The organism is Pedobacter rhizosphaerae, assembly GCF_900111155.1.
In the GTDB taxonomy this organism is placed as follows: Bacteria; Bacteroidota; Bacteroidia; order Sphingobacteriales; family Sphingobacteriaceae; genus Pedobacter; species Pedobacter rhizosphaerae.
On the sequence record NZ_FOGG01000010.1, the window covers coordinates 1 to 57,671 of the forward strand.

The 57,671-nt window shown below is 40.7% G+C and carries 43 protein-coding genes (1 of these 43 running past the window's edge); 20 read left to right on the forward strand and 23 right to left on the reverse strand.

Features of this window, described 5'->3' with window-relative positions; genetic code table 11:
* A partial coding sequence (locus tag BMX11_RS09875; protein WP_175474522.1) for an ATP-binding protein occupies window positions 1–217 on the forward strand: 217 nt, incomplete at its 5' end.
* Window positions 218–755: 538 nt separating this feature from the next.
* On the opposite strand, the gene BMX11_RS09880 is transcribed toward BMX11_RS09875, so the two are convergent.
* Window positions 756–1,955, reverse strand: coding sequence for a hypothetical protein (locus BMX11_RS09880; protein WP_139180156.1), 1,200 nt, complete (start codon window positions 1,953–1,955; stop codon window positions 756–758).
* A 390-nt stretch (window positions 1,956–2,345) separates the two neighbouring features.
* Between BMX11_RS09880 and BMX11_RS09885 the strand changes: the two genes are divergently transcribed.
* The 8 genes from BMX11_RS09885 to BMX11_RS09925 all read left to right on the forward strand — a co-directional run bounded on the left by BMX11_RS09885 (window position 2,346) and on the right by BMX11_RS09925 (window position 11,063).
* On the forward strand, window positions 2,346–3,332 hold the full coding sequence (locus tag BMX11_RS09885; RefSeq protein ID WP_090883866.1) for a hypothetical protein: 987 nt from the start codon (window positions 2,346–2,348) through the stop codon (window positions 3,330–3,332).
* 8 nt (window positions 3,333–3,340) lie between these two features.
* A complete protein-coding gene (locus BMX11_RS09890; protein WP_090883867.1) occupies window positions 3,341–3,781 on the forward strand; it encodes a hypothetical protein in 441 nt (146 codons plus the stop codon).
* Window positions 3,782–4,469: 688 nt separating this feature from the next.
* Window positions 4,470–5,012, forward strand: a complete 543-nt coding sequence (locus BMX11_RS09895) for a hypothetical protein (RefSeq protein WP_175474523.1) — start codon at window positions 4,470–4,472, stop codon at window positions 5,010–5,012.
* Between the two features lie 632 nt (window positions 5,013–5,644).
* Entirely contained in the window at window positions 5,645–6,385 is a 741-nt protein-coding gene (locus BMX11_RS09905; protein WP_090883870.1) for a LytR/AlgR family response regulator transcription factor, read from the forward strand.
* Window positions 6,386–6,629: 244 nt separating this feature from the next.
* Window positions 6,630–7,709, forward strand: coding sequence for a sensor histidine kinase (locus BMX11_RS09910; RefSeq protein ID WP_139180157.1), 1,080 nt, complete (start codon window positions 6,630–6,632; stop codon window positions 7,707–7,709).
* Between the two features lie 782 nt (window positions 7,710–8,491).
* Complete coding sequence (locus BMX11_RS09915; protein ID WP_090883871.1) at window positions 8,492–9,001, forward strand: hypothetical protein; 510 nt, start codon at window positions 8,492–8,494, stop codon at window positions 8,999–9,001.
* Between the two features lie 572 nt (window positions 9,002–9,573).
* Window positions 9,574–10,212, forward strand: coding sequence for a type IV toxin-antitoxin system AbiEi family antitoxin domain-containing protein (locus tag BMX11_RS09920; RefSeq protein ID WP_090883872.1), 639 nt, complete (start codon window positions 9,574–9,576; stop codon window positions 10,210–10,212).
* Window positions 10,209–11,063, forward strand: a complete 855-nt coding sequence (locus BMX11_RS09925) for a nucleotidyl transferase AbiEii/AbiGii toxin family protein (RefSeq protein WP_090883873.1) — start codon at window positions 10,209–10,211, stop codon at window positions 11,061–11,063. Before BMX11_RS09920 ends, BMX11_RS09925 begins: the two co-directional genes overlap by 4 nt.
* Before the next feature lie 748 nt (window positions 11,064–11,811).
* Here the strand turns inward: BMX11_RS09925 and BMX11_RS09935 are convergent.
* Entirely contained in the window at window positions 11,812–14,259 is a 2,448-nt protein-coding gene (locus BMX11_RS09935; RefSeq protein ID WP_139180158.1) for an MASE3 domain-containing protein, read from the reverse strand.
* Here BMX11_RS09935 and BMX11_RS24290 point away from each other — a divergent pair.
* A complete protein-coding gene (locus BMX11_RS24290; protein WP_175474524.1) occupies window positions 14,248–14,385 on the forward strand; it encodes a hypothetical protein in 138 nt (45 codons plus the stop codon). The genes BMX11_RS09935 and BMX11_RS24290 overlap by 12 nt on opposite strands.
* A 183-nt stretch (window positions 14,386–14,568) precedes the next feature.
* On the opposite strand, the gene BMX11_RS09940 is transcribed toward BMX11_RS24290, so the two are convergent.
* From BMX11_RS09940 to BMX11_RS10010, 15 genes are all read right to left on the reverse strand, one after another.
* Entirely contained in the window at window positions 14,569–15,738 is a 1,170-nt protein-coding gene (locus BMX11_RS09940) for a PepSY-associated TM helix domain-containing protein (protein ID WP_090883876.1), read from the reverse strand.
* Window positions 15,738–18,209, reverse strand: a complete 2,472-nt coding sequence (locus BMX11_RS09945) for a TonB-dependent receptor (RefSeq protein WP_090883877.1) — start codon at window positions 18,207–18,209, stop codon at window positions 15,738–15,740. Before BMX11_RS09945 ends, BMX11_RS09940 begins: the two co-directional genes overlap by 1 nt.
* 438 nt (window positions 18,210–18,647) lie before the next feature.
* The gene (locus tag BMX11_RS09950; protein WP_175474525.1) at window positions 18,648–19,730 is read right to left on the reverse strand and encodes a TlpA disulfide reductase family protein; all 1,083 of its coding nucleotides are present in this window, start codon (window positions 19,728–19,730) and stop codon (window positions 18,648–18,650) included.
* A gap of 10 nt (window positions 19,731–19,740) precedes the next feature.
* On the reverse strand, window positions 19,741–20,826 hold the full coding sequence (locus BMX11_RS09955; protein ID WP_175474526.1) for a TlpA disulfide reductase family protein: 1,086 nt from the start codon (window positions 20,824–20,826) through the stop codon (window positions 19,741–19,743).
* Window positions 20,827–20,848: 22 nt separating this feature from the next.
* Window positions 20,849–22,051, reverse strand: a complete 1,203-nt coding sequence (locus tag BMX11_RS09960) for a TlpA disulfide reductase family protein (RefSeq protein ID WP_090883880.1) — start codon at window positions 22,049–22,051, stop codon at window positions 20,849–20,851.
* A 174-nt stretch (window positions 22,052–22,225) separates the two neighbouring features.
* Window positions 22,226–23,659, reverse strand: coding sequence for a RagB/SusD family nutrient uptake outer membrane protein (locus tag BMX11_RS09965; protein WP_175474527.1), 1,434 nt, complete (start codon window positions 23,657–23,659; stop codon window positions 22,226–22,228).
* 40 nt (window positions 23,660–23,699) lie between these two features.
* Window positions 23,700–27,140: a TonB-dependent receptor gene (locus tag BMX11_RS09970; protein WP_090883882.1), complete on the reverse strand. Its 3,441-nt coding sequence runs from the start codon at window positions 27,138–27,140 to the stop codon at window positions 23,700–23,702.
* 275 nt (window positions 27,141–27,415) lie between these two features.
* Window positions 27,416–28,564 carry a FecR family protein gene (locus BMX11_RS09975; RefSeq protein WP_090883883.1) on the reverse strand — a complete coding sequence of 383 codons (1,149 nt, stop codon included), beginning with the start codon at window positions 28,562–28,564 and terminating at the stop codon, window positions 27,416–27,418.
* 102 nt (window positions 28,565–28,666) lie between these two features.
* Entirely contained in the window at window positions 28,667–29,257 is a 591-nt protein-coding gene (locus BMX11_RS09980; RefSeq protein WP_090883884.1) for an RNA polymerase sigma factor, read from the reverse strand.
* 874 nt (window positions 29,258–30,131) lie between these two features.
* Window positions 30,132–30,587, reverse strand: coding sequence for a DinB family protein (locus BMX11_RS09985; protein ID WP_090883885.1), 456 nt, complete (start codon window positions 30,585–30,587; stop codon window positions 30,132–30,134).
* Window positions 30,588–30,942: 355 nt separating this feature from the next.
* Window positions 30,943–33,996: an efflux RND transporter permease subunit gene (locus tag BMX11_RS09990; RefSeq protein WP_090883886.1), complete on the reverse strand. Its 3,054-nt coding sequence runs from the start codon at window positions 33,994–33,996 to the stop codon at window positions 30,943–30,945.
* A gap of 10 nt (window positions 33,997–34,006) precedes the next feature.
* Window positions 34,007–35,053 (reverse strand): efflux RND transporter periplasmic adaptor subunit, encoded by a 1,047-nt coding sequence (locus BMX11_RS09995; protein WP_090883887.1) that lies wholly within the window; start codon window positions 35,051–35,053, stop codon window positions 34,007–34,009.
* 5 nt (window positions 35,054–35,058) lie between these two features.
* Window positions 35,059–36,432, reverse strand: coding sequence for a TolC family protein (locus BMX11_RS10000; protein ID WP_090883888.1), 1,374 nt, complete (start codon window positions 36,430–36,432; stop codon window positions 35,059–35,061).
* Between the two features lie 44 nt (window positions 36,433–36,476).
* Entirely contained in the window at window positions 36,477–37,085 is a 609-nt protein-coding gene (locus BMX11_RS10005; RefSeq protein WP_090883889.1) for a TetR/AcrR family transcriptional regulator, read from the reverse strand.
* Between the two features lie 32 nt (window positions 37,086–37,117).
* On the reverse strand, window positions 37,118–37,912 hold the full coding sequence (locus tag BMX11_RS10010) for an SDR family NAD(P)-dependent oxidoreductase (RefSeq protein WP_090883890.1): 795 nt from the start codon (window positions 37,910–37,912) through the stop codon (window positions 37,118–37,120).
* Window positions 37,913–38,236: 324 nt separating this feature from the next.
* On the opposite strand from BMX11_RS10010, the gene BMX11_RS10015 reads away from it, so the two are divergent.
* From BMX11_RS10015 to BMX11_RS10055, 9 genes are all read left to right on the forward strand, one after another.
* Window positions 38,237–39,598: a putative sensor domain DACNV-containing protein gene (locus tag BMX11_RS10015; RefSeq protein ID WP_090883891.1), complete on the forward strand. Its 1,362-nt coding sequence runs from the start codon at window positions 38,237–38,239 to the stop codon at window positions 39,596–39,598.
* Between the two features lie 946 nt (window positions 39,599–40,544).
* Window positions 40,545–40,985 carry an Hsp20/alpha crystallin family protein gene (locus tag BMX11_RS10020; RefSeq protein ID WP_090883892.1) on the forward strand — a complete coding sequence of 147 codons (441 nt, stop codon included), beginning with the start codon at window positions 40,545–40,547 and terminating at the stop codon, window positions 40,983–40,985.
* Window positions 40,986–41,078: 93 nt separating this feature from the next.
* Entirely contained in the window at window positions 41,079–41,387 is a 309-nt protein-coding gene (locus BMX11_RS10025) for a hypothetical protein (RefSeq protein ID WP_090883893.1), read from the forward strand.
* Window positions 41,388–41,451: 64 nt separating this feature from the next.
* A complete protein-coding gene (locus BMX11_RS10030) occupies window positions 41,452–41,883 on the forward strand; it encodes a response regulator (RefSeq protein WP_090883894.1) in 432 nt (143 codons plus the stop codon).
* 602 nt (window positions 41,884–42,485) lie between these two features.
* Entirely contained in the window at window positions 42,486–42,890 is a 405-nt protein-coding gene (locus BMX11_RS10035) for a response regulator (protein WP_175474528.1), read from the forward strand.
* Between the two features lie 15 nt (window positions 42,891–42,905).
* Entirely contained in the window at window positions 42,906–43,235 is a 330-nt protein-coding gene (locus BMX11_RS24820; RefSeq protein WP_090883896.1) for a DUF3471 domain-containing protein, read from the forward strand.
* Window positions 43,236–43,456: 221 nt separating this feature from the next.
* Complete coding sequence (locus BMX11_RS10045; RefSeq protein ID WP_090883897.1) at window positions 43,457–44,311, forward strand: COG1470 family protein; 855 nt, start codon at window positions 43,457–43,459, stop codon at window positions 44,309–44,311.
* Between the two features lie 34 nt (window positions 44,312–44,345).
* Window positions 44,346–45,344 (forward strand): ABC transporter ATP-binding protein, encoded by a 999-nt coding sequence (locus BMX11_RS10050; RefSeq protein ID WP_090883898.1) that lies wholly within the window; start codon window positions 44,346–44,348, stop codon window positions 45,342–45,344.
* Window positions 45,345–45,354: 10 nt separating this feature from the next.
* The gene (locus BMX11_RS10055) at window positions 45,355–46,317 is read left to right on the forward strand and encodes an ABC transporter permease (protein ID WP_217643818.1); all 963 of its coding nucleotides are present in this window, start codon (window positions 45,355–45,357) and stop codon (window positions 46,315–46,317) included.
* A 1,669-nt stretch (window positions 46,318–47,986) separates the two neighbouring features.
* Here BMX11_RS10055 and BMX11_RS10075 read toward each other — a convergent pair.
* The 6 genes from BMX11_RS10075 to BMX11_RS10100 all read right to left on the reverse strand — a co-directional run bounded on the left by BMX11_RS10075 (window position 47,987) and on the right by BMX11_RS10100 (window position 56,920).
* Window positions 47,987–49,912 carry a TlpA family protein disulfide reductase gene (locus BMX11_RS10075; RefSeq protein WP_090883901.1) on the reverse strand — a complete coding sequence of 642 codons (1,926 nt, stop codon included), beginning with the start codon at window positions 49,910–49,912 and terminating at the stop codon, window positions 47,987–47,989.
* 11 nt (window positions 49,913–49,923) lie between these two features.
* Window positions 49,924–51,375 carry a RagB/SusD family nutrient uptake outer membrane protein gene (locus BMX11_RS10080; protein WP_090883902.1) on the reverse strand — a complete coding sequence of 484 codons (1,452 nt, stop codon included), beginning with the start codon at window positions 51,373–51,375 and terminating at the stop codon, window positions 49,924–49,926.
* 19 nt (window positions 51,376–51,394) lie between these two features.
* Window positions 51,395–54,631: a TonB-dependent receptor gene (locus BMX11_RS10085; protein ID WP_245738632.1), complete on the reverse strand. Its 3,237-nt coding sequence runs from the start codon at window positions 54,629–54,631 to the stop codon at window positions 51,395–51,397.
* Between the two features lie 227 nt (window positions 54,632–54,858).
* Entirely contained in the window at window positions 54,859–55,857 is a 999-nt protein-coding gene (locus BMX11_RS10090; protein ID WP_090883904.1) for a FecR family protein, read from the reverse strand.
* 86 nt (window positions 55,858–55,943) lie between these two features.
* The gene (locus BMX11_RS10095) at window positions 55,944–56,522 is read right to left on the reverse strand and encodes an RNA polymerase sigma factor (RefSeq protein WP_090883905.1); all 579 of its coding nucleotides are present in this window, start codon (window positions 56,520–56,522) and stop codon (window positions 55,944–55,946) included.
* 125 nt (window positions 56,523–56,647) lie between these two features.
* The gene (locus tag BMX11_RS10100) at window positions 56,648–56,920 is read right to left on the reverse strand and encodes a helix-turn-helix domain-containing protein (protein ID WP_090883906.1); all 273 of its coding nucleotides are present in this window, start codon (window positions 56,918–56,920) and stop codon (window positions 56,648–56,650) included.
* A gap of 682 nt (window positions 56,921–57,602) precedes the next feature.
* On the opposite strand from BMX11_RS10100, the gene BMX11_RS10105 reads away from it, so the two are divergent.
* Window positions 57,603–57,671: the 5' portion of a hypothetical protein gene (locus BMX11_RS10105; protein ID WP_090883907.1), read on the forward strand. 630 nt of this gene lie beyond the right edge of the window; the window shows 69 of its 699 coding nt (coding positions 1–69); the start codon lies at window positions 57,603–57,605; its stop codon lies beyond the right edge, outside the window.

Consider the following 57,671-nt stretch of genomic DNA (forward strand, 5'->3'; position numbering starts at 1 on the left):
CATGGCAGTGGCCTTTTTCAACTTTATAAACCACGTTTATGAGTCAACTTCAATTGTAGTTACTACGAACAAAAAACCAACAGAATGGGCAAAAATGCTGGAGGATGAAGTCATTGCTACGGCACTGCTAGACAGGTTGCTTTTTAAGTGTGAAGTGGTTAACCTTACCGGAGAAAGTTTCAGGTTACAGAACCGGAAAACTTTCTTTGAAACATAAAAATATTAACCTACTTTTGAATCGGACTCTGTATTTGTTAGTGCCATTTTCTCTGCACCATTCTTGCCAAAAATACTGTATTCCTAATTACCAAAAACTCTGCATTCTATATTACCGACTACATAAGTATACTGAATGCATTTAAACATCATTTAAAGGTATCTTGGATAGATTCTTTGGCGGGCCGAAATGTTTCATCTGTTAAACGGAATGAGCATGACTGAAGTGGATTTTACCAGTTGATACCTTTTTGAATATTTTACGCCACCTATTTTCCAGCTTAATGAGCACAGCTATTTCAATGTATAACGCCTCATATAAATTCAATCTAAATTCAGTACTCCCCATTTTAGGGTCATTGTATAGTAATCATTGAAATAACAAATACCTGCTGTAAGACTGGGCATTGGCAATTCAATATAGCCTTCTCGTAGGTCGAGAATATAAAGTCTTCCTCCTTGGGTAAAATTTTTCAATTAGCACTCAGATACATAGTGATGATTTTGAGGTTTTGCTTACTGGCCATAAATATTATAGCTTATCCCTCAGACAAATCATTTGGGATTTCAAGGCTCTCACAAAGCAGTACGATCTGTTCAAATGCAGAATGACAGGCCAGAACTTCATTGTTAACAAATTTCAATATTTCCTCCATTTGTTTATGCAATTTAGTCAACTCCTCCCCATCCATAGCATTATCCAACCAATGGCGGGTCCTGGAAGCACTATATGAACCTTTGATAAAAGTATTGGCTGTTTTATAATGAATAAGTGGGTGTCTGTAACCTGACAACACTTTATGTTCTTTTTTTAGCCGATCCAAGAACCATTTGAAATGTATATTATTTTCAAGACCGATAAATTTTAGTTTAAGCTCTTTAACCGTCTGCTTTTCAAAAAGTTTATTGTAGGATAAACCCCCAGCTTTGAAGCACAATGGCTGTAAAAAAATATAAGCTATATATGCAACTCTTTCATAAAACGTATATATCTCTTCAATTGCAGCTTCCAGATAGAATATGTGCCTAGTATCATAAAAAGTAGGCTGATGGGGAAATACTATGCCACTGTCCATTCGATAAGAGTTATCGGTAAAATGTGATGTATATCTACCCCACATATTAGCACATGAAACGCTATACATAATATTGCGGTGCGCCTCTCCAAGTTCATGAAAATAGTCAAGACTGGTATCTTTTACCATGGTTGAATTTTCATTATCAACATTTTTCCAAATACGTGTAAAAAAGCTAAATGCTTCCTGCCCATCATATTCAGTCTCAAAAATTGTCATTAACCCTAGTCTTTTTAGCTCTAATTCATATTTTTTATGAAATTCTAATAATGCTCTTTGTTCTGTATTTAGAAAATGAACGTTGCCGGGACTAACCCAGCCATCCTCTTCAACATATGCCCTTATAGTCAATTCCAAATCCATGGGTTCGGAAAAAAAGGTCCTACCTGAATTATTGTATTCGTTTATACTGCCTTTCAATTTCAGGTCAATCATTACCTCATCGAATCTAAATCCATCATTATTGACAAACGGAATAATAGTAAAATTATCAGACCATTCAGCAGAATTTGGTGTAAACTCGAAATAAGCATTATTAGGTTTCTTGACCCGAGGTGCAAAAAAATGGTGATTTTTACGCCGCTTCATCAATGACCTAATAATGCCGTATTTATTTAATTCAATTGATGATATTAAGCTTTGTAAACTTTGAGGCTTTTCCATAATCTATGTGATTCAACTGTTCCGTTTTTTACACTATCGGTTTTTCCAATCTATGGCATTTTTTGAAAAGGAATTAAAGTTATATGCTTTATTTATTAACGAATATATATAAACGAAATAAGAATAGAAAAGCTAAAATAGATCACCTTTTCCTCCTCCCCTGTCAGGGACAGACGCGGCATCCTTTTCTCCGGAAAAGATACAGCAGATGGCCCGGCCCGCAGGGGACAGCCAAAAACACCACCAGCAAACTAACTAACCAATTTTAGCCCAGCCCATAAACCCCCAACAAATAATTGGAAATATTAACAAAATTCTGGACTTTTAACCCAAGCCACTTTACCAGCATACCTGTTACCAAACAAACCATTCTCGATTAACGACCATCTCATGAGCTACGATTTATTTTTCTACAAAAGAAATAGCGCTTCTATTACCCAGGCAGATATTGAATCTTACTTAAATAACCTTCCCAACCGTGAAGGCAACAATGACAGCCAATGGCTCTTCCGAAATGAAGGTTCAGGCGCTTACTGGTCATTTGAATACCATCAGCAGCATGAAAATGATCCCGTAGACATAGAGATCGATGAAGGATATGAAGGGTATGAGGATTTTGAAGATACCCGATTTACCTTCAACATCAATTACGTGCGCCCCAACTTTTTTGAGGAAGAAGCCTTTTCTGTTGTAGACAAACTTGCTTCAGACTTAAATCTCTATATCCTAAACCCACAAGGTGAAGCGATCCCCAGGCAATACGGTAAAGGGATCTTGCAAACAGACTGGACAGCGATGAATATGAGCCATGCAAAAACCTATTTTGATGAATGGGGGCATAACTATCTGGAGCCAAACCAATCAGATTATTCAGCTGATTACAACAGGAAAAAGGCTGAAATTCAACAACAATATGGCGAGGAATATTTTGTACCCCAAATTTTCTACTTGAAAAGACATGGCAGCAGATTGATTGAAACACTTTGCATGTGGCCTGAACATGTGCCCTATATCCTACCCAAAATAGATATCATCCTCACTCAAAAAAGGATTTCTGTTTTGTTCTGGAAGAAAGAGGAAGCAGGCCTGATCAGGTGTACAGACCTAATAGAGCAGCTAGGTGATCTTTTCTCCAAACTAGAGGGGCATCTGGTATTGCATCCCCAGGAAGCCCAGGAAATTGCAAAAGCATTTAATAAACTGAAATTATTTGATACTCTGTCCGGATATGGTGAGAGCATTGGTGGTGGAAATTTTAAACTTGAGGTAGGTCAAAACCGATATATTTCCAATCCGGCGGCATCTTCGACTGAAAAACCCACAATAGATTACTTTAGAAATGGCAAAGATATCGGACGATTTAGATTTAAGAATTAAGTATAGTTATGGTCGTATCATTAGAAGAAATGCAGGAAGATATCTTCCGCAGGTTTACTGACAAAACAAACGGGGGAGATTTTGGAATCATTCAAATAGAATTCCCCTTAAATACGGAGATGCTAAAAGTTTCTCTAGTGCACTACAAAGCTCAAAATGTTGTGTATAAGTTTTCATTTAGCAGTGTCCAGTCGTATATGCTAATCCAAGAAAATCTTCCAGATGAAGCTAGAGAGGGGCTAACATATTCTGCTACATTCAAATCAGTTGTATTAAAAGAGTTATTAGGTTCAAAATATATGGAGTATCTCCATATGTGGACTGATCTACCAATCTTCTTTGATGATGCTAGTTTAAAAAATGTCAAACATTATTGTGTATATGCTCAAAATGTAATAGTCAACATTGTTACAGATCAAATCCCTGTTATCGAAATTTTTGAAGATTAATGATAAACCAAATATTGACTAATTCTTAATCTCCACTCAATTTACCGCAAAACAGCTAATAAATTATTTTTCAGGAAATCAAGAAATCAACTAAGATTTCTGTATTAATATTAAGCCAGCTCAGACTTGACTGATGAGCTGGCCTCTTTTTTTAGTCATCAAGATCTTAAATCAGCACTAGCAGATTCTAGCATCTGTCCTCCCACAAAAATACCCCCCTTTACAGGGACATGTGCGGCATCCTTTACTCACTCACGATAAGATATAGCAAAAGGTCCTGATCTATCATCAGCCAAAACACAACATCCTCCTAAAATAAGCTTTAACATAAATTAACAAACATCCCTTTTTACAAATTGACATCATTAACAATTTAATTTTCAAAAGATTAAAAAATCCGTTAACGATTCAAGACATCCTATCAGCTTTCCAGAAACCCAAGGGGAAAGCTAACTGCTTTAATCAAGATTATTTTATCAGTACGTTTGCCAATCCACAAAGCCTTGAGCTTTCTAATGCAAACCTTATCGATGATTATAGTACTGACCTTCATTTCCTTCTTGCAAAATTCGGTGATACAATTAACGTATCCCTATCGGATGAAACCCGAGAAGACCTGACAACAATAACCTTAACAAAACCACTAAAGAAGTTAAAGAAATACCCTGCCCTAAATTAAAACCCTCATATGATAAAAATGAAATTAATTACCTTTCTGCTCATCCTTATTTCAACAGTATATTCTACCCATGCCCAGGAAATTAACGACAACAGCCGAAACATAGCAGTCGGCCCCTTACCATCATCCATTCAAAAGGTAACCTACAGCGAAATAGCGGACCTGAAAAATTACTACGGCCAGATCTACTTTGATGAAATCCCCGCCTACCAGATTTTTCGGGATGGCAAAATCCTGGTGTCTTTAATTGACATGGGAACAAAAATTAAAAAATTACAACAGCCACTGGAAAAAGTTCAAATCCAAAGAGATGCGCGTTTGAAGAAAAGCAAGTATGCAGATTTCGAAAATTCGGAGATCATAACCGTCAATCAGACACGGTATCTAGTTACCAGGTTCCAAAGCCACGGAAATGAACTGATTTCCATCAGCTCAGCGTATAACTCCCTTGACCAACAAGTCTATGGCATAATTGAATTCAAAAGCAGCGACAAGAAAAGAGCAAATGAAATTTTGAATGAAATACTCCACGCCATTCATCTAAAAAAATAGATCCCTGTCATCAAAACAGGCCAGCTCATCCTTGAATAAGGAGCTGGCTTCTCTTTTAGTGATCCATATTTTAAGTCAGCAAGACCAGGCTCTGGCTTTTTTCCTCCAACAAACACATACCCCCTTCCCTGTCAGCAGGGGACAGCCAATAAATAATTAAAAGGAAAACTTCCTTTACCACCACCTCTACACTATGCATTAATTTGAGAATCCCTCACCACCGCCCTCTGTCCCTTTTCTCCAATGCTCCTCATATTCCCTTCTCATTCGATCCTTCCTGCTACCACTTTTCATGATCACCCACACAAAAACCAACCAGCAGCCCTTGGCCAGGAGCACGAAAACGACCGACGTGGGAAACCTGGCACCAATAGCAACTACAATCAGTAAAAAACTGATACACATGGTAAACAAAGGCCGCAGCAACCACTTCATAGACACGCTTTATATGACTACTTAAAATAGTAAAAGCCCAGGACAAGCCCTGCCTTACCGTGGTGAAAGCCATCAAGCACATAGTGAAACGTCATTTTAACTTAATCACCCTGTATCATTTTAGCGACAAACCTCCGCAAACCGTACAACCTAAAGGAGTTAAAACGTATATTAGGGCATACTAACCTCTTACTCTTATGACAAGCGCAATCAACTGCTTCATCATTGATGATGACCAGGGAGCGATCAGCATCCTTGAAGACCAACTTTCCGGCTACCCCAGACTGAAAGTCCATAGCACTTACACCAAACCTGTGGATGCCCTGAACCAGATCACCATGGAAAAACCAGGATCCATTATCTTTATGGATATCGATATGCCCCTGATGTCCGGGATCAGGTTGGCTGAAACCCTCCGTTCGAGGTCACACCATGTTATTTTTACCACCTCCTATCCCCATTACGCCATCCAGGCCTTTAAAGTCAGGGCCAGGCACTACTTGTTAAAACCCTATGGGCCGGATGAGCTGGCAGAAGTAGTGAACGACGTACTGGAAGAATATTATAATCCCCATCAGATGGACAGCATCACCGATGATGCCTTTTTCATCCGCACCAGTAATGACCGGAGCCTATTGAGAAAGATCCTGATCAGCGATATCATTTACCTGCAAGGGGCCAATAACCACGTACACTTTTACCTGCCGGAGGAAGATTTTTCGGTGTTCATGACCTTAAAAGAAATGGAAGACATACTGCAGGAAAACCCTTATTTTTTCAGGGTACACAAATCCTATATCATTAACCGCAGTTTCATGAAACAGGTGATCGGCAATACAGTCGATCTGGGAAAATACAAGGTACTGATGACCCTTCCCTACAAGAAAAATTTTATGGAATACGTTGCGCGCAACACCCTTGTATCCAAAAGGGTTTAGATCTGAGCGGAAGGATCAGATTGGACTGTGACAGTGGTTACTATGGTAGCAACAGAAGTGGTGGGATCGGTAGACCTGGTCTGCGAAACCCTGCCAGAGCGGAATACAAAAATGGTTTTCCGGCTTAGTTTGGGGATATTTTTCATTTTCATGCAGCCAACATACCCCAGCGAAAACCGCTAAACGACTAACATGGGTGAAGCACCCCGCTACCGTGGTGAAACTTGAATTTAACTCAAAAAAAATGTTCGAAAAAATTAAAAAATACCGATATCATATCCTCGCCTGGAGTATCTTCATTGCCTATGAAACGGTGCTGGTCACCCTCATGTTCGGGATTAAAGCCAACCCGCTGAAATATGCCATGCACTACCTGATAAACATCGGTTTGTTTTATCTCCACAGCGAGCTCATCCTCCCCTTTTCACTAAAAAAAGAAAGCAGGAGCTATTGGCGGCTGTTGTTGCTTATCCTTTCTTCATTACTGGTTTATGTACTGCTGGCACATCTGGCCGATGCGGCGGTTGCCTTTTACCATAGCCCTGATAAAGGTTTAAACCTGAACCTGCATATCAGAAATATCTCGAGTACCCTCTACCGCGGGATTTACTTCCTGCTCTTTTCCACCGCTTATTATTTCACCAGGGCTTATATCCTGGAAAAACAGCAAAGCGCAGCGCTGCGTGAAGTAGCAGACCGCATGACCATTGCCGGAAAAGAAGCCGAAATAGAGCTTTCCGCAGCGAGAAATGCCTACCTGAAATCCCAGATCAGCCCACACTTTTTATTCAATACCCTTAACTATATCCACAACAACATCTATAAATCCGATCCCCAGTCAGCAGAAGCCCTCCGCATCCTTTCCCGGCTCACCCGTTATGCCATTGAAAGCGAACATGGTCCTGAAAAGAAAGCCCTCGGTGAGGAAATCGAGCAGGTAGAGTTACTATTGACCCTAAGCCAGATCAAACATACTGAGCTGTATGTTGACTTCAATTACGAACCGGAGATCGCAGCGGTTGAGATTATACCCCTGGTCTTACTGAGCCTGGTGGAAAACATGATCAAACATGGTAACCTGAGCATAGCACAGTTTCCGGGGAAGATCCTAATGGAGATAACAGCTGACCGTTTTCATTTGCGAACCGAAAACCTGATCAATACGGGGATCAACGATACCGGTTTCCATACCGGCCTGAAGAATATTCAGCAAAGGCTAATGCATACCTATGGCGACAAAGCAAGCATTGCTTACGGGACATCAGATATACGCTTTACAGTGGATGTGGTGATTGAGGAAATAAGTCAAACCTCAGAGAGATAAGTTAAGCTATTTGAGCTTATTAACGATCTTCTTGCATTGCCAGTTCATTTTTTTCGTTAGAATCTCCAGTCATGGTCACTTTCAGTGAGCAATTCTACAATGGGTTCTTTACGTGTACAGGCAATTGAGGCTGTCATGATGAGCATATTTCCACCTGTAACCTGACACAGGCCCAGTATTTCATTTCGTCATTCATGCTTCAATATTATGAAGGAAAAACTCTGGATTTTGGCCGCGAACCAATAATGAATACTTTTGAGTAAATGACTCAAATCATTATCTTAATCAACTAACTTCGACTCATCAAGCACTCATCGTAACGATAGACAATTCTTTTCTTAAAATTTTGTAGTTTATGTCCCGAATTTAAAACGGTTCATAAGGGAATCACACCTTTCTATATAACGAGACATGTTTTGTTGTTTAATAACACATTCACCTCCTTACATTTGACTCTATTTGTTAAACTTATAGATACAATGATGTGTTGAAAACCGGAAGATTATAATGCTTGGGCTAGCGAGACATTCTGTACTTTACAAAAAAGATAGACATGGCGCTATTTATTGTTTGTCTATTTTCATCTTTCCTGTTCAATACAGGAATCGATAGTTCGTTGAAGTAGCTGCGCGAACCCTTATTTTATTTGTTCTGCCTCGCCGGAGGAGAGGCAGTATGGATATTAAAGCTTACTTTTCCGCACCGAATAAATCAAGGATCGAATTAAATGTTATAAAGAAAGTACAAAACTCACAAGGTTCAACTACTAAAAAAGATTGCTAATGAAACTATTTATAACCTGCCTGCTAATATCCATTATAGGAATAGGGGCTCACGCGCAAAGAGATAAAAAGGAACTTTATAAGATCCACAAGCTCTTGCAGCAAAGTTTATCTTCAGGGGGAAAATATACAGTCTATGGTACCACTAAAAAAAATGTCATAAGGAACTTTGATTTCAAAAATCCAGATGGCATTGATACATCTGCATCAAATATCTGGAAGAGGGCTGAATGGAAAGTTTTTCTAAACAGTGTTGATACTACAGCTGTTTCCAACTATTCACTCTCTACCGCTGGTAAGCCATGGTTTAGAAATATGGGAAAAGTGAAACATACCCTAATCTTCGCGCCCGTTATTTTAAGTACCGATGGTAATTTAGCCATTTCCATATTAGAATTAGCCAATACAGTTGGACGATCATCAACAAGTAGGGTTTATTTTTTACAAAAGGAGAATGGTATATGGAAGATAAAACAAGATCGAGTGATTTCATTAACCGACTTTTCATAAGTAAAAATAATTAATCATAAATCAATGAGCAGAGGTAATCCGCCTATTGACAGATCGTTGCGAAATTAACAACATCACTCAGATATTCAAAAAAGATAACACTGATAAACAGCGCCATTAACTATCACCCCTATCAGGGAGTAAGTGTATTAGAATATCCCTAAAATATTGGAAAAATAACAAGGCCCAGAAGATTTCTGAGCCTTATCTATATCGAATTAATTTCCGGTAAGACGGGGTCAGTCTACTCTAGTTTTTCCACCTTGCTGCGCGAATAGGAATATATAGCGGATTCTCAGTGATCATCGCGCTTAATTTGATATAGTCGAGTAGTTTGAAAAACCAGCAAGCATTGACCCTGACTTACCAAAAATAATAAACTTGTGTCTTTCTGATTTTAAAATTGACGAAACGGGGTCAATCAAATTGGTTTATGCAGATACCAACATGCGTAATAACATCACAATAATCGGATTATTTCCGATTATCAATTCACACAAATACATCAATTTATGTTAAAAAATTTGCTTTAAATCGGAAATATTCCGATTTAAGCAGAATAATTTAACAAGATGAACTTTAAATATTTAGTCAGACAGTATAACAATGCCCCTCTCACCAGACAGGTCATTCTGGATATGCTCAAAGATTATAAAAGGCCGAATGACAAGATCAGTGAACTGATAAAGAGCGGTGAGCTGATCCCATTAAAGAAAGGGCTTTATATTCCTGGTATAAAAACAGATTTGACCGGTCCCGAAACTTTCCTGATCGCAAATCATTTAAGGGGGCCGAGTTATGTATCGCTTGAATCAGCTATGTCGTACTGGGGCTTAATTCCTGAGCGGGTCTATGAAATTAAGTCGATTACGATGAAACTCTCCAAAAAATTCAAAACTCCAAAAGGCAGTTTTAGCTACCGGTTTATGCCATCGCCATATTACAGCTTTGGGATCAGGAGTATAGTATTGTCTCCAGGACAGGTTGCCCTTGTAGCACTACCTGAAAAAGCACTATGTGATAAAATAATTACTACGGCCGGACTGGCTTTGCGGAGTCCGGCCCAAACACGTAGTTTTTTACTGGACGATCTGCGGATAGATCCGGAATGGCTTCGCAAGCTTAATCTAAAAAAGCTACGGTCCTGGATTGAGGATGCACCCAAAAAGGAGAGTTTAAGAATGCTCGTCAAAACGCTTGAGAAATTATGATTAAAGAATGGATTGGGGAATATGACCCTAAAAATACAGAAGATGTACTCTCAGCTTTGAGAGAAATTATGCAGGAAGTTGCACTGGCCGGCCTTTCAAGAACCGATTTCTTTGAAAAAGCAGCCTTTTATGGTGAAACAGCATTGCGTATATTTTATGGGTTGGATCGATTCTCTGAAGACCTGGATTTTTCTTTACTCGAAGCAGGTCCTGATTTTTCTCTTGAACCTTACTTCGATGCTATTGTGGCCGAAATTGAATCGATCGGCATGAAGGTTAGCATCCGCGAGAAGGAGAAAAAAGAAAAAACAAATATTGATTCGGCTTTCCTTAAATCTGAAACTGAATGGAAAGAATTGGTATTAGAGGATATCGTAAAGCAGGCTGGAATAAAATCTACAAACAGGTCAATGAAAATAAAGATAGAAGTGGACCGCCAACCACCACTGGGATTTACAACAGAAATGAAACTGCTCACACGTCCTTTTTCCTTTTATGTAAAATGTTTTAACAAGCCCAGTCTTTTCGCTGGAAAAATGCATGCCCTGCTGTTCCGCAAGTGGAAAAACCGGGTCAAAGGAAGGGATTGGTATGATCTGGAATGGTACATAAAAAAAGGAATACCTCTTGACTTGCGCCATTTTAAGTTAAGAGCAAAAGATACCGAAGACTGGAGCAAAGAAGAACTAAGCCCGGATGATGTCATAGGCTTACTCCGCGAGAAAATTAAGGCCGTTTCATTTGACAATATAAAGGAAGATGTTGTACCATTCATAAAAGATGATGCCGTGCTTGAAATTTGGGGAGAACAGTACTTTAATGATCTGGTGGATAAATTAAAATTTCAATAGATAAGGAAGAACCCTCCGATCATCATCACCCAATTGTCAAGCAGTTGATCAATCAATGCTCCCCCAAGATTGGCCAGAGCCGAATTGATGAACAGGCTTTGTTTATCCAGTGCTTCCAATAATGAGCAGCTCGGAAGGATTTTGAAACGCCAAAATTGATAAACCAGGGAAAAATATTACAATTATAAACACTAACCCTTCAACATAGCCTACATTAAAAGAAGGCTATGTTGAGGGGTTCGACAAGCGATCTCAAAAAAACTAGAAATACGCCCATTTTTCGCAAAATGCAAAAAACAGTGCAAAATCTGGGAAACCATAAAAGTGCAAGGAGAATGGATTTACTGTAGCCATCAGTATTATTATGAGCTTCCTTATGCATGGTGCGAACCAAACTCCATATGGTTTCCTCCTCGCTTGGAGACAAATAAAGAGCTTCATTGGTTTCATAATCGAAATAACTATACTCCTCCTTAATAGCCTTATGTAATGTTGTTGCAGAGAGATAATCCTCTTTAAAAACAGTCATCCTCTGATTACCTGCAGGTTCAAGGAAAAGTGGACGGTAGGAATGAAGAATTAACGGGTTAGTGCAATTCCTTTAGATTCTGTTTTCGAGTTACTGCTGCCTTAAGCTATTAAGCACTTGCGCCTGCCCCACACGCTCGTGTAACACATGTATTTCCTAGTCTTCATGGAGTACCTCAATCCAGGTGTTGGTATTTTCAAGGGGAAACCAAATTCATATTTATTGATGATCAATCCATTCCTGAGCGGCATCCATATCATCAAAAAATCGGACATTCGCGGCCTCATCCGACTGCTCGTAACTTTTCTGTGCCGCAAGCTTAGCGAAAACACTTGGGGAAAATATCCAAGCAAAGTGTTCCAGTCCCGCATCTACCATCATCGGAAACCATACCTTGGCAGCCCAGTCTGAGGCTTCCGACCAGTTGCCCAGCACCTCACGGTTGTCATTAAGCACTTTATGAAGGCCTGACCGCTTTAAAATCGCAAGCATCTGCATACCACCATGCTGAACACTTTTTACGTTCTGATATCCCTTCCAGCTCACCTCCATACATCCAGACACCTGGTTGCACCAGATGTGCAGATATTCGTCGTGGTATTCGAGGTTCAGGGCCTCAACCTGTTGGGGCAACTGTTCTTCGAGTGGAAGCCGGAAAGAAACTGTGCTCCCCTTTCCTGGCTCACTCTCGATCCAAAAAGTGCCCTCGTGATTTTTGATGATTTCTGAAGAGATGAAAAGTCCAAGCCCAAGCCCGCCGAAACGCTCCGCTGCATTGTCTGCACGGTAATAGCGGTCAAACAGTTTTTCAAGTTCTTGTGGCGCAATGCCTATCCCGAAATCCTTCACAGAGACAATGGCGCTGTTTTGGGCAGTCTTGCAGGTAACAATAACCTCCTGCGCTTCAGGAGAATATTTGATGGCATTGCTGAGCAGGTTGTTAATTACCTGTTCAATCCTAAAGCGGTCGGCCAGAATAATCGCTTCCATGTCTTCGGTCATTTCCAACCGGTGGCTGGGGCTACTAAGCTGCCAGGCCGCTATGCACTCCCTGGTGAGTTCCGCCAGATCGAAACTGCTGGTGTTGAGCTGAAGCTTACCCGCATTGATGCGGCTCACGTCCAGCATTTCGTTGATGAGCCTTTCAAGCTTGGTTGTACTCGCATCTACCTTTTGAAGATAGCTTTGCATTTTACCTAAATCCCGGCTGCGCAGTAGCAGCTGATTGAAAGCTTTGATGCTGGTAAGCGGAGTTTTGAGCTCATGGCTGGCAATGGAGATGAACTCATCTCGCTGCTCCTGCCCTTTCTTCTGTTCGTGAATATTGGTATTTGTACCGATCCAAAGGCTTAGCTGTTCCTGTTCATAAATGGGCTGAGCCTTGCACAGGTGCCACCGGTAGATCCCATCAGACATCTTAAGCCTACACTGGATCAGAAAGGCCTGGCCGTTTTCCAGCCCCTGGTTCCATTGACGCTGACTCTCGGCAAAATCTTCAGGATGAATGTGCAATAGCCAATGCGCCTCAAGCAATGAAGCGCGACTTTCGCCAAAATCCTCGCACATCACCTCGTTCACATATTCCAGGGTACCCCCAGGCGCAGCTGTCCAAACCTGATGAGGTATGCTGTCAAGTAAGGCATTCAAATACTGTTTTTCCTTCCTGCTGGCAGTCACCTCCTGGCAAATCAGAAGGATACTTAACCTGGAGGAACCAGCAAGAGATTCGGGAATGAGCTGATAGGCATAGATGCGCTCCTGCCCATTGAGCATTAGGGTCAAATCGCCCGATTGGCTAATCTGATTTTCCAGACTCATTCGTAGCTGATGTTGCAGTTTTTCCCGGATTTCTGCTTCTATGGCCAGCCCGATGTGATCTTCCCCTGCTCGGTTGGAAAAGATCCGGTCCAGCTTTTGATCGAAGCGCAGGATAATGCCAGGAAGGTTCTCAGCCAGGGTGCGGTAATCTTGTTCGCTCTCGCGTAAAGCCCTAAAAATATAATCTACAGGCCTGATGAAGGCCATTTCCACACTGGCTTTGTAGATCAGGAAAAAGGAGATCAGTTTGCCGTAGTGTCCTACCTCATTGATTGGGCCGATGTTGGTACTATAGCTGGCAAAACAGCATTCACTCAGGATGGCAAAAAAGATCGAAGCTGCCAGCAGGTCATATGTTTTGCGCTCAAAACGCCTGCGGTGACGGTAAAGCATGCCCAGGGAAATAAACAGAATCAAAATCACCAGGTATTCCATGTTAACCTTAAAGTCGGTTTGCCCCTGCCCCTGAATAAAACATACAGGAAACACTTTCCAGTCCAGGATACTTAAAGCGATGAGCAAGCTGATGATCAGGTACCCCAGGAAAATCAGCTCACTTTTAATCCTGCGTTTGCCGGTGATACAAACGAAACCAAAAAGGAACACCATGGCCTCGAAACAGCGGGTAGCGATCCAGAACTGATTGGCCGGAAAGCCATCCGAGGTGATAACCTGCATGCCCTTAAAGCTCAAGGTATGCAGTAGGTCCAACGAGCCGATGAACAAGTAGGCCAGCCCGACCACATGCAGGTAGGCATTGTCCTGCATCTTTCTGGAATTCCAGGCCACGATAAAGACGGCAAAAGCCACCACGATCGAAAACAGCTCTACCAGGGTATGGAAGAGCATATAGCTGTAGGATTTACTGTAGTAGAAAACAACAACAAGGCAGCAAATGGCGAACAAAGTCCTGTAATACCTGCTGCAAAAACTTCTTATATCGGACAAGCGGCTCAAATTAAATCTCAAATATAATGATTTTATTCAGCCCCTGCACTTGTTTTCAGGTCTCATTAGACATCTGCTCTAAGCTGTTTTGTCTTTGTCAAAAACCTGAGCCTGTTAAGTGCATCTTGATTCCAGGTAAGCTCTGATTAATAGGAACAATTAAAATTCTTTTCCCTGTAAGCTTCGCTGAATTCTTCTCTTTTAATCAACTTAAACGGACTTTGCTCTTATGGGTTTCTTATTCCTTTTTCCCCACCAGATTAGAAATCCCGATAGGGGTAAAGATGCACTGATCAGCGAGCCTAGAAAAGCTAAAAGCTGCGTTCCTAAACCATATAGCCTACCAGTATGAAGCTCAAGATTGGAATTACGCCACTTCATACCCAAGGTTTTTTGTTCATGAGGTAGCCCATCAATAAAGTCTCCGGTTCTGCCATCATAAAAATAATAACTTACCCCTCTCCATGCATCACTGTTGCTCTCAATTTGTACAAAAGACATCGAAACCTTATTATTTTCATCGGGGATGCCTAAGCCAATTTCAGTCCAATCACCTTTTAATTTTTTAAGCAGGCGATAATGAATCAGATCTATTTTATTCAGGGTGGTATCGCTTGCATTTATTTGGGGTAAGTTCCTGCTAAAACCTGATTTCCCTTTATCACCAAGTATACGGTAAATCCCGTTCTCCCACCAATTAAAGGACCATACAAGACCAGTAACGGCGATAATTATGGCAATAGGCAAAACATAAAACCCCAAACTATTATGTAAATCGTAGTTAACTCTTTTCCATCTGGCATTCCATTTTACAGCAATGCTTTTCTTAAACTGTTTAAAGTTTTTAGGCAACCAAAGGATGAATCCCGTGATGAGCATAATCAAATATAGCAGGATACAACATCCAACCAGTGGACTACCAATAGGTTTAATCAGCAGTAATTGCCTGTGCAATTGCTCAACAATATTAAAGGACTCATAACGGATATCGATAACACCCAGTACTTCACCAGTGTACTGGTTTACGTAAACCTGGTCCTGGTATTCAAACTGGCTAAAATACCAGAGATTGAACTTTTTTTTCTCATTAACCTTAAAGCCCGAAAATACATAACTCTTATCATCTGAACTGATTTTGACATTATTCAATACCTTCCCCTCTGCTACCGCTTTCTTTGCATGGGTAAGCAACTCAGAAAGCGGCCTGGCAGGACCGGTTTTTTGTACATAGACCATTTTGCTATGCAGCTGATTAAAGATTTCCTCATCGAATACATATATACAGCCGGTAATAGAAACAATGAACACCACTAGCCCAGTCGCCAGGCCAATCCAAAGGTGAAGCCAACCAGTGATTTTCTTAAATCTGCTCTTTGCCATTAAAATGAATATCCAACGGTGAACATATAATTTTCAGGTTGGCCAGGAAACAAACGTAGATAATCATATCCGCCAACCCAATGTTTCTTATTGCCAATGTTATTTGCATTAAGCTGTAATTGCAGTTTACCGATATTATAAAACAAGGCGGCATTAAATAAGGTAAATGAAGGAATGGTGATCTGGTCTTCCGGAGAAAACTTCGCATCATAGATCAGGTTGCGCTTATCCGTATAATTAACACCCAGGCCCAAACCAAAGCCTTTCACAGCACCATCCACAAAATTATATCTGGTCCATAAATTAGCGGTATTTTTAGGTGCATTTGGTTTTTGAATACCTACCTCACCAACTGTACCACTTTCCAATATCTTTGCCCTGTTATAAGAATAAGAAGCAATAACGTTCCAGTTAGGCATTATCTTTCCTGTAACATCAAACTCAAATCCCCTGGATTGCTCCTCTCCGATTTGCCTCAACACATCCACTACCCCTGGTGTAGCGTATAGCGCCCCTGTTTGTTTGATTTGGTATACTGAAGCACTTACAGATAACTGATCCCTGAACCAACTGGTTTTGGATCCAAATTCTATCATATTACTTTTCAATGGGTCAAATGGTCCTCCTGCATTGGGATTAGATATGGTAGAGGAAGTTTGTGGATTATAACCTTCTACATAACTACCGTAAAAATTGATATTGGGAGTTACACTATATACCGCACCAAAACGAGGCAACCAGGCCGAAGAATTGGCCTTGGCTTCTGTCTGGGTTTTATAATTGGCATAATCCGTATAATATTCATAGCGGATTCCTGCTAAAATTTGCAACCTGCCTATTTTGAACTGATCCTGAACATAGCCGGAGTTCAGATAATAATAAGTTGGGGCAACCACAGATTGTGCAAAGAAAAGTTTGCTATCATCCTGCATTCTTTGCGAAGAAAGCGGATCATTCAGATGAAAATGAGGCACATTTGGTACAGGATTTCCTGCCGCATCTAATAAGTATCTTGATTTATTGGCCACAACATAGGTAGCAATGGCACCGTTATTGGCAGCATTACGATAACCAGAGGCGGTAAGTTGCGATCCTCCAACTGGTGTTTTTTCGCTTCCGAAGTCGTAACCTGCAACAATTTTATGTTCTACAACACCAGTTTTAGGGGTATAATTGATGTATCCAGAGAAATTATCAATAAATCTTTTGCGCTTTCTGATCTGAACATTCATACCAGCCAGGTTATTAATGGCAACACCATTTCCATCAAGGCCATAAGCGTTGGATGTTCTGTGCTCATTCAAATCTTCTGAGTATCCAGTTTTTAAATAAGAAGCATTCAGGCTGAGATTATCCGTAATCTTGTGGGTAATGGAAATCGTTGCATTATAAGTCAACTCATTTAAATAATCGTTTGTTGTATTGAGCGACAAAGATTGTGGTGTAGAATTCAGATCGAAACTTCCAAATATCGGCTGTCCACGGTCAAGTCGGCTTTTAGAATCGGTATACACCAAATCAAAATTAATTCTGGTCTTTTCAGAGGGTACAAATGTTAATGATGGCGCAATAACGAAGTTTCGGTCAAACATTAAATCCCTAAAACTTTCAGCGTTCTCATACCCCAGGTTTAGGCGATACAGTAACGTGCTATCTTTTGTTGCCGGACCGGTAAAATCGGCCAGGCCTCTAAAAGTATTAAAACTCCCCATGGTGAGGCTTACTGATCTGCGGGTCTCATCCAAAGGTTTTTTAGTTACCCTGTTAACCACCCCTCCCGGACTTGCATTTCCAAATAGCGCAGATGATGGCCCTTTTAAAACTTCTACCCTTTCCAGATAATTAGCTAAAGATTGTTTCCAAAACCCGGTACTTGTTCTCAAACCGTTAATCAACTGGGTATTACTTTGCCCATTTACCCGAAATCCCCTAATGGTCAAATCGTCATAAAAACTGAACTGGTTTACCCCGCTAAAATTTTTAACTACTTCACCCACACGCATTAAGCCCTGATCTGCTATAAGTTCTTTACTGGCATAAGAAACCGATTGGGGAATATCTTTAAGTTCATTTTCTATCTTCCCAATAAAAGTCGCTTTGGTTTTATAGGTCTTCTCCTTACGACCTGTAATCTCCACCTGTTGGAGTACATCTGCCGATTCTTGAAGTATGATATTCTCCTGAACTTCTCCAGAACTCAGTTCCATGGTTTTGATCTTTTCTTCGAAGCCTACGAAATTGACATGCAAAACAACTTTTCCTGGATTTAACTGAAGTTTATAAACTCCACGATTGTTGGTAGAGGTAATGGCTTTGGTACCTTCTGCACTTACAGTAGCACCCGGAATACTTTTTCCTTGCCTGTCTTTTACAGTCCCCTGTAAAATAACTTTTTGCTGAGCAGAAACCTCTTGGCTTTTAGCCATCATCAAGACAATACATAGCAATGCCATGGTTATACGAAACTTCATAAAATAGGGATAATTTTTGTTTGATCTAAATAAAATCTTCGCGCAAAAATAACTCAAGATATCATGATTAACAAAATTTATTTAAACTTATTCTAAATAATGTTTTGAATGATAATTTCATTGATTATATTCAGAATATGCTAGCAAATTTAGTTTTGGCACGTTCACATTCCTCCAGCAACCGAGCAACACATCTGACTTTTAGATTTGATATGCTAAACTTTACACAGCTCATGTACCTACCCCTTAATGCATAAGTTTAACCTCAAGACTGACTAAGTTCTTAAAAGATATCTTCTCCTCCTGCCATAGCGTATCAGTAAAAACAAAAAGAGCCTGCTCATCTTTTTAAAAAAGAAGCAGGCTCCTTAAACATACCTTTCGCTTCCCATTTGGGGAAAGATATGAAGCAAACGATGAAGTGATCTAATTCAAAAGCTACAATAAAGCACTAAGCTTTTGATCAATTTCTTCTTTGTGATCGGTTTTTACCAGGATTCGTCCTTCCTTATCCAGCAATACATAAAGAGGAATAGTTCGCGACTTATACTTACTTACGATTTTTGCAGGCATGTTTTTAACAGGAAACTCATCTGCTACCTGAATCCAATCCATTTTCTCCTGATCCATGGCTTTTTTCCATTGGTCCCATTTGTTATCATTGGTTACACCAACAATTTCAAAGCCTTTATCTTTATACTTTGCATACACCTCTTTCCAGTGTGGAATGGCTTCTCTGCAAGGCTTGCACCAGCTTGCCCAGAAATCTAGCAGCACATATTTACCTCTAAGCGTTGATAAGGTAAACTTACTGCTATCAGGTTTCAAAAGCGTAAAGTCTTCGGCCAGTTGGCCAGGAAGAACAGCCTTAATTTCCGCTACCTCGGTTTGAAGGTTGGTAAAGTAAGCGGACTGTTTTGCTGATCCTTTAAATGTGGCCAGCAAGCCTTCAAAATCTGCCAAAGGCAAATCAGAATTAAATAAATAATACTGATTTAGCATGTATACACCTGCTACAGATGAAGGCTTTTCATTGATGTACTGCTTAATGAAGGCGAGCTGTTTTTGAGAAATGGCTGCTCTATCTTTAGCCATACCAGCGCTGGTTTTCTCATACTGTTCATAATCTGATTGTGCGGCAGAACCCGAAATTTTCACAGATGTGAGGCTTGCCCCCTTTTGCATCCCATACTGGGTATAATCATAATGCTGTGCACCTGCGGTATCAATGTGCAGGTTTACCACTCCAGCGTCAACAAAGAGCTGTGTGCCCCAGTTTCCAGGTTTAAGGTTAACTGAAATCATCTGCGCACCATCTAACCTGCCTTTGGCCACAAACTTGCCATTGGTAATTTTAGCCTCGCCTACTTTCTTCGAAACACGGGTTCGGCTATCGTAAGCATGGAGTTCAACCTCCCCATCTTTTAGCCCCTTTACCTGGCCATTAACTGAATAATCGATTGCCTGTGCATTCGCAATAGCGGGTAAGGCCGCCAACAAAATGCCATATAATAACTTCATTTTCATTCTGTTATTTTGATTTCTCTTCAAACAATTCTCTCAGTTTTTTATTTAATATCTCTCCTCTCAAATCTTTCGCTATAATTTTCCCTTGTGGATCAACTAACAAAGTGCTTGGAATGCCATTAATACCATAGTACTGGGAAACTTCGTTCTTCCAGCCCTTTAAATCAGAAAGCTGTGTCCAGGGCATATTATCATCCTTTATCGCCTTTTTCCAGTTTTCCCCCTTATCATCCAGAGAAATCCCAACTACGGTGAAATTTTTATCTTTGTATGTATTGTAAGCTTTCAAGACGTTTGGATTTTCGGCACGGCAAGGGCCACACCAGCTAGCCCAGAAATCTACCAGCACATACTTCCCTTTAAAAGAAGCAAAGTTTACCGGGATACCATTCACATCATTTTGAGTGAAGTTGAGCATTTGCTCGCCAATACTACTGCGTTTCAAAACGGTAAGACGTTCTGCTAGGCGCTTACCTGTTGCACTGGCTTTTACTCCCGGCCCCAACAGATCATAAATGGCCTGGATGTCTTTGTAATTACCCATCCCAGCTCTATCTGATACCAAACTCAGGCTAAAGGCACTTTCTGGATGTGCAGCGATGTATTTATTTTCCCTTTGTTTCATCTCCCCTCTTATGGCTGCAATTTTCTCTTCACGCGCTAGTTTTTCTTCATCTGTTCCCTTGCTGTATGCGGCATATAGTGGTTGCAATTGCTTATCAAAAGGTTCTTGTGTGGCCTCAAAATCATCGGCCTCCTTTTGTGTTTTGGATCCCGAAACTTTAAGCAAATGCAATGAATCAGCATTCCCTGTGATCGAAATATTTCCTGGTTCAAGATAAACCCAGGCCGCACGGGTAGGAAACATCAGGGTTACCTTTTGAGCTTCGGGCATTTTACCTGTCCACTCAAACTTACCATCAGTTGTTTTAATGGTGCCGGTTTTTTGCTCAACACCTTCATAATAGTAAAGCTTAACCTCTATGTTTCCTAAACCTTTAATATCTCCTTTTAATTTGGCATCTTGCCCGAATACTGTTCCAGCAGCCAATAGCATGCCGCCAGCCAGTAATGTTTTCATTGATTTCATCTTTTTTATGTTTAATGGTTGATTAGTTGAATATTTCTGCAAGCTTCTTATCCATGGCCTCATCGCCTTCACCACCACCTCCATATCTGCCAATGATTACGCCGTTTTTGTCTACCAGAATCTTTGTCGGAAGCGAATGAATAGCATAAGGTTCTGTAATGTCTGTTGATTTATCAAAACCTCCCTGAGGCGTACGTTTCAACCCGCGCAGTACATGTTTCCAAATCCCAATTTTATCTGTTTCTACGGCTTTTTTCCAGGCCGTAAGATTGCTATCATCATCGGATACACCAATTATTTCCAGCCCTTTATCTTTGTATTTATTGTATAGGGAGATTAAATGGGGGTTACCCTTACGACAAGGCACACACCAGCTGGCCCAGAAATCGAGAAGCACATATTTTTTTCCTTTAAAATCTGCTAAACTGATGGGCTGACCGTTGATATCGTTTACGGCAAAAACAGAGGCTACACTTCCTGGTGAACCACCCTCCAGGCTTTTAATTTCCTTTGCAATCTCTTTGCCTGATGCACTTTCTTTAATGCGATCAGAAAGTTTGGCATAAAGTGCTTTACTTTCCTGAAGCGGTATTGAGCTTACCTTCCACCGCAATGAATAGGCGCTGTAATAAGAATCAGGATGACTTTTGATAAACGCCATATCTATCTTGTCCATCTCTTCTCGCAACGGATCCATTCGATCTTTAGCCTGCGTGGCCAATTCCTTAAGTGCATCAAGTTCAGCTTCGGTTTTCCCCTCCTTTTTGGCATTGATATAAACCATGTTGGCCTTGCTGTATGCAGCAGAAAGTACTCGGATCTTATCCATCTGGCTCTTCTTTTGTTTTTCCAGTTCAGCATACTCCGCATGGGTAGTCGAGCCTGTAACTTTTAATGCCCTGAAGTCACCAGCGGTTAGTTCAATAGTCAATTTTCCTGGAGATAGGAAAAATGATGCCCTGTTGGGATCATCAAAGTTTTGTCCAGCTTTATCGCTTGAAATATAAGCCATAACAGGCTCTGCAATTGCCCCCTTAAAAGCAAAAGCTCCATTTTGAATAACAGCACTATCCTGAATAAATTTATCACCACTACCCGTATAGGCTAACTTGATTTTTCCACTCGTTAGTCCTTTAATTTTACCTTGTAAAGTAAAATCGGCCAACTGTGCCTGAACAGCCGAAACAGCTATTAACAAGCAACATGTAATTAAATATTTTTTCATCTTTTTATTTTTGATGAGGCTGTATCATCAATTTATACTTGTCATCCTGAAGGGTTAACGCCAATTGCATTTAAAGCTTTTCGACAACTTGTCCCGATTTTACATCGGGAGGCTCAACGTGACAACATTAAAGTGACTAATTGATTAATGATACAGCCCCTGTGAATTCATTGGTTAATTTGCAGCGTATCCTGTATTTTGTTCGCCAAACTCCGGGTTGTAACGGAATTCGGTAAGTGGCACCGGAATGATGTATTGAATTTGGCTGGAAATGCTGGGTTTGTATATTTTTACCGTTTCAAAAGGCAATCGCAGCAAGGCCATCCATTCACTACCATCTTCAGCAACCAGACTTCTTGAGGTTTCCTTATAAATTTCCTCTAAAAGTGTAGCAGGTGTTAGCGCATTGGTTACCGCTAAATAAGGCGCATTGGCTACCGTTAAACCTGCTTTTTCTTGTATCAGGTGTACCAGGTTTTTCGCTTCGGTAAGGCTTCCTCCCGAGCGTACAATAGCCTCAGCTTTCAGGAGATAAACTTCGGTAAGACGTAAGGCATAATCAGTTTCACTGGTAACTGATGGCGTGCCGCCCACTACCTGATATTTGGTGAAATAATAGGTATTAGGTGATGAGGTGGAAGGATTCGCAATTCCGATTACCCAGTTTTGGCGGGGATCGCCTGCATATAAATCTCTCAGTTTAGCTTTAGCTACATAAAGAGCGGAAGCTCCCGGCCAATATTGCCTGCTCTTGCTGTATGGATCTGCAGCTTGAAGAGCCTGTGGCTTAATTCCTAAAATCACTTCCTTGCTGGCCAATGCCGCAGTGCGAAATAAATTCTGCTGGCTGCTCTCTAATACATAGGGACCATTCTGAAGGATGTTATCGGCAAGCTGGATAACTTCAGCATAATCGCCGCTTGCTCCCCGGTTAATCAGTACACGCATCTTCAAAGCCATTGCAGCCCATTTAGTGGCATAGTGATTGGGATTTGTAGCCGGACCATTAGCAATGGTTTCATTAAGATCTGCCAAAATGAAATCGTAACTTTCCTTTACTGTACTTCTCTTTTTGGTGATATTGGTTAGCGTAGAAAGTTCATCGCGCAGTAAAACTCCCTGGGTACTGTTAATTTTATACCACTCTGCATAATAGCTCAATAATTTAAAGTGGGCATAGGCACGTATAAACCTCGCTTCTGCTAAAATTTCCTTTTTTCGATTGCCTGTAAACGCATTGTCGGCCAAGGCATTAACACCTTTAATAACACCGTTTGTTGCATTAAGTGCCTTATAAGATTCATCCCAATAAGTGCCAGAAGTACTCGTGTTTTGATTGTCTTCTTGTGGGAGCTGACCAAAACCATAACCTAAATAACCCGCTAGTGTTGCCGGCAAAATTTGGTGGTTCTGCCAGTTAGCTCTGGTAGTAGAAGCGTTGGCAAAGTTATAATAAGCTCCGTTTAATGCTATTTGTGCTGTTCCCTGGTCAAGGATAGTATTTTCATCTACCTTAGCATTTTTCGGTAATGCCCCCAACTCCTTTCCACAGCTGTAGATTACAGTAAGTACCGAACCTAAAAAGAGTAATTTATATAATGTTTTCATGTTCATTGATTTGATTTAAGTAACCACTTTATCGATCTGATTATAATCCTACCCGAAGGCCCAGGCTAAACTGCCTTACATAAGGATACCCACCCGAATCACTGTATCCACCAATTAAACTATAAGGATCATTACTGGTTTCAGGATCTACGCCCGGATAGTTGGTGATGGTAAACAGATTGGTGCCGGAGATATAGGCAGACAAGCCGTTGATTCTTAACTTTTCGGTTATCTTTCTAGGAAGTGAATAAGAAAAGGTTACCGACTTCAGCTTAATAAAGGATGCATCGTACACATTATTGCTTGCAGCATAGGCATAAGAACCCTGTCCTTGTATTAACCGGGGCCTGGTGGCACCTGGATTATCTGGTGTCCAGCGTCCTAATATCGATACTCCCTTATTGGTTCTTCTCGCCATATCCTGATTTTGCACATCAGCCAGGTAATAAATGTCTCCACCGTAAGAGAATGTTGCCAGCGCAGTTAGCGTAAAATCTTTGTAGCTTAACCTGTTGGTATATCCTCCGTAATATTTAGGTTCGGCACGGCCAATAATATCATCCTTAAAATAGCGGTATCCTCCACCAATATCTTCCAGCAGATAACTTGCATCGCCAATACCCAGGTAAGGGTAACTACCGAACATGGCAAGCAGGTTGCCATTTTTGTAAGCGTCTACCTCGGCCTTCGTGCTCAAAATCTTGTCGAATACCCTTCCGTAAAGTAAACCGATAGGTTCTCCAACCTTTAACACCGTGTTGCCATATTGATAAACTTGCGGGTTGTTAGGGTCGGCAAAATCATTTGACAGTGCAAGCACCTTAGACCGGTTGCCCGAGATGTTTAATGTACCCGACCACTGGAAGTTCTTACTGCGGATAAAATCGCCACTCAGTTCAAGCTCCAAACCGCGGTTGCGGATGTTGGCTATATTAGCTGTTACGCCTGTAAAGCCCGAGCTCGATGCTACTGTGGTTGGAAACAGCACATCTTTGGTACGCTTGTCGTAATAACCAAATCCCCCCCTAAACCTGCCATTGAAAAATGAGAAGTCTATCCCAGCATCACGCTGAAGTGTCGACTCCCATTTGAGTCTTGGATTTCCAAGTTGGCTGGGCGAAAGACCATTTAGCCCGGCATAAGATACTGGTGCATATAACGTGTAAAAAAGGTTATCTGCAATGTTCTGCGTTCCGGTATAACCAGCGCTTGCCCGCAATTTTATTTCATCAATCCATTTTACATCTTTAAGAAAATTCTCTTTTGAGATTCTCCAGCCCAGACCTCCTGAGGGAAAATACCCTACCCGGTTAGCTTCAGGAAACTTAGAAGAAGCATCAGATCTACCAGTGAAGGTGAACAGATACTTATCGTAAAGATTGTAAGTAGCCCGCATGTAAAAACTCAATAACGAATTTTGATCAGATGTACCCGTTGCTGGTAGGGTTACTGCTGCCGAAGAAAGGTTATTCAGATAGGTATCATCCGGAAATCCTTGTCCACTGGCCGAGAAGGCATTGGATTTGGTGATCTGCCAGGAAGTACCTGCAACTACGTTTAACCTGTTATTCTCATTAAACTCTTTGTTATAAGTTAATGTATTCTCAAAAAAGGTATTGGTTTGCTGAGATTGCGATTGCGTGGCTGTTCCGTTATTGGAGCTCCCCGATCCATTAGAGGTGGCAATAGATGCGGTACTCGGTATGTAACTGGTTTGACGGTAATTGTTGTAATTAACAGCTACAGAACTCCTGAATTTTAAGGATTTAAAAATATCATATTCTCCCGCAACACTTCCAATTAAGAATATCGCGTTCGATTTGTTAACGCCTTTAGTCAGCACCAGTGGATTTTGAAAACCCTCATAAGCATAGGCCCCAAGTGTAGCAGGATCGATAATTTTAACACTTCCATCGGCATTAAAAGGATCAACTGTTGGAGGCGCAAACATGGCCTGGGTGTATATCCCATTGGTGATATTATTAGTCGTAAAACCATAATCCAGATTGGTATTGAAACGCAATCTTTTGCTTATTTCATTATCCAGACTCACCTTTCCTGCTACCCTCGAGTAATCTGTACCAATTACCGTCCCTTGATTTTTATTATAAGTAATGGAACTGTAGTAGCTCGAACCTGTTCCACCGCCCCTTACCGAAACGTCGGCATTTTGGGTAACGCCATTTCTTAACACTAAATCCATCCAATCGGTATTGGCAGTTCCAAAATAATTGGGATCGGTTAGTATCTGTGTAGCCAGGGCATTCGGTGCAAGTACGGGAACCGAGGCCGCACGTGCATCATTCAGGTTTTTTGCGCCTTCCTTTACCATTGCGATATATTGCTCCCTATTTAATACTTTTTCCTTTTCGGGCATTGATAATGCAGTATAATAATTGGCTTCGAGTATCGGTTTTTGATTCGTCTTTCCCTTTTTGGTGGTAATAATCACTACACCATTCGCAGCGCGTGATCCATAAATGGCGGTTGCTGAGGCATCCTTAAGAATATCAATCGTTTCAATATCGTTGATATTTAGTCCGCCTAAACTGTTTAACCCTCTGGCGAAAGAGCCTGCAACGGTGAAGTTAGGATCATCATTTCCGCCCCTTTCAACCGGACTTACAATATCGGCAGCTCCAGCCTGATAACGATTTTGGACCTGCACCTGCACCCCATCTATGATATAGAGGGGATCATTACCCCCCATAAGCGAGGTTCCGCCCCTGATCCTGATTTTGGCTACCCCACCTGGCGAACCATCCGACTGTACCACCTGTACACCCGCCGCTTTACCAGTGATGGCCTGATCTATTGTAGCGAAAGGTACATCCCGCACTTCTTTCATATCAACAGAGGAAACCGATCCTGTTAAATCCTTTCTCCTGCTGGTTCCGTAACCTACCACTACAGTTTCCTGGAGTTTATTTTCCCTGAGCTGTAAACGTACAATCATGTTCGCAGTAACTTGTTGCTCTTTTGTGGTGTAACCTACGTAAGAGAAAATCAAGGTTGCGTTTGCAGGAACATCAATACTAAACGAGCCCTGTGTATTGGTAGATACGGTATTTTTCAAATTACCCTTTTCCCTTACCGTTACGCCAGGAATTGGTTTTCCTTCTTCATCCAGCACCCTTCCCCGCAAATCAGCGCTTGAAAAGACATTTCGGATCCGATCCAGTATAGAAGCTGGTTTTTTATTTAAAACAATAATTTTGTCTTTAATGGTATACTCAAAATGCTCATCAAAAACCTTTTTCAGCACTTCGTTAAGGTCTTGATCTTTAACATTCACATTAACCTTCTCGGCCGATTCCAGTAAGCGAAAGTCGAACACGAAGTCGTACCCGGTTTGATTTCTAATTTTGGTGATGATAGATTCTAAAGAGGCGTTCTTTTCATTTAAGGTTACTTTTTGGCCGAAAGACCCTGCAGATACCTGTAATAAAGTGGTTGTAAGGATAAGGATGACCAATTTCATAGTCAATAGAAGTTTATTAGGCAGCCGCAGTCGGGCCATGCCTAGGTTAAAAGCATAAATTTGCATACTTTTGTCTTGGTTTGAGTTGATTGGAAACTGTTACTTGATATTTTCTGATTCCCGATTTCGGGAAAAGGACTCAAACTCCCGGATAGTGGTGTTGGTAGCACCATTATCCTTCATTTAGATCCTTCTTTTTCCGTTACCTCTTCTGTCGTAGATTTCTTTTCATTTTAGTTAGTTTGGTTTTTAGTTGATGTGGTTTTACTTTGATATTAATTGGGGAGAACGGTAACCTTTTTATCTTCAATTTTAAATCTGATGTGTCCGGCTTCTGCTAAACGCTCTAAAACAGCCGCCAGTGATTTGGTTCTGGAAATCCGGCCTATAAGTGGAATCTTTTTGATTTCCTCATCCTGATAAGTCAGTTCAACATTATACCACCGGGCGATAGTACTCATTACATTTTCGAGTGGTTCTGCCCGAAAATAAAACTCATTTTTGACCCAAGCCACTTCACTTTCCAGATCTGCCTGTACTATTTTAACCGACCCTGATTTATTAATGGCCAACTCGCCCGGTTTTAATAAATAATTGTTATTAATCTTTACACTTCCTTCCAGCAAGGTTGTTTTGGTACCTGATAACACTTCGTAATCGTTCACATTAAAATGCGTTCCCAGTACTTCAATTTCCTGATGCGCAGTTTTCACTATAAAAGGATGATGCTTATCCTTTGCAACTTCAAAATAGGCCTCTCCCTTGAGTTCGATCAATCTGTTCTTCATCCCCGCAAAGGTTGAAGGATAAGTGATGGAAGATGCAGCATTCATTAAAACTACCGAACTATCTGGTAAAATGACCTTGATCTTTTCTCCATTAGAGGTGGCCAGTTGGTTGTAAACCAGTTTCTGATCCAGCCTGCCTGTTGCCTGACAAACAATCTCACCACTCTCGCTTCTTATAATTTTTAGCCCGGAAGAATCGACCAGCTTACCTGAACTTATATCGTTAATGTAGATTTTTTTCCCATCAGCTAGGGTAAGCGTGGCTCCACTCTTTCCTGCTGCAATATCCTGGGTAAATTCTACAGAAGGCGCTGCTCCGCGGCTGTAAATTAAAATACCCAGGCCAACAATAACAGTTAAGACAGCAGCAATAGCCAGGCGAAACCCTATTTTCTTCAAGCTCAACTTTCGTTCATCGGCACTGAATATCCGGTCCAGTACCTGCGTGCTCTGCTGGCTGGTTAGCTGGTATTGGTCTTCCTGCTCACGCATAAAGCCCTCAAGGAGCTCATTAATTTCTTTTTCATAACTGGGATCGTCAACAAAATCCCATAACTCCAGCTCATCAAGTTGGCTTGCTCGTGCCGAGAGGTGCAACTGCAATAATTCTTTAAGTCTTGTGGTGTGGATCGCCATAGCGCTAATTTACTTTCGCATTTAAAAGTATTGACACCATCGCACAAAGATCAGGGTATACCCAAAAGAAAAAATAAACTAACAAACTGATTTACAGATGGATTATTTTAACAAAACCATAACTAAAAGCGGAAAAGCGATTGCATTTCTTTTCAAATGCTCCCTGATTTTCTTTAAGGCCGACCTCATGTGTACGTGTACGGTTTGGGGAGAAATGCCCATTTGTTTGCCTGCTTCCTCATATTTTAGACCTTGTTGATGACATAGCTGATAAGCCAGTTGCTGTTGGGGAGAAAGACCCGAAATGGCCTGATCTACTATTCTTAAGGTCTCCCTGTAATCGAGCTGCTCAAGCGTTGAGGCTTCTGCTTTCCCTTCCGCTTGTTCTAAATCTACAGTGAGATTTGCTTTTTTTGAAAGATCTCTAAGTACATTGAAAGCCCGATTGCGTACAAGTCTATTTAAATATGCGCCAAAACTCTCAATGTCTTCAAGCCTGGATCTGGTGTTCCAAATGTTTAAAAATACATCCTGAACAATCTCCAAAGCCATATCATCGGAATGGGTAATTCGCTTAGCGAAGCTGAAAACGAAATTTTGATAGTGATTAAAAACTGTCGTGAATGCATACCGATCCCCTTTAGCTATTTTAATCAACAATTCCTTTTCGTTTAAAAGTAGTGAGACAGGCATGGGTGGGATTTCGGTATTTCTAATTTACTAAAACATTCAATAATAAACAAAAATTGCCTGTTCCTAATTATATCGAGATAAAAAAATGAGTACTGAATACTCAAATAAGGATTTTTTAATAGCTGAATCCACAAATTATAAGCTCAAGACAAAAAATAGAAAAGAAAAAGACGTTAAATTGTCAAAAAAGTACTGGAGAGACTTTATATGTCAATTTTCGACCACCTTTCCTTTCTTCTTCCGGCAGTTATCGAAAGCTTCAAAATTTATCTGAATCTAACAGAATGGAAACAAGCAAAAGTTGTTTACACGAGCAAATGTATACAAAATCTATAGATTATATATTTTTATTTCATTTTTTATAGACTGTTGTTTTCAATACAAACAACAGTTAATTACCCTGATCAGATAATAAAAGTCTTTCTTAAGGTATGAAAAGGTCGACAGGCTTTCCTATCGCTATCCTTATCGCCATAGAAAAAAGCAAAGAGAACGATAGTGAAAGTGCCATCAAAAATACGCTAATTTACATTGGCTGAACATGCTGATACCGAAGACATCACGGCCGGTTAAGATCGGTATACCAAAATTGGAGATCCCTAAAAATGAAGAAGCTAAAGCAGTCTCCCCTTAGATCAAAATTCAATAACTAAAATGCGGCATTTACTGGAGATTTCGCATTTGATGATCAGTTCATTACAGAAATTTTAGCCAATGAGTCACGGACAAATTTGACCAGCACAACAAACTGAACCCTACGAAATTAAAAGGGTGCAAACTATTTGCTTGGATTGATCACTCTGCTATGGAATCGATTGGTCAGTGATAACGAAATCTCCAATCAGGACGGCTCTGATTTGGTTCAATCGCCATCTCACCTACCTGAACCCATGGCCTTTAATATCCCCATTATAGTATTGATATGGATATTCTCATGAAAAATCAAAAAATCGAATCCCCTTTCAAAAGCACTTAACGCAAAGCCTTGATCATGGCTGAATACACCTGCATGAAAGTCTTCTTCTAGGCGCTCCAATGTTGGGATCATCAAGTTTAGTATTTCCTCAATTTCAAGACTACCCGTTCTGGTGTTTGGTTTTGTGTCCTTTAGATATTTTTTGTAAAGGTTATGGATATTCGGAGGCATCTTTTCAGCACCAGAATATAAGTGGTAGATGGGGGTGACCAGCATATGCCCTAAATTCCAGATGATGTTATTGGTATATTTAAGGGGAATCTCATTGAACTGCTGAGTATTCAAGTGGGACAATTTTTCGATAAGAACTATTCTGTTTTGTTTTAACTCTTGGATCTTTTCAGTGATATTCATAATAATTTGCTAAGTTTTGATTTTGAAGTAATTTTCATCAATTCTTCCTGTTAAATTCATTTAATTCCGTTTTTTTATCTTCCATCAGTATAACAGTATCCCCACCACAGATTAAACCTTAGTCGTTTTTTCCCGAGTCCTTTTGTAGTTGGATCTTGTCTGTTGCTTAATCAAATAGCTTATCAATCGTGGTACAAACGCCTCATAAATTTCTGGTGTTTATTGGTTCCGCCCATTACAGGCATCACAAGTTTAACCTAATTGTCACCCTAAACTTATGATGCTATAAATACATATCTACTTCAGTTTTAGTTTGCTCAAATGAGATAACTTTACTTCTTCTGCTGGTTTAACATTAATCTTTTTCATCCAATCTTGGTGGAATAAGCTTATACATCACCGGGGTTACAATCCTTGATAATATTGTTGAACTGATGAGTCCCCCAATCAACACAATTGCGAGCGGTGCGATCTGTGGGTTGGGATTCATTGCTATAGGGATCAGGCCACAAATGGCGGTTATTGAAGTCAGCACGACGGGCAGAAACCTGGTCTCCCCGGCTATATCAATGGCCTCATCTATACTTTTTCCTTCAGCACGCAACTGGTTGGTAAAATCTACCAATAGCAGTGAATTTTTCACTTGTATACCAGATAAACCAATAAAACCAATTATAGATACCAAAGACATGGGGTTTCCTGTCATCAACAGGAAAATCACACCACCCAAAACGCCCAAAGGAATGATGGAAAGGACTATGATGATTCCCTTAAAAGTCTTAAACTGAAGCAATAGCACCGCGATGAACAGGAATGTACTTAAAATAATCACTGACAGAAAATTGCCACCCAGCGCATCGCCCTCTGACTCCGCCTCTCCTGACAGCTTGTAGTAATAACCTTTCGGCATCTTCAACTTTTTGAGTTCGGGTACAATGTCCTTCAATATATCGTTTGCCAACACATTATCCTTTGTCAGTGAGGTTACTTTTGCAAATCGTGATTTATTAAAATGGTTGATTGCAGTTGGAGAGGTTTCAAGCCCAACGCTCGCTATCTGGTCAATCTGAATCGGAGCACCCTGAATATTATTGACATAAAGATTCTTAAGGGCATTTAGGTTTGAATACTTATTGCGTGGAATGGTGATTACCACATTTCTCGAATCTCCCCTATCGTCAATATAATCGCCCACATTCAGTCCGGCCACGGCCATCCTGACTACTTTGTCTACGTCACTAGTCAACACGCCCAGCGTCCTGGCCTTTTCCTTATTAATCTTTATTTTCACATCAGATTTATAGGCATTAAGCTCGTTGTTAATGAAAAAAGTACCCGGATGTTTGCGCAGTAGTTCTTCAACTTTGAACGACAATGACCTGAGGGTATCCTGATTTTCACCAAAAACCCTTATCACGATATTTGCTTCGATGGGAGTACCCTGTTCGAAATCCTTAACCTCTATTTTTGCATAGGGAAAATCCGTGAACTTGTTCCTTAGCGTTTTGATCAGCTCGGTCTTGTCAATCGGACTGGTCTCTTCTCCCAATTGCACGAAAATCTGTGCAAAATCAGGCTTAATATCCTGTTGATGAACGTTATAATAGATCTGCGGATTGCCTTTACCAACGTTCGAGGTATAGTATACGATTTCGGGATGCTTTTTCAGCTCCGTTTCCACCAGCTTTGCAGCCCTGTCGCTTTCGGGTATATTTGCTTGTAAAGGCATTTTAATATTGATCAGGAACATCGGTTTTTCCGAAGTGGGGAAAAGTTTAAAACCTGCCAAAGGAAAAAGTAAAAAAGCCAGTACGCTCAACCCAACAGATATTCCAATAGTCACCTTTGGCCATTTCAGCGCCAGTGGCATGATACCTTTGTATGACCAGGTTAAAAAGCCCTGCAGCTTTCTAAGGAAATAATTCCCTTCTCCATGGGTATGGGTCTTTAGGATCTTGCTGCCAATAAAAGGTACAAGCGTTAAGGCTACGATCATCGAGGCCAAAACACTAGTAATAATGGCCATAGGTAGGCTTCTAATGAACTCTCCTGCCATATCAGGCAAGAAGGCTAATGGCAGAAACGCAATCACAAGCGTAGCCGTACAGCCCACAACGGCTACGCCAATCTGCTTTGTTCCCTTTAAGATGGCATCCTTTCGGCTATGACCTTCACGTAGCCATCTTTCAATATTCTCTACTACCACGATACTATCATCCACGAGCAAACCTAATGCCACTACCAGTCCAACGATACTGAGCTGGTTGAGCGAAAAGCCCAACAGGTTCATCGCAATCAGGCCAAGCGCCAACGAAAGTGGAATGGAGATCATTACGATCAGTGAAGGTCTAAAGCCCAGAGGCAAAAGGGTAACCACCACCAATACGATCGCCAGCCCAAAATCAAAACCCAGATGTCCCAGGCGTTTGGAAACCATGTCTGCCTGGTCAAAGTTTTTAATCATTTTGATGTTTTCGGGCAATGTTTCAGCGAATTGCTCCAATACTGGAGTATATTCTTTCTTGACCTCGCTGATATCCACGTTGTTCTTCATCGATGAAGTAATCAGGATGCAGCGCTGTCCGTTGATCCTGGTGATGTGGCTAACCATGCCATCCTTATAACCCACCTGTGCCACATCTTTTAGATATATAATTTTTCCGTTTGCATTGTAGATTACCGTGTTTGCAACATCCTCCACGTTTTTAAACTTACCGCTGGTTTTTACATTGAATACCTTATCGTCCATATTGATGCTCCCCCCTGGAATATCTGCTGCCTCACTCTGCAAACTTCCCATCACCACATTCAACGGGATTCTCAACTGTGCAAGTTTATCCAGTTGCATATCAATCCGGATCTCCTGCTCCGGCATCCCAGTGTATTTCACTTCCCTCAGGTTGGTAATCTTTTCCAGTTGGGTCTTCAGTTTATCTGCATTGTCCCTAAGGGTTTTGGCCGATGCAGTATTGGATATGAGTGCCATCTGGATAATCTTTACATCTGAGGAGGCAATTTTTTCGGTTTTGACCAGGTAGATGTCCTTTGGAAGCTCCCCATTTTTAAGGGCGTTGATTTCCGTTGAGATCTCCTGGTATTTGTTGTCCACATCAACCCCGTACTTGAACTTGATCTGTATGGCGGCAACACCATCTTCAATCGTGGTCAGGATCTTGTCGATGTTTTCTAATCCATAGATCTTGTTTTCAATAGGTTTAACTACCTGCTCTTCCATATCCTTAGGACTGGTACCGGGATAGATAACGGTAACCAGATATTGCGGGGGATGGGTAGTTGGATCCTCTGATCGTGGCATGGTAAAAAGCGTTAGAAGTCCTACCACCGCCACCAGTACGAATATGATTAGGGTAAACTGGTAGTTTTTTACGGCAAAGTTTGTAATTTTCATGTCGTCGTCTTTACTTAATAATTTTTACTGTAGACTGTTCGTTTAGGTATGCACTGTTAGAGGTAACGATTTGTTCTACACCCTCCAGCTTATCCTTTAGATATACATTTTTGTTGTCAAACTTCAGGATGGTCACCGGCACTTTTTTAACGCGGTCTTTACCAATTGGGGTAAATATGAAGCCCTTTTCTCCATCTGCCTCTACCAGGGCGCTGAAGGGGATTGCGGTAGCATTCTGGGAAACATTGGTCTGGATCGCTGCTTTTCCAAACATACCTATCGCCGGCCTTAGGTTGCCTAGCTGTAGCTTAAGTTCAACCTGAAAAGATCCAATGGAAGCATCAGCAGACTGCAGCTTGCGCAGTACCGTTGCCTGAAAGGTCTGATCAGGATAGCCATCAAGGTTGATAACTGCTTGTTGTCCCGCTTTGATTCCCGCCCACTCCTGATCGGTGACCCCGACCTTCAGCAGATAGCTATCGCTATTTTGGGTAGAGCTGGTCATCAGCACCGGCATTCCCCCACCTACTACTTCTCCCACGCTGGCTACCTTTTTGGTTACAAAACCATCCGAAGCAGCATAGATCTTAGCGTAGCGATAGTTAAAGGCAGTTGCCTCACTTGTTTTTTTGGCAACCTCAAGCGCTGTCCTGGTATTCTGCAACTGTTCCAGCGTAAATACGCTATCCTTGTACAGGTTTACTGCCCTGGCATAGTCGCGTTTGGCCTTATCCACGCCAAGGTCTGCCTGCGCCAATCCAGCCACAATCTCGGTGGTATTAAGTGTAGCCAGCAATTGTCCTTTTTTAAAGAACTGCCCCTCCTCTACCAGTATCTTACTGATGACCCCTCCAATCTTAAAGGCATAATTGGCCTCATTTTCGGTAGCTACCAGGCCTGTGGCCTGAATGCTGTTTGTAACCCCTAATGAGGAAACTGAGGCAATTTTCACCGGGACGATGTCGGGCTGGCCAAGTGCGTTTGTATTTTTTGGTTTTTCTTTGCAAGCGAACAATAATGATGTAAGTGCAATTAATGTAAGTTGAATCTTCTTCATGATATTTATTGTAGGTTAAAGCTGGCATTCGCACGCTCAATTGCCGTGAACGATATCCAGGTGTCAAATAGGGCAATATTGGATTGGAGCTGGGCATCGACCCATTGGTTCTGGGCATCGAGCAGCTCGATGTAAATGGCCATTCCTTCTTTATAAAGCTTGGTCATATCGTTATAATAGGTCTGGCTGGTCTTGAGTTGCGACTGTGCGGCTTGGTACCGGGCCGATGCACTCTGCAGGTTAGCCCTGCGCACATTGAGTTCGGTCAACAATTGCTGGGTTACGTGGCTGTTCTGCGCTGATACGGCCTGTTCGCTGGCAATCGCCTGTTTGATCTTATAACTGTTTCGTCCAGACGAAAACAGATTCCACTCCAGTGAGATGCCCAACAGATAATATCTGCTTTTATCATTGAACTTCCAGTCGAAGGCCTGGGAACCCAGATCGAGCGAAGTACCAATTTTGGGAATGAGGTACGATTTGGCAAGGCCGGTCAGGTTTTGATTAATCCCTTTAGCAATCTGTAGTTTTACCAGCTCCTCCCGGCCACTCACATCGCCGAATGACAGGTTGTCCTGCGCAGGTAGTGTGGGTACATCATCAGTCAAAATAGCTTCGGTCAACGACCTGTTCAATAGGAAATTGAAATAGAAACGGGCAGATTCCTCTGTTTTTTGAGCACCGGTCAGTGATGCTTTTATTTTTGACACCTCGTTCTGGCTTCGGATCACCGCAGTACGGTTAATTTTGTTGTTCTCAAAGAGTTTCAGGTTTACCCTTTCGCCCTCTTCCAAGAGTTTCAGAAAGGACTCATAGATGCTGATGGCATTGGTGGCTTTTAGATAATTGTAATAGGCCGTCTTGATTTCTTTCACCAGCTCGCGTTTATAAAGCAGTATCTCCACCTTTTGCAGGTCCACCTGTTGAGACTTGATCCTTTTGTTGTACACCAGTTCGGCATTCAGGATGGGAAGGCTCGTACGGAACTTGGCATCGTAGAAATTATCTGGATTGAGCAGTATACTCTGGTTCTGGAGCTGAGGGAACGAGTTGCTCCCGGTCAGCTGGTTCAGCGTAGCATAGGCGGCATTGAAAAGATCGCCTGTAGGAAAATCAATTGTCCTGCCCCCATCGGCCCTTGTGTAAGTAGTGGAAAAAGTAATGGTGGGTAAAAACATACTTTTTGCCTCCTGGAGCAGATAAATATTCCTTTTCAGCAGAAAATCCTGCTCTTTAATGCTTTGGTTTGTGGAAAGCCCCTGCGAGATGTACGCACTTAATTGACTTTGCGCATTCAAGCAAGACGGGGCGGAGATCAATAGAATGAAGAGCAGAGCTCTCCATTGACCTAAAGGTTTAAAAAGGTAATTAATAATCATTGTAATAATTTTAAACAGTGTTCAACAAATAGTTAAAAAAAGGTTTAATCCTTTTCTAAGAGACGCACAAAACAGGCATATCCATGCTCCATTAGTTCATCATTGGTTTTGCTGTGAAAGCTTGCAGTACGGTCTTTACAAAAGAGGGCGCAGATACCGTGAATTGCCGAAAGAATCATAAATGAAAAGTATTCAGAGTCCATTTCCTTGAAACGGCCCAACTCCTGGCATTCTTTCACCATAGAATGGAGATGATTGATGGCTTCAACAGCTATCTGAAAACCGCTTTGATCTGGGTTTTTGATGGGTTCTTCCACTAAAAACATCAGGTTATAGTAGTCCTTATTTTCTTGTGCAAACTGGATAAAAACACGTCCACCTGCCTTTAATCGCTCAAAGGGATCAGGCAATACGTCCAAAACCCTTAACTGCTTAAGGAGCAAACTAAATCCTTCCTTATGGAGTTCGTGAAAGATCTCACTTTTATCCTTGAAGTGAAAATAAATTACACCTGCACTATAGCTGATCTCACTAGCAATGTTGCGCATACTGGTCTGCTCGTAGCCATTTTGAAGAAATACTTTCCTTGCACCATTGAGTATGCGTTGACGCATTTCCTGCTTCTCTTTTTGTTTTCTTTCTGTAATGCCCATCAGTTGTGATAAATGTTAAAGATATAAATTTTCTATAATGGTGTACTGAATGGAACATGATTTTGAACTTTAGGCATTCCTGGACTGATACACGCCATAATTTTGATCGCAGCAGCTCTGCTTAGAAACCTAAAACCGAACAACATCAACCTGTTTTTAAGGCCTTGCACTACCCTGGGCTTATGTCTTTTTTTCAGCGCAGCCACCAGTTCATCTGCAACTTCCGAAACACTTGATACCACGAATTTTGGAAAATCATTTATACTCCGGCCAGCGTTGAGATGAAACTCCGAGTCTGCTGCACCAGGATTGAAACCCATAATAAAAATACCTCTATCCTTGTACTCATACCATAAGGATTCGGAAAAGTTAGCTACAAAGCTCTTGGTAGCAGCATACACTGCTCCACCCGGTAGCGAACTGTGTCCCAATAATGACCCCATATTAACCAGCGCACTACCACGAGTAGCCCTTTCCAAAAATGAGAAAGATAATGCTACAGTTGCTTCCATGTTCAACCGCATGGTATCCAACTGATCCTCAAGATCTATTTCCAGGAATTCACCATAATGCCCATTCCCTGCATTGTTAATGAGCAGATCATAATCGTTGCTACCGATATGCTCCATGAGTCTTCTAAGCTCATCATGATTACAAAGATCAGCTAAGATTGCCTGATGAGATCCACTGCCGAGTTCTTTAAGCAAATGATTGAGCTTTTGCTCATTTCTTGCAACAAGGGTAATGGCATAGTTATATCCGGCAAGCCGCTTAGCGACTTCAAGACCGATACCACCGCTTGCTCCGGTAATTAATGCTTTTTTCATATCGAATAATTTAATTCAGAAGCAAAAATACTGAACAGTGTTCAATAAAAAAAATTTTAATCAAATTATTATATTTTCAAATCATTAAGCTCATAAACCTTCCAAATGATAAGGACTGAATATTTCAATGAAACTGGTTTATCCCCCATCAATACGAAGCATTTCTCTACCATAACCTAATTGTCTAAATGATGGTTATCGCTTATACTTATCCCATTGAATAACATAGTAACTGGAAGCCTTTAACCGCAATAAGAACATTCCATTTTTCAAAATCCACAGGCTATATATCTATAGTGTAACTCAAACATTTTGTCGATATGAATGTTTTTAATTAAATCTATCACCTTGGAAAATTCACGCCCGCAGGATCTTTCAATATTGGTCCAAGACAAATTAAAACTAAACAGGACCAGGTATCCTGTGCCGGATTTGAGTGTTCTTGACCAGCTTTTTGACTGCCTCTTTTACTCCAGTATGTGCAAGGAAGAGAGCGAATTGATCCAGGTTACCATCACCTTTATCAATCCGGAAAACCCAGATCCCAATCCACCAAAACACATCGTACCTGAGCGTTGGAGCTGTATAGTGTTTGATCATCATATACCACTGAGTACCAAGGCCCTTGCAAAACTTTCCAAAGCAGCAGACCCCTCAAGCTCTTCGATAGCTGTTTATTATGACCATACAGGCGCACTCTATATCTGGGGAATGATTGATCAGGCGATGCATTATCAGAACTTCTTGAATTACGAGTCTGACAGGCACTCCGAGCAGCCCGGTCTGTTTCAGGTATCGATTAGTGATATCGGAACCCTACATGTATTATTTGATTACGAGCTTCTGGCTACATTGAAACAAAATGTACTGGTAAAAAGATATCTGGATGTACTGACCATTGGCCCAATCTCCAAGATTTTGAAAACAAACGCCGATTTCCTGAAGACAGCTATACAGGCTTACCTGAAAGATTGCTACCCCAATGAGTATTATGAAGATTGGGAGGAATTTTTAGATGGTCTATGGATTCAGACCTTTTCAAGATTACTGCTCAAAATCCAGAATTATCAGCACGGGGGTGCGATTCTGATAGCAGACAATAATATAGACCTGGATATCAAATATAAGATCCATTATGAGCGGTTAACCCTGGCCATGATCGCACATGCAAAGGCCTCTATAGATAATTTTGTTACCGAGAGCATCATTGATGAATATTTACAGGCAGGCAGAAGATCAATCAGCCGCGGGCTTTACAATGCAGAGACCATATCATTCAATGCAAAAAAAGGTACCAGCGACGAAATCAAGGGGGCGATAAATTTCATCGCTTCTCAAAGCTGTGTGGACGGTGTGGTATTATTCAACAGAAATATGGTTTCGAACGGATTTGGTGCGGTGTTAAAAGCTAAAAAGATGCCCCGCAAAATATATATATCTACCACTTCTACCGCAACGGCAAAATCACTTATTCCGCATGACCCCAAGCATTACGGTACCCGCCACCGATCCATGATTGCCTACTGCTGGAACCACCCTGGCTCGCTTGGTCTGGTCATTTCTCAGGATGGAGATATCCGTGCATTCTCCAAAATAGAAGATAAGCTCATCATGTGGGAAAACATCAAAACCCAGCAGTATATGACCAATAAAGCGCAGCGACACAAGAATCAGCAGGTAAAATAAGTGCTATGCCAGATGAATGGCTATAACAGCGGATAAAGAATAAAAAAGCCCGTGAATCCTGACCGGCTTCCGTAGCGGATTTGGGGATTTCGCATAGTGGCCAGCTTTTCGGTTTATATTGTTCGCTCTATTTCACTCCAAAATGGCCATTCAGCTCATTTTAAGCGATTTTAAGCTTTCCAGAAGCCTGACCAGACTCATTAGTTGTTTTGCATGGAGAAATTAAATTGTCGCTGTGCTAAAGGCCTTAAAATCGAAACTTATAAATCTTTTGTTGGAGTATTTATTATCGACGGTAATTTTCTGTTATTCCAAGCCTAAAATGTCCTTTTAGACTGAATATTGCCTTCTAAGGAATCTCACGAAGGGTCAGTGGACCAACAATTACGAGTACTGTCTAAAAAATGACCAGATCAGATTGGGCCGGATTGGATATATTTGGGTCAGTCTTTAGGATACTATCAAGACAAGATGGTAAAAACGGGGTGTACAGTTTGGAATGAGAACCACTGCACACTTTTAGGTTTCTTCCCCACCCATGTAGCAAAGTCACCCATCCCTTACCCACAATAAGCTTTGGGGAAATCTTTTGATCGGCATTAATCTTTTTTACGTGTTCCTTCCCTGCTTTTCAAAACACTTTTTTTAAATTATAAGAGATAAATTATCTGGTAAGAAAGCAATCTGTGGGTTTTTCATTTCGAACCTCCGCCAACCTTTCTGCCCCAACTGCAGCACACACAACTGAAAAAATTACAGTTTAAAAGCTGAAAAAAATTCATAAAAAATGAAAAAATTTCTGAAAAACTTTCCTATAAGCTACCAAAAGCACGTTGGCACACCCCTTGATATACCCAAACCGGGACCTACGGAATAAAAAGTCCTAGAGAAAAATTAATTAATTTATAGTCCATTTTTTATTATACCATTAAAAGGAGAACATACTATGACATTGGTTAAATTTAATCCAGAAAAGAAAAACAGCGCATTATTGCCAGGCTTTAATGACATTTTCGAATCCGTAATTGGAGACACATTCTTCTCAGATCGCCGCATTTCCAGCGTTCCTGCTGTAAACATTTCAGAATCAGCTGAAGCCTACCAAATCGAACTGGCCGCACCGGGCCTTAAAAAAGAAGACTTCAGGGTATCAATAGAAAAAGATATGCTCAATATTTCTGCGCAAAAATCAGAGGAAAGCAGTTCGGAAGGCAAGATCTACAACAGACGTGAATACAGCTACTCGGCATTCACCCGATCTTTCACCCTTCCAGAAAGCGCAGATGCAGATAAAATCCAGGCCAGTTATACCCAGGGGGTACTAAAGCTCAGCCTTCCAAAAAAGGAAGAAGCCAAAGCAGTATCCAGACAGATTGAGATCAGATAAGCCCTTGAAAGGAAAAAATGCCGCCCTGTGCGGCATTTTTATATCAACCTAGATAAAGATCTTTAAGTTTACAAAGCTCAAAAGGCAAAGCCTATGGAAACCACATTTTCGATCTGCGTTACGCTCAATCTGAAGAAAAAAAAACTTCCCTACGGGAAGTTCAGCCTGGGCAGGGAGAAAGCCTTGTCAATGGAAATATTCTCAATGCTAAAAGGGAAGAATGGCGACGGACATCCCTGCGCCATCCAGATGGAGCTTTCCCAGGAAATTGCAGGCCTTCCCGTTCCGATAAGTATGATCTATTGCAGCCTTGAAGAACTAAAGGAAAATGTCGCAGTAATTTCCAGGGAGATTTTCCGAATTGCCCAACTCGAAGAGGGAGATATCATCCCCCTTCAATAAGGGTAAAGTAGTATAAAACTAAACCTAAAATCAAATGTTCTAGACCACTATAAAGAGAATAATAATGGAAAAAAAGAAAATATTCATCGTCGAGGATGACCTGATGCTGCTGGAAGCCATTCAGGATATCCTGCTTGAGCACGGTTATAATTGCCAGGGTTGCTCCTATCCTGAAAATGCAATCCAGATGATCGAAGAATATCGACCTGATTTAGTCATACTGGACTACATGCTGCCGGATTGGAACGGAGGAGAACTCTGCAGCGCAATACGGGCCATTGATGATTTCGAATATATGCCCATCATCATCACCTCCGCCTATGCAAAAATCCTGCTATCACTTTCCGAATACGGATGTGATGCAATACTGGAAAAGCCTTTTGCTATATCAGAGCTCATCCAGCTCATCCAAGTACTGCTATCTACAAAGCGCAGCGATAGCGGCCTGCTTCCCAAAATAAAAACGTTGATAAAAAGTGCAATACCGGGAATATAGGGACAATCTAAAATATAAGCCCGAATTTTGTCTTCAGGTAACAATCATTAAAGATGCCAGGTTTAAAATTAAATTTGTTTTTTTAGATCCACTGCAAAACTGAGGGGGGGTATCCCCATGATAAAAAATTCCGTTGGTATTTTTGCGCGGCTTTCATAAATTTTCCAATTGTAGTAGAGATGGAATATAGCCTAAATAATCGCTCTCTAAAAGCTAAACTCAACATTCGCATAGAACTCACACCAGCTTTGTTTTGCATGCAGAAAGCTGACATCTCCTTAAAACTCCTTGTTATTGACAACATCGCTATTAAGACTGGCTGTAAATCCTTTTAATAACAACCAGGTAAAACGAATAAAAATGCAAGCTTAAGGTGTGGATTTTGTTAAGAGTTCGCATCATCAAAAAAACTATAAGGTAAAAAAGCTTCACTTTACAGAAAAATATACAGTGCCTCACCGAAATCACCGACAACTGCATAATAACCAATTTAACCTGAATTTTAACCAATTTACATCCTTGATTTTAGGAGTTAACCCATAAAACAGCCAATACGAAGGGTTTTACCTATACACACAAAGCGGGTTAGGAAATAGATGGTGATGGTGGTTGAAGATGATGCTGCGATTAGGGATATCATTGGTATAATACTGGAAGAAGAAAATTATGAGGTCAGGCTTTGTGCGAATGCATGGTCTTTTAACCGTGAGATTTTAACTGCTATGCCGGCTTTACTGATTTTTGATGTCCGTTTGCCGGATGGAGATGGTAAGGATCTTTGTAATCAGGTGAAAAAGGATTTGCGTACCAGTGAAATTCCTGTGGTATTGATTTCCGCACACTCTTCTATGAGGGAAGTGAGTACAAAATGTGTTCCGGATAGTTTTATTGCAAAGCCCTTTAATAGTGGTGATTTGTATCGCAGGTTAATGCAATGGTCAATTAGGGCCTTGTTTACGATCAGGCCCATTATTCCTCACATCCCTTCCATCAATCATTTATTCTAAAGTAGTATAAGCTTATTGAGCCCCTCAATAAAACAGGTAACCGAACCAGCATTAATTACAAATAGGCCAGCGCCTCTTGACCAATTAAAACTGGAAGAATACACGGGAAATTACTATTCACAAGAAGTGGATTCCAAACTAACCATATCACTTCAGGATGAGCAATTAATAATTACCCCTTATTCTAAGGACATATTTGTTCTAGTCCCTAAAAGTGTAGATTCCTTTCGAATCCTAAATTCAAAAGTCATCGTTGATTTTGACCGGCAAGATGGAAAACATCACAGAGTTACGCTTTACAACTCCGAAGGTCAGAAATGTTTCATTTTTGAAGTTATAGGCTAACAGCTTTTCAGATCGATCAAAAATCTTATCATATTTAATTGATTATCTTAGGCCACTCAACAAGGATAGAAGTTAGTTCTAAAAAAGCAAGATAGACTAATTGTTAAAAAATGTTAAAGTATTTTGAAAAAACCGTACAGTTTTTTTGTTTTGAAACCTAATCAGATAATAGGAACAGAAAACATTTTTTAGAGCAATTACTAACATTTTTGGTTTAGATCATGTCAACACAATTACTTCTCAAACCTTCGCGTAGGGGATTACTACGCAAACTTTTAGTTATAGCATTAATAACAACGGGGGTGCCCGGCTATTCACAACAACAAGCTGCCCAGGAAAAGGTATCAACTTTGACCGCTAAACTGGTCAACATTGAGGCGGCAACGAACGAACCCTTTCGCTATTCTGTTACGCTGCACAACGGCACAGCCACACAGCAGCTCTTTGAGCTCAAAGCCGAACTTCCAGTGGGATGGCAGATGAGTAGCCGAGTTGATGGCAGCCAGGTGACCTCTGTAAACTTAGGGCCCCGAGAGACCCGTGAGATTGCCATTGAAATCTCCGCTACCAGTAGTGCTCAGGTGAAAAAGTATATCATACCCTTCAGTGCCACTTCATCCGGACAAACTCTTTCGCTCCAACTGGAGGCGGTTGTAAAAGGATCATATGGAGCTGCTTTAAGTACTCCAACTGGAAGACTAAGCGAAGAACTGACCGCAGGATCGCACAAAGAAATTGAACTGGAGGTCCACAATACAGGCACATTACCACTATCCTCGCTCAGCATTTCCTCACAGCTTCCAAGTGGATGGGAAGCAAGCTTTTCACCAAGCCAAATTGAAAAGCTGGAGGGTGGAAAGAAAATGGTCATCAAGGCGACGCTAAAAGTACCGGATAAGACCATTGCAGGCGATTACAATGCCACATTTAACCTTACAGGAAATAATGCCACCACACAGGCAGCATTCCGTATTTTCATTAAAACCTCCATGCTCTCCGGGTGGATTGGGATTATAATTATTGCCATTGCCATCTCAGCGGTGTACCTGCTCGTACGTAAATTCGGACGCCGTTAAGCCTCTTTACTATTAACTCTGAATAATAAGAAAGATGGAACCAATCATAGACTTACGGGACCTAAGCAAGTGCTATGGTTCCCATACCGCCGTGGATAAACTAAGCCTTCAGATTTCGCGCGGGGAGATATTTGGGCTTTTGGGGCCAAACGGGGCAGGGAAGACTACGAGCATACTCATGATGCTTGGACTTACTGAACCCGATAGCGGCACAGCAAGGGTATGTGGACTTGATGCCACAAGAGATGCTATTGCGATCAAACGAAAAGTTGGATATATGCCCGACAATCTGGGATTTTATCCACAGCTAACCGGCCTGGAAAATCTGGTCTATATTGCCAGGCTGAATGGACAACCTGAGAAGGGAATAAAACACCATGCCAACGCAATCCTGGAACTGGTAGGATTAAAGGAAGATACAGCTAAGCTGGTTTCTAAATATTCACGCGGTATGAAGCAACGGCTGGGACTGGCTGAGGTACTGATCAAGAAACCCGAACTCATTATACTTGATGAACCCACTTTGGGTATTGATCCCACTGGCGTAAAGGAATTTCTTGAACTCATCTCATCCCTGCAAAAAGAACAGGGGCTCACCGTACTGCTCTCCTCACACCACTTGCATCATGTACAGCAGGTATGTCACAGGGTTGGCATATTTGTGAAAGGAAAACTGCTGGCCACAGGTAATCTCCAAACCCTTGCCGCTGAGCTTTTCGGTGATAGCGGTTTACACACTTACATTCAACTGACAGCACCACCAGCAGATGCTGAGCAACTAAAAGCTGAATTTACCAGTTGGCCAGAAATTAATAGCCTGGATATTCAGGCGAATACCTTGAGCTTCAATACCAGTGAAAACATCACTCCAAAACTCATACGAAAGCTCATCGACTTGGGAGAAAATATTCAGGCCGCCAGCCAAAAACAATATGGTTTGGATGAGATTTACCAAAAATATTTTGAACATACTACTAATTCTACCTTGGAAAATGAAAATATTAAGCGCAGGGTCTTTTTTGGCCGCAAGTAAAAATAACCTAATGAAAAGAGACCAATACAACCCTTTTAGGGTAATGGTGAGAAAAGAAATTTCAGACCAGGTGCACAGCTGGCGATTTATTTTATTGCTTGTTTTGATGCTCCTTACCTTTGCAGCCTCAATGTACATCTCAGCATCCAATATCCGCACAGCTTTCAGCAACACGGATGACCCAGACCACTCTTTTCTATATCTTAAGCTGCTAGGTGCCACAGATGGTTCGATGCCACCATTTCATGTGCTGATGAGTTTTCTCGCGCCATTATTAGGCATTAGCATGGGCTTTGATGCCATTAACTCGGAACAGAACAGTGGCTCCCTTACCAGATTACTAGCCCAACCCATTTATCGGGACAACGTACTGCTTGCCAAATTCTACAGCGGTATGCTAATTATCGGTACCCTTTTTATTTCACTAACCCTGCTGATGTTGGGTGCAGGGCTGATCATTACCGGAGTAAGGATCGAGCCTGCAGAGTTATTGCGTGTTTTGGCATTCGTGATTATTACTATCGTTTATGTGGGGTTTTACCTGAGCCTATCCATACTGCTTTCGATCGCTTTTCGCCAGGCAGCAACATCGGCGCTATGCGCGCTGGGGGTCTGGCTGTTTTTTACAGTTTTTTACCCCATGATCGTCAATCTGGCCATCAGGGCCATATTACCTGATCCGGCTAACCTCAGCCAGGCGCAGATTTTGGGATACAATGAACTCATCTTAGATATCATGAGAATGGCTCCCGGCCAGCTTTACAGCGATTCATCAACTACCATACTTATGCCGTCCATTAGGAGCCTGGGGCCGCTGAGCATGGAGCAGCTCTCTGGCGCGATCCCTTCCCCACTTCCCATCCGAGAAAGCCTGGTAATTGTATGGCCACAGCTTAGCGGACTGCTGGCGGGAAGTATTGCCTGTTTCGCATTGGCATATTATCTTTTTATGCGCAGAGAGATCAGGAGCTAAATACCAGCTAAGTACTTTTAGCAAAAAACCAAAATTAGAAATTACAGCCCTCTATTAATTATTGATGACAGAAAAGAAAGGACTGCTGGAAAAATTAGTATTTGTTGATCAGATGTCTGTAAAAAGACAGATTTTCTTATGGGCCTAAAGTTTGTGTTATAGTAGACATGGATGAGCTTTTTCGCTGTCCTATTTAGATGTACCTCCAAATCCGGGAGACGATCTTTTTTTGATGATACTAGGCCACCGTGGCTGTAATATGTTTCCTTAGAATTTTATACAAGAGTTCAATATCAAACGGCTTTTTGATGTATCCATCAAAGCCAGATTTTAACGCAACCGTATCGATGTTATTGTTGCAGCTTGTAGCGATAACAGGTAGGTTGGGATAGCATTGTTTAATGGTTCTTAGGATCTCCAGACACTTTTGACATCTATCCTAAAGTCAAGAACGACAACGTGAGGACGCTTGGAGTCAATGAGTGAAATGAAATCTGCATCGGAGTCCTGAAGCGCATAGACAATAAAATTTTCGTATTCCAGGGCTAGAGTTAAAACCTCTAATACCGAACTGTCCGTTTCCTGCAAAAGTATTCTTCCCATACTACCTACTTATTTGTTAACCAAAAAAAGAATGCAAACTGGCGAAGCCAAGGTTTTTGGACGGCGCAAAATATACAATAAGTATTTGAAAAACATAAAAGGTTATTCTAGTAAGATCAGAGACCGGAAGGAATTCAAATTTAGGATTATGTATGTTGTTCTTGTTTGATTAAGACTCATCGTATAAATATAAAAACACAAGCTAATTTTACTTCATCTTTTTCCGAAGGGGTCTTCTCGGAGGTAGTGCTCAGCAGTTACTTTTCAACAGGATGTTTAAAATTAAATCATTAGAAAAAATTAGCTGTTTATAAATTTAGAAATCAAAAATCTGATCATGAACGCAATTACTAGTATTGAATCTTATAGAAGAGCACTCCTAAGAATCAATTACCTTATGAATAAAGGTAGCCAGGGAATATCTTTCTATGAGCTGTCTGAAATTACTGCTCTAAGACTAGCTGCTTCTGAATTTGAGAAGATACGTTACGACCATTCACTATCTAACGAAATTGTCGATCATTCACTGTGATACAACATATCTTAACCATAACCTTAGAATCGAGAAAATGGTCTAACCACAAAGTCGATTTACCATTCCTAAATAGCTATTTTCCAACCCCACTGTATGCGCGTCTTGAACGCGCAGCAGCAAAATGCTGGCGAATTTCATCTCGTGAATGAGGACATTTCAAAAAAATTGATGCGAATTCTATTCCAATTACTCGATAACTCGGAATTAAAATTGTTCATGGCTCGATTGGCTATTGCGCGAGTCAATCCATACACCTATTAGTGGTGAACCCACAGCCAAGTAGGTCATGCTTCGCAAACAATGAGATGAAAATACTAGAATATTGGAGTTATGGCGTTATAAATAAGAATATCAACCAGTAAAACAACCTGAATTTCAAAGATGATAATCCACTATTGAGTCAAATGACCAGCCATAAGATCCATTCTGGGGTTGACTATCGAACTATTTGCTTTTGTTTTAGGTAATGAAACATCAGCCCTCAGATAAATCTGAAGGCTAATGTTTCATTTACACAAATGTATTTGAAGGTTATTTTCCTTCACTCTTACCCTGAAGCAATACCGAAATTTGTGCGTCGAGTTTTTTCTGTAATATTTCGCCTTCAAATCCGATAGTTCTAAATTGTAACTTGCCGGCCTGATCAATTACTGCAATGGTAGGAATCACAGTAAAACCTAACTTTTCGCCAATATTTTTATCGTTATTGAAGTAAACCGGAAACTTATATTGTGGATTTTGCTTCACCCATTTCTGGGCATCTTGTATGGTATTGTTTGATCCGCTATTAACCACCATAAACATCACATTGGAATTATTTTTGTATTTTTCGTAAACCTTATGAAAATAGGGCATTTCTTGCATACAAGGCACACACCAGGTAGCCCAAAAATCAAGAATAACAATCTTCCCTGCCATCATTTGTTGGGTAACTGGCTTTCCTTCCAAAGTAACCAATCCAGATAATTCTGGCCCAGGCTTGTTCATCATCAGAGCTTTTGTTGTAGCCTGGAGCTGTGCAATTTCAAGTTTCTCAAGTTCTGAAATTTTTGTTCTAAAAGCATCTTCAGAGCTGTTGTATTTCAAAAAATAATCCTTTGCACTTTTTAAAACCACCGAGTCAGTAGGATTTTTAACCAGCAATCTCCAAAGCGTTTTAAAAGCGAGTTCATTTTCGCCAAGGCCTGCAAATACATTTGCACTGTTTATTAGCGCTTCTCTTCCATCAGATATTTTTACGACTTTATTAGCTAATATTTTAGCCGAATCTAATCCTTGTAGTCTGATATAATTTAATGCTTTTAATGAATATAGTGCTGACTTTGCTTCTGCAACTGCCTGTTTTCGGGTGCTGTCTGCCACATACGATGGAATATGACCAAATTCTGGGAAGTATCTGATAATTCCCACTGGCCACTGGTCTGCCAGTGCTAAAGATTTATCAGCATAAATTATGGCCGCTTCAGGTGCAATTTCATTGGCCGTTAGCTTTGCAGATATATTTTTGAAGGTTTCAGGAGTGTATGGATTGGCTTTAGTATATAATTTTGAAGCATGATAAAGCGCTTTTGCTGCGTCTTTAACCGAAGCATAATATTCAAATAACATCTTATGGATACCTTCCGATCCTTCCTCACCGAGATCATCACTTTTTTTCAACAAAGCCTCTAATTTTGCTACCCGAACCTTAGGATCTTTTTCTTTGGCGATAATACCGGCTCGAAGGTCTTTGGATAAATCAGCATCCGGAAAACGGTCCATAATTACCTTTCGAACTGAATCCAATCTGGTTTTTTCTCCAATCATCAGGTAGCCCATCGTTACCAGGTTAACATTTCCAGGCAACGTAGGATTCTCTTCGAGTTTATTGGCAATAATTTTACGGGCCTCCTGCCTGAACCTTAATTTTTCTTCAGGCTTGCTGGCCATTGCCATTTTCACTACGAGTTGCGCTACTTTAGCTTCGTAATTATCCGGGTAATTAATCAGTTCATGATTTAATAACACTAACTTGTTGGCTTGCAAATTTGGCGACTTGGGCATTTGGGCAGACAGGCTATAGGATTCATGCAGCAAACTGTTTTTAACCCTTTTTTCGCCATCGTATACGGGTAAAGTATAGTGTCGATCCGTTGCGGGCTTTTGTATTTCTTCCCCGTTTTGGAGATAAAAAGTAGCAAAAGTGGCAAACCTGCCGGCTACAAAGGTAGCTTTCCATTTATTCCCTTCCCGTATCATGGGCATTTTCCAGGGAAGATCATAAAACGTTGAATAGGTAAAAACGATTGTTACAGAAGGGGCATCGGCTGCAATCTTCCCATCAGCCAGACTAGGATCGTAAGTGATCGTGATCAAATCACCACGTTGTACTTTGGTTGGATTGATGGATAAAGATTGACCCTGAGTCTGCAAAACTACAGAAAACAGGATCAAAAAACCAAGTATTGACTTTTTCATAGGTATCATATCTAATTATATCCAGGATTTTGAACCATATTTGGATTAGTACGCATAGGCTCATTTGGTATTGGAAATAAAACGGCTGTCGATTTCCATGTAGTTTTGCTTTGAGATAATATATCATCCGCACGTGTTTTGCTTGCATCTCCCGATAAACTTTTCCATCGTTTCAAATCTAACCAGCGATGCCCCCATTCTGAAAATAGCTCTACCCTTCTTTCCTGCTCTACCTGAGTCATAGCAATCGCCTGCGATGTGGCAGTGGCAAGCGGAGATAAGCCTGCACGGTCACGAATAATGTTCAGGTCATCTTTCGCTTCTGATAACTTGTTGAGTTGAATTCTTGCTTCTGCACGGATGAGATAGGCCTCGGCAAACCTGAGCACCATGGAATATTCTGTTGCAGCAGCACCAGAAGCTCCAACCCTTACTTTATATTTGAAAGGATAACGATGAATTACCGGTGGAGTTGCGCTAGTAGAGTACTCTCCAACCCAGTTGGTAAAGCGTTTATCTCCCGCCTCGAAACCTGTTTCCAGGCCTAAAGAGCCTTTAGTTAAACGATAAAAAGGTGCTCCGGTAGAAATCAGTGTATTGCCTTCCCAGGTATTCCGGCCGCCGAGTGTATTTACAACCTGAAGCTGCCATACCGCTTCATTGCTGTTCTTTAAAAAGACCTTGCTCATATGTGCTGCATTGTTCGGATCAGTATTTTTCAATAGCGAATACTGGCTAGTAGTGGCAATTACCTCACTGGCTTCAGTTTCGGCCAGCGCATGGTTGCCAATATAAAGGTATGCCCGTGAAAGTAAAAGTGTAGCAGCAGTTTTATTCGGACGAATGCGTTCGCCATTTCCAGGATAGGCCAATACTAAAAGTTGTTTAGCATCTTTTAAATCCTGAATAATAGCGGCATAAACTTCTGCCTTTGGCGTTCTCGCTTTGCTGGTATTGGTTAATACATCGGTATTTAAGATTAGCGGAACATCTCCAAAGAAATTAACCAGATAAAAATGGCAAAAAGCCCTCATAAACTTCGCTTCACCCAGCAGCTGATTTTTTACTGCTGGGCTTAAAGTCGTAGAGGCATTTACCCCTTCAATAATAGCATTTGAACGATAAATAAAATTGTATGGCGAAGACCACATTAACCCTACATAGGTATTGCCTGGTGTAAGTGCATTATTCTTGAACTCATCGAAATTGGCTAGTACCGAGGAATATACAAATTCGTCTGCAGCCATAGCACAGGTAAAACTGGTAAGTACATTGGCAAACTGATAATTAAAAGCATTCATATCGCTGTAGATTCCAACCATGGCCGAGGTTGCAGTGGCATCAGTAGTAAAAACGCTTCCTGTAACCAATTGATCTTTCGGATCTTCTATGTCGACATATTTTTTGCAGGACACAATTGAACTTAACACTGCAATCGATAATATATAATAGATAATTTTCATTTTGATTTGATTTTAAGGATTAGAATGAAACCTGTAGTCCTGCTGTATAAATACTTAACGGAGGAAGTGCATATCCTTTCGTTTCCGGATCAAAGCCATCATATCCGGTAATGGTAAATAGGTTTTGTGCCTGAAGGTATAAGCTGATGTTATTGAACTTCCAGCTCTTTAGCATTTCCGAGAAGTTGTATTTTAGCGAAACATTCTTCAATCTGATAAATGAAGCATCTACCCAGTTGGCACTTGAGAGACGATAGTTATTCTGGTATGCGGTATAGGTTGGTTTGCCAGCGGTTGAGCTTGCTCCAGGAATAGAAGCCTGGTTTCCAGGGGTCGTCCACCTTTCCAAAGCGCTAATATCTTTGTTTCTTAATGGGTAGCCGTTCGAATAGCTCAGGTAGCCATAATTTAAACTCGGTCCTTCCTGCTTGACAAATTGGAAAAAGAAATCGAAGCTGAAGTTCTTATAGGTAAAGCTGTTTTGTAAACCTCCGTAAAATTTGGGCATGCTGTTTCCAATCACCACCAGATCTGCAGGATCTGAAATTGCCTTATCACCATTTAAGTCCCTAAATTCTGGCACCCCAGTGGCAGGGTTAATACCCTGAAAATCAAAACCCTTTACAATAGCAATAGGCTGGCCGATTACAAAACGATTAGCATTGGCCGAATTTGCAAGATCCGGGTATTCCAGTAATTTTGTGCGTGCGAAAGTTATGTTAAATGAAGTATTCCAGGAAAATTTTTCCTTTCTTACATTAACCGAACTCAGTTCAATTTCCAATCCTTTGTTTTCTACCAAAGCTGGAAGATTGGCTTGATATTGCGTAAAGCCTGACTGAGAAGAAAGGGTACTCCCAATCAATTGATTATTTGATCGGTTTCTGTAAAAATTTGTCGTTAAAAGTAATCTTTCATTGAAAAATCCAAGATCCAGACCAGCCTCTATTTTTTTGTTCACTTCCCAACTATAATTTGGATTTGGGAAACGGCTTGGTGCAATACCACCAATACCTCCATACGGGTAGCTTGTAGGCGACCAGCTATCCAGAAACTGATAATCCCCGATTTGATCGTTACCCACGGTTCCGAAACTCCCCCTTAGTTTACCAAAGCTTAAAAAGGAAAGGTTATCCTTAATGAAAGATTCATTAGCAAATAACCAGGCCGCACCTACTGCACCAAAATTCCCGAATCGGTTATTGGGTCCAAATTTAGAAGAGCCATCTCTGCGGAAAGTTCCGTTAACGATATATTTTTCATCCCAATTATAAGTTAAACGACCAAAAACCGAAGTATAGCGATATTTAGTATATGTGTAGGTACGAGGCGTAATTAAAGTTGCTGCCTTAATATTGTCGAGCTGTTGATCACTTACATAACCACTACCAACAAGCGACTGCGTCTCCCTTAAACTATGCTGCCATGTTCCGCCAATCAAAGCCGAAAGTTTGCCTTTACCAAGGTTTAAGTTATAGTTTAGTTGTGGCTCTACAATATAGGAATTGAGTTTTCCATCACCATAATTTGCTGAGCTTCCGCTATAGGTTAGAGGATTAAAACCCAATTTTGGAAAAGTTTGGGTTTGATCCATGTTCATCCTGTTAAAACCAGCGCTAACCTTTGCTGTAAGGCCACGGATAAGTTCATAACTTAATGAGGTATTTCCAAAAATATTGGTAGTATTGGTAACGTTGGTTCGCTCGAAATAGGCCATTGGGTTTTGCTCGTTTCCAACCCAGTAATAATTGCCTAGTGCATCATATATGGGAAAGTTGGGGGCCAAATTGAAAAAACTAGTTACATCACTTGGCAAATTATTATTTTGATCGAGTGTATACTTCAAAGAGCTTGTAAACTGGAACTTCTTATCCAGCGAACTATGATTTAAGGAAAGATTTAAGGCACCTCTTTTATAACCAAGATCTCCGGGAAGAACCGTTTTTTCGTCCCTAAAAGTTCCGCTGATCAAATAATTGGTTTGTTCATTACCTCCTTTAAAACCTAACTGCAACTCGGTTAAATTCCCTGATTCTCCGATTAACTTATCTTGCCAGTTTTGATCGAGATTTTGATCCCATAGCAGTAAATCTGGCGCCTGGGTTTCTGTTGGTGTTACTGCATCATTGGCATAAGCTTCACGTCTCATTGCCAGATACTCGGCACCATTGAGCATTTTTACCCTTTTATTAATCGAAGAAATACCAGTATAAACATTCGCGTTAAATTCTGGTTTGCCGGCCTTTCCTCTTTTTGTAGTAATCAGGATAACACCATTGGCGCCCCTGGATCCATAAATGGCAGTTGCATCGGCATCCTTTAATATATCAATTTGTTCAATATCACTTGGGTTGATACTGCTTAAGGGAGTTTGAGCACCATTGGCAGCATTAAAACTTGATAAGCTCTCTGAAATAAAGGGTACCCCATCAACGATATAAAGTGGATCATTACCCGAAGAGATGGAGTTCTGGCCTCTTAGCCTAACAGTATAACCAGAACCTGGATAGCCTGTAATTGAAGAAATATCAAGTCCGGCAACTCGGCCTTGTAAGGCAGCTAAGGGATCTGCTACTGGCTGGTTGGCGATCTGGGCTGCACTTACAGAAGTCACCGAACCTGTATTTGCCCTCCTAGTAGTTGTACCATAACCAATTACCACAACAGCATCCAGCGTTCCAGCTTCAGGTTTTAAACTGATGTTAATTGTTGTACCGGCACTTACCTTGGTTTCTATGCTTGCATAACCAATATAACTGAATACCAGAACATCATCTGTTGAGGCCTGTATCCTGAATGCACCTCTACCATCTGTAATGGTTTGCACTGCCTTACCTTTAACCCTTACAGAAACCCCCGGCATCTCTTGTCCCTTTTCATCTTTAACAACTCCGGTAATTTCCTGTCTGGTAAAACCTTGTTCGTCCCTTGCAATAGTGGATCGGGTAATAATAATGCTATTATTTACTACCTTATATTTGAGGTCATTATGTTCAAATAGTTCATCCAAAATTTGTTTAACTGATCTTGTTTTAGCTATCAGTACTGGCGCTTTTAATCCGGAAATGACTTCATTACGATAAGCAAAACGAAATTCGGTTTGTGCTTCAATTCTGGAAAATGCATCTTTTAAGCTGCCTGAAGGAAACCCAGAGGAAATATTAATCTCTTGAAGATTTTGCGCCGAACCCGGCGTTGCAAACAGACTGCCAATAGTAAAAATGGAGATCAGTAGTAAGACTGCATTTACTTTCATAAAAAATCTCAGTTTTTTGATTATAGGTTGGTAATAAGTCAATAGGGATTGACTTGCAAAAGGTGTATATTTATAATACATTGCAAAGGTTTTAGGTTGTCGATTGATATGATTTAAAACTGTTGTAAGCCCCGGTGGCACCCGGGGTTTACTTTTATCAGATCTTGCTTTAAGTTGGCGATATATTTTTCTTCATCTACTTTTTTGGTTGGTTTTATAGTCTATATTTAATTTTCGCAGCCAGGCCCATCTATTGATAACTGATTTCCTTGCAAACTGATCGTGGCACCTGTTATATTTGAAAGGACTTCCATCACTTGGTTAATATCATTGCGATTGAGAAAAGCTGCAGTGAAACGGCATCTTTTAACCCGCTCATTTTTAAATAATACCTTGACCTTAAAACGGTTTGCTATCATATCTGCAGCCTGATCCAGTGTTATATCATCCATAATCAAGTCTTCTGCCTTCCATTCGCTTACCTTTTCAGCATTAACCTGTAATTTTTCAGTTTTTTGTTTAATCATATTCCAGCTTAACTGTTGATTGGGTGTAAGTACAGCCAAGGTTTTATTATCATGTTGCACCATTACCTTTCCCCGGCTAACCGTAACGGTAATGAATTTATCTCCCTCATAAGCAGAAATATTAAATGCCGTACCCAGTACTGTAGTGGTAATGGCACCGGTATGAATTACAAAAGGATGTACCTTATCATGCGCTACGTCAAAAAAAGCTTCTCCAATTAAGGTTACTTCTCTAATATTCTTTCCTCTAAAAGTACCTGGATATTCGATGCGACTATCGTGGTTTAACTGTACTGATGTTCCGTCAGGCAACTTAAGCCACTGACGTCCACTTGGTTTTATTGCAGAAGATGTAGCTTCTTTTGATTTTGGCGATTGGTTTATATCCACAGGCCTTAACATTTGATAACTGATAAATGAAATCAATAGTAATGCCGCAGCGTAACCAGCCCATTTAAAAAGACCTATTTTCGATCTTGATGAAATACGGGATGCTATTCTGTTGTAAAGTTGTACCTCATTAAGCAATTCAATTTCTTGCGGTTTTTTTTCAAATTCGGACGAATAGTCTGCTAATGCTGATTCCCATTCCTGCTCATATTTATCTGAGCCCAATAATTCCAGCACCCTGTCTATCTCCTGCTGGGAAGCACAGTTTTGCAAATACTTTAAAAAAAGCTGCTTGATTGAATGTTCCAATTTGTTTGTATTTAATAGTATAACACATAACACGTATGGTACATTTACCCTAAATGAAAATAAATTTTGTAAAAGGAGGTTTTTCTTTACTTTATCGTCAGCAATAAAAGTAAAGCACCATTTTTTAACAGATATGTTTTAATGGTTCTAATCGCCTTAACCATCTGACTATTAATGGTACTATCAGAAACACCAAGCTCTTCAGCTGCTTTTTTGTAAGAATAGCCTTCACCGTGGCACAGTTCATAAATCCGCTTGCGTTGGCTTGGTAAGGTAGAAATGGCATGTTCTAGAATTCCTTGCGTTTGCCTACGTTGGGTAAAAGCCAGCCCATCTTCACTTGTATCATAAACATGAAGAGCGATTTCATCAACAATCCATTGTTGCTTACTGGCTTTACGTATGACATTTAAGGAAAGATTTCTGGCAATGGTGAAAAGATATGAGGATAGAGATGAATTAGCATCCAGCCGGGCTGCATTTTCCCATAGTTTTATAAAGACCTCCTGAACGACATCTTCAGTTATTGTTGGTGATTTAAGAATGTTTAAAGTGAATGCGTATATTTTTTTTACATGCAATTTATAGATCACTGAAAAAGCCTGTGCACTGCCCTGTTTTAGTGCAACCAGCAATTCCTCTTCATTTGTTTCAACCACACGCATATTCTACAAAACTAGTAGATAAAATTGTTATTCAAAGTCTTCGTTTAAAAAGACAAAATATAAGAAATTATTGAAAAGCTAGTTCCTTCCAGTTGAACGATTCTATTGCTCGTGTTAATAGTGCTTTACATACTAGCCTCAACCTCTGAATTACCTTTTGTTAATAGTTCGGAATCAACATAACCAACCAACTCGTAAGCTTCTGCTTCAAACACTTCTAAAAGCATTAAAAGTTGTCCAACAGTCAACTGAGAATATCCGAGTTCCAATTTACTATACCCATGCTGGCTTATTCCTAATTTTTGGGCGACAAATTTCTGACTTAGACCAAGCGAAAGCCTCTTCATCCTCATCCTAGTAATCACCTCAGTCTGTTCTTGTTTCTTTGATATTCCCATAATCTCTTTTGAATATTTGAAGTTTTAAATCTTTTATTTAATTAACCCTACTGCTGTAAAGAACAAGGTCAATATCATAAATTAAAAATTGCAAAAAATTTATTCTACTCCCTCTCGATAAATCGCACAATCGGTATTATTTTACCTTGACACCTTGAAGAACTGATTAGAAGATTGAATTTATAAAACAATCTTCCATGATAGAAAACATTCAAATATAGAAGGATAAAATGAATCCCGCTACAATAGGTAAAAATTCGTGAAATGCAGCCCCAAATACCTGACCTCTAAAACAATGGAGCCAAACTTGCAAAATTGAGAAGCTATGCTATAGCAAGGATGAAATGAGATTTCAACTGGCAAATTACCCTTGCTGCCTGTTGATATTAGCGTTTGGCCGATTTCACTTGCTGCCCTTATCTATTATAGGCTTATACTTATTACATAAAAATTATGTTAAAAAGTTCAGAAATGTATAAAACTCGTGGTATTGTTCTCAATTTATCAACTTGTATGATAATTTGCACTATGTTAACCGGGTATGCCTTATCCTTGCACAATAGAAAAGCGCCCAGAGTTCTCCAAAATGATTATTGTGCTATTGCACTAGACATCAGCATCACTCCTTCTATCCAACCGATCGACTCCTTTGAAAGAGAAAATCAAAAAATATTGAAAGGTCTTGGACACAATAATTTATCCCTTTCTAAAACACTGGTGTGAAAATAAAATTAAGCAACTGGAGATAAAG

Excerpts from the sequence above, each read along its gene's own strand:
- BMX11_RS09880 (WP_139180156.1), bottom strand. The coding sequence starts at position 1,955 with ATGGAAAAGCCTCAAAGTTTACAAAGCTTAATATCATCAATTGAATTA.
- BMX11_RS09885 (WP_090883866.1), top strand. The coding sequence starts at position 2,346 with ATGAGCTACGATTTATTTTTCTACAAAAGAAATAGCGCTTCTATTACC.
- BMX11_RS09890 (WP_090883867.1), top strand. The coding sequence starts at position 3,341 with ATGGTCGTATCATTAGAAGAAATGCAGGAAGATATCTTCCGCAGGTTT.
- BMX11_RS09895 (WP_175474523.1), top strand. The coding sequence starts at position 4,470 with ATGATAAAAATGAAATTAATTACCTTTCTGCTCATCCTTATTTCAACA.
- BMX11_RS09905 (WP_090883870.1), top strand. The coding sequence starts at position 5,645 with ATGACAAGCGCAATCAACTGCTTCATCATTGATGATGACCAGGGAGCG.
- BMX11_RS09910 (WP_139180157.1), top strand. The coding sequence starts at position 6,630 with ATGTTCGAAAAAATTAAAAAATACCGATATCATATCCTCGCCTGGAGT.
- BMX11_RS09915 (WP_090883871.1), top strand. The coding sequence starts at position 8,492 with ATGAAACTATTTATAACCTGCCTGCTAATATCCATTATAGGAATAGGG.
- BMX11_RS09920 (WP_090883872.1), top strand. The coding sequence starts at position 9,574 with ATGAACTTTAAATATTTAGTCAGACAGTATAACAATGCCCCTCTCACC.
- BMX11_RS09925 (WP_090883873.1), top strand. The coding sequence starts at position 10,209 with ATGATTAAAGAATGGATTGGGGAATATGACCCTAAAAATACAGAAGAT.
- BMX11_RS24290 (WP_175474524.1), top strand. The coding sequence starts at position 14,248 with ATGGAAGAGCATATAGCTGTAGGATTTACTGTAGTAGAAAACAACAAC.
- BMX11_RS09935 (WP_139180158.1), bottom strand. The coding sequence starts at position 14,259 with ATGCTCTTCCATACCCTGGTAGAGCTGTTTTCGATCGTGGTGGCTTTT.
- BMX11_RS09940 (WP_090883876.1), bottom strand. The coding sequence starts at position 15,738 with ATGGCAAAGAGCAGATTTAAGAAAATCACTGGTTGGCTTCACCTTTGG.
- BMX11_RS09945 (WP_090883877.1), bottom strand. The coding sequence starts at position 18,209 with ATGAAGTTTCGTATAACCATGGCATTGCTATGTATTGTCTTGATGATG.
- BMX11_RS09950 (WP_175474525.1), bottom strand. The coding sequence starts at position 19,730 with ATGAAGTTATTATATGGCATTTTGTTGGCGGCCTTACCCGCTATTGCG.
- BMX11_RS09955 (WP_175474526.1), bottom strand. The coding sequence starts at position 20,826 with ATGAAATCAATGAAAACATTACTGGCTGGCGGCATGCTATTGGCTGCT.
- BMX11_RS09960 (WP_090883880.1), bottom strand. The coding sequence starts at position 22,051 with ATGAAAAAATATTTAATTACATGTTGCTTGTTAATAGCTGTTTCGGCT.
- BMX11_RS09965 (WP_175474527.1), bottom strand. The coding sequence starts at position 23,659 with ATGAAAACATTATATAAATTACTCTTTTTAGGTTCGGTACTTACTGTA.
- BMX11_RS09970 (WP_090883882.1), bottom strand. The coding sequence starts at position 27,140 with ATGAAATTGGTCATCCTTATCCTTACAACCACTTTATTACAGGTATCT.
- BMX11_RS09975 (WP_090883883.1), bottom strand. The coding sequence starts at position 28,564 with ATGGCGATCCACACCACAAGACTTAAAGAATTATTGCAGTTGCACCTC.
- BMX11_RS09980 (WP_090883884.1), bottom strand. The coding sequence starts at position 29,257 with ATGCCTGTCTCACTACTTTTAAACGAAAAGGAATTGTTGATTAAAATA.
- BMX11_RS09985 (WP_090883885.1), bottom strand. The coding sequence starts at position 30,587 with ATGAATATCACTGAAAAGATCCAAGAGTTAAAACAAAACAGAATAGTT.
- BMX11_RS09990 (WP_090883886.1), bottom strand. The coding sequence starts at position 33,996 with ATGAAAATTACAAACTTTGCCGTAAAAAACTACCAGTTTACCCTAATC.
- BMX11_RS09995 (WP_090883887.1), bottom strand. The coding sequence starts at position 35,053 with ATGAAGAAGATTCAACTTACATTAATTGCACTTACATCATTATTGTTC.
- BMX11_RS10000 (WP_090883888.1), bottom strand. The coding sequence starts at position 36,432 with ATGATTATTAATTACCTTTTTAAACCTTTAGGTCAATGGAGAGCTCTG.
- BMX11_RS10005 (WP_090883889.1), bottom strand. The coding sequence starts at position 37,085 with ATGGGCATTACAGAAAGAAAACAAAAAGAGAAGCAGGAAATGCGTCAA.
- BMX11_RS10010 (WP_090883890.1), bottom strand. The coding sequence starts at position 37,912 with ATGAAAAAAGCATTAATTACCGGAGCAAGCGGTGGTATCGGTCTTGAA.
- BMX11_RS10015 (WP_090883891.1), top strand. The coding sequence starts at position 38,237 with ATGTTTTTAATTAAATCTATCACCTTGGAAAATTCACGCCCGCAGGAT.
- BMX11_RS10020 (WP_090883892.1), top strand. The coding sequence starts at position 40,545 with ATGACATTGGTTAAATTTAATCCAGAAAAGAAAAACAGCGCATTATTG.
- BMX11_RS10025 (WP_090883893.1), top strand. The coding sequence starts at position 41,079 with ATGGAAACCACATTTTCGATCTGCGTTACGCTCAATCTGAAGAAAAAA.
- BMX11_RS10030 (WP_090883894.1), top strand. The coding sequence starts at position 41,452 with ATGGAAAAAAAGAAAATATTCATCGTCGAGGATGACCTGATGCTGCTG.
- BMX11_RS10035 (WP_175474528.1), top strand. The coding sequence starts at position 42,486 with ATGGTGGTTGAAGATGATGCTGCGATTAGGGATATCATTGGTATAATA.
- BMX11_RS10045 (WP_090883897.1), top strand. The coding sequence starts at position 43,457 with ATGTCAACACAATTACTTCTCAAACCTTCGCGTAGGGGATTACTACGC.
- BMX11_RS10050 (WP_090883898.1), top strand. The coding sequence starts at position 44,346 with ATGGAACCAATCATAGACTTACGGGACCTAAGCAAGTGCTATGGTTCC.
- BMX11_RS10055 (WP_217643818.1), top strand. The coding sequence starts at position 45,355 with ATGAAAAGAGACCAATACAACCCTTTTAGGGTAATGGTGAGAAAAGAA.
- BMX11_RS10075 (WP_090883901.1), bottom strand. The coding sequence starts at position 49,912 with ATGAAAAAGTCAATACTTGGTTTTTTGATCCTGTTTTCTGTAGTTTTG.
- BMX11_RS10080 (WP_090883902.1), bottom strand. The coding sequence starts at position 51,375 with ATGAAAATTATCTATTATATATTATCGATTGCAGTGTTAAGTTCAATT.
- BMX11_RS10085 (WP_245738632.1), bottom strand. The coding sequence starts at position 54,631 with ATGAAAGTAAATGCAGTCTTACTACTGATCTCCATTTTTACTATTGGC.
- BMX11_RS10095 (WP_090883905.1), bottom strand. The coding sequence starts at position 56,522 with ATGCGTGTGGTTGAAACAAATGAAGAGGAATTGCTGGTTGCACTAAAA.
- BMX11_RS10100 (WP_090883906.1), bottom strand. The coding sequence starts at position 56,920 with ATGGGAATATCAAAGAAACAAGAACAGACTGAGGTGATTACTAGGATG.